We start from the raw sequence: 55,694 nt of genomic DNA on the forward strand, positions 1-55,694 counted from the left end.
CGGTGATCTCGCGCAGTACGCGCAACTGGCGCTCCGGCAGCACCAGATCGTCCCAGCCGGCCTCCGGTTCGATGCGGCGGCCCAGTTCGTCCAGGCCGATGCGGGCCTCCGCGAGCCCGGCCCGCCACCACGTACAGGTGCGGCGACTCGCCGTCGGGGCCGGGCAGGGCGACCGCGTCGCGGATGCCGGGCACGGACAGGGCCGTGTCCGTCGTCCCGGCGGCGTCGGCCACGCGGGACGCGGCCGGGGTGCACGGGGGCGGCGCCGGGAGATCCCCGATCCTGCGGTCCGGGTCCGCGCACACCGCGCGCAGCAACTCCCGCAGGGCGCGGGCGAACCCCTCGGCGGTGGAAGCGTCGTACAGGTCCGTGGCGTATTCGATGTGCAGGTCGAGCCCGTCGGGCGCGCCGTCGTCACCGTGCCGTTCGAGGACGTCGACGAAGAGGTCGAACTTGGCGGTGCCGGTGGCGGTGGGCCGCAACGGCACCTCGCGGTCGTCCAGCCGGAGCACGGCGGGCTCGTTGTTCTGCAGCGCCAGCATGACCTGGAACAGCGGGTGACGGCCGGGGCGGCGGGGCGGGTTCAGCTCGTCCACCAGCCGGTCGAAGGGCAGGTCCTGGTGGTCCAGTGCCGCCAGGTCGTGCGGGCGCAGCCTGGCGAGCAGGTCCCGGAAGGCGGGGTCGCCGGAGGTGTCGGCACGCAGGACGAGGGTGTTGGTGAGCAGCCCGATCAGGTCGTCCAGGGCGGGTTCGGAGCGGCCCGCGACGGGGGTGCCGACGACGATGTCCTCGCCGGCTCCGCAACGGGTGAGCAGGGCGCTCACCGCGGCGTGCAGCACCATGAAGAGGCTGGCGCCCTCACTCTCGGCCAGGCTCAGCAGTTCCTGGTGGAGTGCGGCGTCCACGGTCTCGGTGACATGGGCGCCGCCGCCGCGCGGGGACGCGGGACGGGGCCGGTCGCCGGGCACCGTGCACTCCTCGGGCAGACCGGCCAGCGTCTCGCCCCAGCGGGCGGTCAGCCGCTCCAGCCGTCCTCCGCCGTCCGGGTCGGGGGCGAGCAGGGCGCGTTGCCAGACGGCGTAGTCGGCGTACTGCACCGGCAGTGGTTCCCACGCCGGGGCCCGGGCCTCCCGGCGCGCCGCGTAGGCGGCGGACAGGTCGTCCGCGAGGGGGCGCAGCGACCAGCCGTCGGCTGCGCTGTGGTGCAGCACCAGCAGCAGCGTCCGCTCCTCCCCGGTCCCCAGCAGCCAGGCGGCCAGGGGGCTTTCACCGGTCAGGTCGAAGCGGTGCAGGGAGGCCGCGGTGACGTGGGCGGCGACCTCGTCGGCCGGGCAGTCCACCCGGCGCAGCCGCGGGCGCGGCTCCCCCGGCGGCAGGATCCGCTGATGGGGTACACCGTCCTGCTCGGCGAACACCGTGCGCAGACTCTCGTGCCGGTCGGCGAGGTCGCCGAGCGCCGCCTCCAGCGCCTCGGCGTCCACGGTGGGGCCGACCGGCACGACCAGCGGGATGTTGTACGTGGCCGCGGCGCCGTCGAGCCGGTTCAGGAACCACATGCGTTCCTGGGCGTAGGACAGCGGGACGCGCTCCGGAAGGTCGACTTCGCCGAGTGCCGGGCGGTCGGGAGCGGTGCCCGGCCGGTCGGCGAGCCGCCGCGCGAGCGCCGCCGGTGTCGGGCCGTCGAACAGGGCGGTGACGGGCACCTCGGCCCCGGTCTCGTGCCGCAGGCGGGCCAGCAGGCGGGTGGCGAGCAGGGAGTCACCGCCCAGGTCGAAGAAGTCGGCGTCGGCGCCCACCGTGTCGCGCGGCAGCCTCAGCACGTCCTCGAACAGGGCGCACACCAGCTTCTGCCGGGGGGTCTCCGGGCGGGCGCCGGCCGCGGCGGCGGTGAAGTCGGGCGCGGGCAGGGCGTCGGTGTCGAGCTTGCCGTTGGCGGTCAGCGGGAGCGCGTCGAGGCTCACGCAGGCCGCGGGGACCATGTGGTCGGGCAGATGCGCGGCGGCGTGGGCGCGCAGCTCCACCGGACTGGGCGGCTCCTGCCCGGCGGACACCGTGTAGGCGACGAGCTGCCGGGCGCCGTTGTCGGCACGGCGTACGACGACGGCGGCCCGGGAGACCCGCGGGTGGGCGGCGAGGACGGCTTCGATCTCGCCGGGTTCGACGCGGAAGCCGCGCAGCTGCACCTGCTGGTCGGCCCGGCCCAAGTACTCAAGGGTGCCGTCGGCGCGGCGCCGCGCCAGGTCGCCGGAACGGTACATCCGGCCACCGGGCGGGCCGAAGGGGTCGGCGAGGAACCGCTCGGCGGTCAGCTCGGGCCGGCCGAGGTACCCGGCGGCCACTCCTGCCCCGGCCACGTGCATCTCGCCGACGGCGCCCGGGGGCACCGGTCGGCCCGCGGCGTCCAGCAGGTACACCCGCAGGTCCGCCAGCGGCCTGCCGATGACACTCCTCCGGCGGGGGTCCGTCAGGTCGGCCGGGGTGATGCGGTGGTGGGTGACGTGCACGGTGGTCTCGGTGATGCCGTACATGTTCACCAGCGCCGGGCTTTCGAGACCGTGCCGGTCGGCCCATGGCCGCAGGCGCTCGGGGCGCAGGGCCTCACCGCCGAAGACGACGTAGCGCAACGTGCCCGCCGGGTCCGGGCCGCTGCCGGGCTCCTGCTCGCCGTCCGCGTCCATGAGCTGCTCGAAGGCGGACGGCGTCTGGTTGAGTACGGTCACGCCCTCGCGGTGCAGCAGCCGCAGGAAGTCCCCGGGCGAACGGCTGACGGCGTACGGAACGACGACGAGCCGGCTGCCGTGCAGCAGCGCGCCCCAGATCTCCCACACCGAGAAGTCGAAGGCGTAGGAGTGGAACAGCGTCCACACGTCCGTCTCGCCGAAGTCGAACCGCTCGGCCGCGGCGGCGAAGAGGCGGACGACGTTGGCGTGCGGGACGGGCACGCCCTTGGGACGGCCGGTGGAGCCGGAGGTGTGGATGATGTACGCGATGTCCGACGGGCTCGTCGGGCCCGGACGCTCGGTGTCGGTCAACCGGCCGGCCGGGCGGGCGGCGAGGTCCGCCTCGACCGCGGGGTCGTCCAGGACGACGGCGGGGACGCCGCCGGTGAGATGCCGGGCGAGGCCGGTCTCGGTGAGGAGCAGGACGGGTGCCGCGTCGTCCATGACCAGCCGCAGGCGTTCCGCCGGGTGGCCGGGGTCCAGCGGGAGGTAGGCGGCGCCGGTCTTGAGGACGGCCAGCAGGGCGGGCAGCAGCCGCATGCCCCGGTGCAGGGCCAGCGCCACCACCCGGCCCGGGGCCGCGCCACGCTCGGCCAGGAGCCGGGCCAGGCGGTTGGCCTCGGCGTCGAGTTCCGCGTAGGTGAGCCGTTCGCCCTCGTACGTCACCGCGATGCGCCGCGGCCAGTCCCTGGCCTGCCGCTCGAACAGGTCGGTGAGGGTGGCGGTGACCGGGAGGTCCCGCACGGGAAGGTCACGCGGGTGCTCCCCGGGCAGCAGCAGGTCCAGGTCCCCCACGGGGGCCGTGGGCGCGGCCTGAGCCAGTCGGCGCAGGAGGACCAGGAACCGGTCGCGGTGCAGGGCGAGTTCGTCCTCGTCGTACAGGGCGGGGTTGGCGTCGAAGGCCAACCACAGCCCGTCGGGCCGGGTCCCGGGCCGTACGGTGATCTGAAGGTCGTCGACGGCACCGCCGGAGAGGTGGTGCCAGGTGGCCGGGCGGCCGCCGAAATCGAGGGACTCGGTGAACGGGACGATGTTCAGCACCGGCCCGTACAGTCGGCGCCCGGCGCCCAGCAGGTTCAGGTCGCGGCGGATGAACTCGCCCCGGTACCGCTGGTGTCGGCGCAGCTGCCGGACTTCGTCGGCGACCGCCCGGACCAGGTCGGCGACGGCGGTGCCGGGGTCGGCGGCCACGCGCAGCGGCAGGACGTCGGAGGCGGTGCCCGGAGTGCGCAGGGCGGCGCTGCCCAGCCGGCTCATCGTGGCCATGCCCAGCACGAGGTCGTCGGCACCGGTCATGCGGTGCAGGTAGACGGCGACGGCGGCGGTCAGCAGGTCGGTGCGCGTGACGTCGAGCCGGGCGGCCGCGTCCGCCAGGGCCTGTGCGTCGGCGCTCTCCAGCTCCACGGTGCGGCGCAGGAACGGGGCGACGGGGGCGGCGGTGCGGCGCGTGAGCCGCACGGGCTCCGGCAGTCCGGCCAGCCGCCGGGACCAGTACGCCCGGTCGCGGGCGCAGCGCTCGGAGGCGAGGTAGGCCGCCTCGTCCGCCTGCAGGCGGCTCACGGGCGCGAAGACGGCCGGGGCGGGTTCGCGCTCCTCGGCCAGCGCGTTGTAAGTGTCGGCGAGGCGGCGGCCGAGGAGCTTGTAGCTGTAGCCGTCGAGCAGGATGTGGTGGGCCCTCAGCAGCCAGACGTGCCGGTCGGGGGCGAGGGTGAGCAGGGTGTGCGAGAACAGTGGCCCCTTGTCCAGGTCCGCCGGCGTCGCGAGGTCCGTGCGGATCCACTCCCGGGCAGCGTCCTCGGGGCCGTCGGCGTCGCTGACGTCGATCCGCCGCAGTGCCCAGTCGTCCGCGTCCGGCGCCCGGTGGCAGCGAGGGCCGTCGTCCGTGTCGAGGAAACGCAGGGCGAAGGTGTCGGCCTCGCCCACGGTACGGCGCAGGGCCTTCTCGAACAGGCCGGTGTCGAGGGCCCCGTGGATCTCCACCGCCTCCGCGGTGTTGTACGCGGCGCTGTCGGGCGCGAGCCGTCCGGCGTACCAGAGTCCCTCCTGGGCTCCGGACAGCGGCTGGTGGTCGTCCTCGCGGAGTGACTCCTCGTGGAGTGACATGGCACAACCCTCACGTGGCAAGTCGTGATGTCCCGGCCGGGACGGCCCGGCAGGGCGGACAGGGGTGCGGCCTCGGCCCACGGAGCGGGGAAGGGGGGGCGCACACCGGGAGCGTGGGGTCGGAACGGCCCCACCGCCGGTCCTGCAAGTGCCCCCAGGGTGCGACGAGGGGCCGAAGCCGATCAAGCCCGGACCGGTCCCGCGCCGGCAATTCAGGTATTTCCCTGAAGAACGCGAGGACCGGGATAGCGGCGGTACCGGCAGACTTCAAGGAATTCCCGCGACTTTCGTCCGACCCTCTGCCGCGGGTGGATTCACCGGCCCCCGGCGTTGCACTCTCGAACGGGCGTCGGGCGCTCGAGCCCCGGCAGTGACGGCGTTTCACCACCCCCTGAAGCGGAAAATGAGATCGAGGGAAAGATGGCTGGCGGTATGCACCGTGCGTTGTGTCCGGTCGAGAAGCTGTACGTCGGACAGCGAAGCAGAGCGGTGCTCTCCTGCACCCTGCGCGGACAGGTCGACGCCGGGGCGCTGTCCGCGGCGTTCGACGCCGTCGCGCAGACCCACCCGACGCTGCGCGCGCGTATCGCGCCGGACGGCCAGGGCTTCGCGCTGCATCTCCTCGCCGAGGACGAACGGCCCCGGCTGATCACCCGCACCGGCGGCGAGGAGGCCTACGCGGCGGAGCTGAACACTCCCCTGCCGGTCGGAGGCCCGCTCAGCCGCGCGGTCCTGGTGAGCGCGCCGGAGGGCGACCGCCATCTGTTCGTCCTCGTCGTGGACCACACGGTCACGGACGGGCACAGCAGCATCGCCGTGCACAACACCCTCTGGGATCACTACCGGGCCCTGGTCGAGGGCGGCGCGGACAAGGGGGAGCCGGCCGCGGCCGGCCCGGCCGCCGCCGTCCCCGGGGGCGGCGCGGACTCCCCCGGCTGGCCGCGGCCCGTCAGCCGGCTGCTGCCCGACGCCGACCCGGCGGCCACCGCCGCCTACCTGGAGCGGCGCGTCGAGGAGGTGCGTCGGCACCCCGTCCAGCTCGTGCCCTACGACGTGCCGCGTCCGGCCGGCACCGGCGCCCGGCCGGGCGCGGAACCGGCCGGCGACGGACGCATCGAGGTGTGCCGGCTGACCCTCGACGAGGAGCGCACCACCCGGCTGCGGCGGACCGCGCGCGGGGCGGGTCTGTCCGTGCACTCCCTCGTCGCCGCCTCGCTGCTCACGACGGCACGGCGTCGTCTGGAGGGCGACGGCCCCCGCACACTCGGCTGCCTGTCCCCCGTGGACCTGCGGTCCCGGCTGTCCCCGCCGCTTCCCGCCTCGGTCATGGTCCCGGCCGTCACCACCCACCTGCAGACCGTCGATGTCGCCACGGACACCGACCCGACGGCGCTGGCACGCACCGTCCACACCCGGCTGCGCGACTTCATCGCCCGCGCGGACCAGTATCACGAGATGCGGATCACGCCGGAGATCCCCCGGAACCCGGCCCTGCAACTGGCCACCGTGATCGCCACGAACATGGGCGTCGTCCCCGGTCCCCGGCTGCCGGCCGGACTGCACGCCACCGACGTCCGGCTGGTGCCCGCCCGTGAGGACTACTTCCCGCAGGCGGGCCGCAGTCCCGTCATGGCGTGCGTGGTCTCCTTCGGGGGGCGGCTCGCCATCGAGTTCCCGCACTTCACCGCCTGCTTCAGCCCTTCCTTCATGCGGGCTTTCCGCGACGACGTCCTCACCGGGCTCCTCGCCCTCACGGACGTCTCCGAGCCCCTGCCCGCGCCCGCGAACGCCCGGTGAGGACGGCCACCCCGGCCCACCGCGCCCGACCGCATCGGCTGCCATAAGGAGCACTCCCCCACATGAGCACCGTCAGCCATATCCCCACCCCCCTTGCGCTGCTGCCCCGAGCCCAGTCGGGCGACGAGCAGGCGATGAACCACCTGCTGACCGAGATCACGCCGTACGTCGCCCGCCTCTGCCGGTCCGTCACCCACGACGACGGCGCCGACGCCACCCAGGAGGCGCTCCTCGCCGTCTACCGCGGTCTGCGCACCCTGCGCGAGCCGGCCGCGTTCTACGGCTGGGTGCGTGCGGTGACGCTCCGCGAGGCCGTCCGCACCGCGAAACGCGCGGGTGACGAAGGAACCTACGTGCAGGTCGACCCGGGCCAGGAGGCCAACCCGCTGGACGCCGTGCACATCAGCGACGTACTGGAACGACTCTCCACCTCCCACCGGCAGGTGCTCACCCTGCGCGCCTACGGGCTCAACGAGGAGGAGATGGCGCGGGTCCTCTCCCTGCCGATAGGGACGGTCCGGTCCCGTCTGCACCGGGCCCGCTGCCGGTTCCGGGAGGCCTGGCTGCCCTCGGCCGCCTAGTCCTTACCGGCCGGGCCCGGCCGGCGCAGGCCACCGGTGCCGAGGCGGCTGCCGACGGTGTGCACCGTCGGCAGCCGCCTCGGAGGGGGGCCACGGAGCGGCTACTCGACGAAATCCGGCAGGACGCGCGGTGGCCACTGCCCCATGGCGAACATGCCCAGCCCATGGGCGCGCGCCACGAGTGCGGGGCGGTTGGGAGCGTCGAACCTGCGCAGCAGCCGCCCCACCCGGTATTCGACTCCCTGACGGCTCATGTAGAGGCGACTGGCCAACTGCACCGTCGACGCGCCGCCCGCCACTCCTTCGAGTACGCGCGCGTCGATCTCGCTGAGTGTCTGCAGGCCGCTGGACTCCGCCGGATCGGCGTCCCCGATGTGGCGGAGCAGGATGACCAGTCCGGCCGGACCGTCGGGGCCGGCGACCGCTATGGCCGTGAGGTTCGCGGAGAAGGTCCGGCCGGCACCGTCCCGGCCGGTCACCCGCTCCGTGAACCGGTTCGACCGGCCTTCGGTGAGATCGGTGAACCGGTGCCGCAGGCTCGCGGGCGGCGGTGCGAGGAGGAGGTCGCAGAGGTCACGGCCGCAGATCGCGCCCGGACTCAGGCCGAACGCCCCGGCGAATTCCTCCTCCGCGGCGGCGACGGTGGTGCCCCGGGTGGAGGCGTGGGTCGTGTAGGTGCGACGCCGCCGGCTGTCACGGGCGTCCTGCGGCACGGCTTGGACGGCGGAGTCAGCGGCTGCCTTTCGGGGGCCGGGGGAGGAAAGGGAAGAGGGGAGGGAGGCGGTGCTGCTCGTGGTGGCCACAGACGTAGCGCCCTTCTGTGCGCGTGGGGGGCTGGGATCGCGTCACGACCATCGGATAACGTTGTCAGGGCTCTTAGTCCCTCGGGTTGCCCTCTTGATGTCCTCAGGAGGCACCACCATGCCCGTGTGGACTTCCGGAGCGGACGCCGCGACCGCGGAAGCGTCTGTCAACACCTCCGGATCCAGACGCGACTGTCGCGACCAGCCGTGTGGTCGACCTCCATAACGAGCCCGAATGGGCGCGAGGGGGCACGGAAACCTCCGGAGACGAGGGGCGAGGTCGCATCAGGTCGGCAGCACTTTGCAGGCTAAAGCCGGGCAACGCCCTTGGCAAGGGTTTGCCTGATGAGACCGGCGCATTGCCAAATCTTTTTATCCGGGCCTTATTCCGGACGGCCGCGACCAACTCCCGAGAGGCCGGAAAGGTAACGGGCAGGGGAAAAACCGGCAAATTACCTGGATGTCTCGCGGTTGCAACTGTGTTGCCCCCGCCGTCGGCGGTTCATAAAATACGGACAACTTCCGCACGCCGCCCGCGAAACACGTGGAAGGGAGCGGACTCACGGTGACCTCAGAGGATCAGAGGGTGGGAATGCTCGGGCAGCCGCACTTCGGGCGACGGCTGAGGAAGCTCAGACTCGAACGAGGGCTCAGCCAGGCGGCGGTCGTCGGCGAGGGCATGTCGACGGGGTACCTGTCACGGCTGGAGTCCGGTGAACGCCGGCCCACCCCGCGCGCCGTCACCTACCTCGCCCAGCGGCTCGGCGTCGATGTGTCCGCGCTGAGCGAGCCGTTGGGCGGCGGTTCCCTCGGTCACGCGCTCGCCGCCGCATCCTCGGCGCCACCCGGCGCGGACAGCACCGTCGGCCTGCTCCGCGCGCTGCGGGACGACGAGCGCGCCGAACCCACCGACCGCTGGCACGCGCTGTGGCTGCTCAGCCGCGTCGACAACAGCAACGGCGACTATGAGAGGGAGCGCGGCCGACTCCGCGAGCTCATCGAGTTGAGCGAGTTCCTGGCGGCACCGGAACTGCGCGCGAGGACGAACATCCAGTACGCGCGCTGCCTTCGGGCCCTGGGCGACCTGCGCACGGCGGAGTCGGCGGCCGTGACCGCGCTGGCGATCGCCCGCGAGGAAGACCTGCAGGCGGCCGACACCATGGCCGCGCTCGTGGTGCTGATCGGCGTCGAGACCGAAATGGGCCGACTCGACGCGGCCGACCGGTACGTCCACGAACTGGAGCGGGACCTGCTTCCCGCGGCCACGGCCTCCCAGACGGCCGAGGCCCTGTGGGCCGCGTCCCTGGTCAGTCACCGCCAAGGCGACCACGCCACCGCCCAGAACCGCCTGGAGACGGCACTGAGCCTGCTCCGGAGCCGGGACGACCTGGCCTTGTGGACACGCCTTCGCACCGCTGCGACCGCCGCCGCGCTCGAGATGTCACCGCCTCGGCTGGAGGCGGCACGGCGTTGGCTGGACGAGGCCGAGGCGGTCATCGAACTGACCGGCACACCGTTACAGGTGCAGGAGTTGCGCGCGTTGCGCGCCCATCTGGCCTTCCACCAGGGAGAACTGGACGAGGCCCGGGCGCTGTGCCGCGCCCTGCTGTCCGACGACGGACTGCGACTGCCCTACCGGGACCGGGCACGGCTGCTCGTCCTCGAAGGCCGGCTGACCATCCTGGACGGGCGCGTCGACGAGGGCATCACGACCCTGGAACAGCTCGGTCACCAGGCCGCGGGCTCGAGGAACCTGGACCTGGCAGCCCACGTCTGGCAGTCCCTGGCGACGACGCTGGCCCAGGTGTGCGTACCGGCGGCGCGCGACGCGGTGGGATCCGTCCGCGGCCGTCCGCGACCGGTCGCGCCTTGACGCGTGCGTCCCGGCGCGTCGGCTCCGGATCCGCGGTGATGGGGGCCGGGTCGCCGGGCCGGTACCGGAGGTGACGCCTCCACACGTGACGAGGCCGCCGTCGTCGAGGGCCCCGGCCCGGCGGGCGATCTCAGCGGGGAGCAGCTGGAAGCGCTGCGGGAGCTTGGGGGATGTACGGTCGGACATGGCCTTCGTATCTGGGAACCGCCCGCAGCGCCCGGACCGGACAGGTCCGGTCACCGCCGTCGGGCAGATCCTCACCCGCACTGCGATACCAGCCCGGGGAGTCCTCCATCCACGCCGCCAGAGCCTGAAGGAAGTCCTCCAGGGTGGAGTTGTTCCACTCCCCGCCCCGGGACAGACACTCCTGGTGCAGCGCGCGGACAGAAGCGGCCGGCTCCTCACGGGAGCGGATCTCCTCGTCGGAGGTCAGCGGCACGCCGCCGACCGCACCGCACCGCCGGGGCCAGGCAACTCCGGCCGTACGGTACGAGGGACAGTCTTCACTGCCCCTCGGTCCCGGGCCACGGCCGCACACCAGCACCGGGCAGAGGCGATGGCACGAGCGGGGGCGGCGGTGCGGGACGGGCACGGCCATGGCCTTCGTCGGAAACGGCCGGGGCTGGTGGACGGCGTGGCCTCCGAGCCCGTCCCTGTACCCCTCCCCTCCGGCATGCTCTACGGGGTCAAGCGGCGGCCGGCAGCCGCGCGCTGCCGGGCACCGGCTCGACCGGGCGGCGGGGCCGGGGACCACACGCCGAACCACTGCTCGGCGCCCCACTCCCGGAACCGCTCCACCTCGGTGAACCCCAGCCTCACCGCGAGACGCACCGCGCGGGCGTTGACCGTCCGAGTGCACAGCACCACCGGCTCGCCGGGATACGCGGCGGCGAACCAGCCGAGCGCCGCCGCACACGCCTCGGCGGCGTATCCGCATCCCCACACCCGCGGCAGGAACAGGTACCCGAGCTCGGCCTCCCCGGCCTCCGCACGGATGTGCCCCGGTCGCTCCGCACCCCGCCGGTCGAACGTGACCATGCCGATCATCGTCCCGTCGCGCTCGACCACGAACAGGCCGGGGCGCCGCCCGGGCACCGCGGGCACGGTGCGCTCGAGTTCATCGCGCGATCGGGGGCCACCGATGTAGGCGCCCACCTCCGGCGAGGCGAACAGCTCGATGAACGCCGCGCGGTCCCCGGCCTCGGACGCGCGCAGCACCAGCCGCCCGGTCCTGACCGGCACAGGAGGCCAGGCGACGGGTGCGGGCTCAGCCATCAGCAGCCCCTCCGGTGGTACGGCCCACCGGCTCCCGGCAGGCAGGCCCGGAGAGCAGGCCGGCGTGATCGGCGGGGCGGATCCGGCCGGGCCCGAACTCCTGCGCGTCCATACCCGGCAGCATCCCAGCCACCAGCACATCGCCCAAAGGCTGTCCCGTAACCGCTCCAGGATGGTCAGGACGCGGCAGGGACCGCCGCATCGAGGCCGCGAGAGGCGACGAGCTGTGCACTGCCGTCGGCCAGCCGGTAGGACAGGCCCACGACACCGAGGCGGCCGGCGGCCACCCGCTCGGCCAGGACGCGGGAGCGTTCCAGCAGCAGGTCCACGGTGTTCTCGATGTGCCCGGCCAGGATCTCTTCGGCCTTCTCGCGTCCGGAGGCGCGGGCAGCCAGTACGCTCGGGGTCACCCGTTCGACCACGTCACGGACGAAGCCGCCCGGCGTCTGACCGTTCTCCAGTGCGGAGCACGCCGCGGCGACGGCGCCGCACGAGTCGTGGCCGAGCACGACGACCAAGGGCGCGTTGAGGACGCTCACGCCGAACTCGATGGACCCGAGGACTTCAGTACCGGCGACATGGCCCGCGGTGCGGACCACGAACAGGTCGCCCAGGCCGCGGTCGAAGATGATCTCGGCGGCCAGCCGGGAGTCGGAACATCCGAACAGCACGGCGAACGGCTGCTGGGACGGTGCGATCTCGGTGCGGCGGGTGGCGTCCTGGTTCGGGTGCTCGGGGGTGCCGGCGACGAAGCGCTGGTTACCGGCCATGAGCAGCTCGAAGGCGTCGCGGGGCGTCGGGGTCTGGATCTCGGTCATGGCGGCAGCCTACGGGGCGGCACCAGCCGTCGCACCGCCTGGTCCCGTCGGAGGTCGCCGGAGCGGGCCACGCTGACGGCCTTGTCGCCGCCCCAGGCGCCGGGCGAGGGCGGCCTCGGTGCGGGACCTCAGCGCGCGACGGTGCTGCCCCGCCCCATACGGCCACCGTTCCAGAACCCTCCGTTCGTCGTCCACACCCGCACAACGAGCCAGGCGCCGCCCGCGCTGTCGGCAGCCGAGCGAGGGCGGACCGCCGGGATCACTCGCCGTCCCCTCCGTTCCGGACCTGCGTCAGCAGCGAGGGCTCGGCGTCCTCGGTGCCCTTGCCGACCTCCGTGAACAGCGTCGGCGTCCCCGTCCCGGCCACCGAAAGCGCGCCTGCCGTCCGGCTCAGGGACGGCTGCGACCGCTGCGGTCAGCACACCGCCGAGCGCGGCGCGCAGCACCCAGCGGCGGCGCGGGGCCGGGGTCGGCTGGGTCGTGGCGTCCGGCCAGGCGGTGCCTGCCCGTTCCGTGCCGCGCATCGCGGCCAGGAGCCGGGAGCGCGGCCAGGGCGGCTGCCGGCCGGTGGCCGACGAGGAAGGCGTCGGCCCGTGCGGTGGCCGGCTCGGCGACGCCCTGGCCATGGTCGACCGGGGCGGGGAGCCGGGACAGCGCCCTGAAACGGCGTGCCTCGGCGCGCCGGTGTCGGCCGACGAGGTTGGTGGCGATACCGAACAGCCACGGCCGGGCGTCGGCCCGGCCCGTGTCGTAGCGGTGGCGCTGCTGGAAAGCGGCGGCGAAGGTGTCGGCCGTCAGATCGTCCGCGGCCTGTGTGCCGAGCCGACGCGCCACGTAGCGGTGTACCGCGGCGGAGTGCCGGTCGAAGAGTTCCGCGAAGGCCTCCGGCTCGTCCTGGGACCGCTCGATCACCCGGGCGTCGCCGCGCCGGCTCGCCTCCGTGCCCGGTTCCGCGGTCAACGGCGGCTCCTCTCATCCGTGAACAGTGCCCGAGGAAGCGGGTTTTCCCAGGTACTTCGCCGCTCGCCCCGAACCGGTTCCGCACCCCGAGGCCCCGGTACCCACGTCATCGTGCCGGGGGCCGGGATGGCGGCGGCCGGTGCCGAAACCCTTGACAACCTTATTGGTCTGAACCATTTTCCTGGAGTGCGGTGTCGCCGTGCCACCCGCAACGCGCTCCCCCACCGTCCCCGACGTACGGAGACAGCCATGGACCGTCCCTCCGCACAGACCAGCAGAACGAAACCCCTCCGCATCCGTGCGGGAGTCGCCTCCGCGGCGTGCGTCGCCCTCCTCGCCGGCGGCGCCACCACGCTCGACGGCCACGGCGCATACGCCGCCGAGCCGAACCTGGTGCGCAACGCCGGCTTCGAGTCCGGCCTGAGCGGCTGGACCTGCTCCGCCGGCAGCGGCACGACCGTCTCCTCCCCGGTCCACGGCGGCACCGCCGCGCTGAAGGCCACCCCCGCCGGCAGCGACAACGCCAAGTGCTCCCAGACCGTGACCGTACAGCCGGACTCGAAGTACGAACTGAGCGCCTGGGTACAGGGCTCCTACGTCTACCTCGGCGCATCCGGCACCGGCACCACCGACGTCTCCACCTGGACCCCGGGCTCCTCCGGCTGGCAGCAGCTGAAGACCTCCTTCACCACCGGCCCGAACACCACCTCGGTCACCGTCCACACCCACGGCTGGTACGGCCAGAGCGCCTACCTGGCCGACGACCTCTCCCTCACCGGCCCCGGCGGCGACCCGGGCGACCCCGACCCCGACCCCGAGCCCCCGGCCGCTCCCGGCGCACCCACCGTCGGCACGACCACCTCCTCCTCGGTCACCCTGAACTGGAACGCGGTCGCCGGCGCCACCGGCTACACCGTCTACCGGGACGGGGCGAAGGCCCTGTCGGTGCAGGGCACCTCGGCGACCGTCACCGGGCTCGCGGCCGCCACCTCCTACGAGTTCCGCGTCAGCGCGGTCAACGGCGCCGGCGAGTCGGCGAAGTCCGCCCCCGTCACCGCCACCACCGCCCGGGCGGGCGACGGCGGCGACAACCCCGGCACGGGCCTGCCACGCCACGCCCTCGTCGGCTACCTCCACGCCAGCTTCGCCAACGGCTCCGGCTATACGCGCATGGCCGACGTCCCCGACACCTGGGACGTCATCAACCTCGCCTTCGGCGAGCCCACCTCCACCACCTCCGGTGACATCCGCTTCGCGCTCTGCCCGCCGAGCGAGTGCCCGAACGTGGAGACGGAAGAGGAGTTCAAACAGGCGATCAAGGCCAAGCAGTCGGCGGGCAAGAAGGTCCAGATCTCCATCGGAGGCCAGAACGGCCAGGTCCGCCTCACCACCACGGCCGCACGCGACGCCTTCGTCCGCTCGGTCGCGGCGATCATCGACGAGTACGGCCTCGACGGCCTCGACATCGACTTCGAGGGACACTCCCTGTCCCTGGACGACGGCGACACCGACTTCGAGAACCCCAGGAGCCCCGTCATCGTCAACCTGATCTCGGCGCTGAGGACCCTCAAGGCCCGCTACGGTGAGGACTTCACCCTCACCATGGCCCCCGAGACCTTCTTCGTGCAACTGGGCCACCAGTACTACGGATCGGGGCGGTGGGGCGGCCAGGACCCGCGCGCCGGAGCGTACCTGCCGGTCATCCACGCCCTGCGCGACGACCTGACGCTGCTGCACGTCCAGAACTACAACTCCGGCCCGATCATGGGACTGGACGGCCAGTACCACACCATGGGCAACGCCGACTTCCACATCGCGATGACCGACATGCTGCTGACGGGCTTTCCCGTCGCGGGCGACCCGGACAAGGTCTTCCCTCCGCTGAAGCCCTCGCAGGTGGCGATCGGCCTGCCCGCGACCAGCCAGGCCGGTGGCGGGCACACCAGCCCCGCCGAGGTCACCAAGGCGCTGGACTGCCTCACCAAGGGCACGGCCTGCGGCACCTACCGGACGCACGGCACCTGGCCCGACCTGCGCGGACTGATGACGTGGTCGATCAACTGGGACCGCTACGGCGGCTGGGAGTTCTCGCGGAACTTCGACGGCTACTTCGGGCCGTGAGCGGCCGGGGTACCCTCGGACCGAACCGCTGACCCGTATGGCGGCAGCGGTGCGTGGGAGGGCCGGCTGCCCGCAGCGTGCGGCAGGGCATCGGTCGGGGTGACTCGTGAGCCGCTTGCCGGACCATGGCTCTCCCGGGCACGTCCCTCATCCGATGCCCGTCCGCGGCCTGAATCGGCAGAGGTGCGAGTGACCTGGACCGGGCCTGTTCCGGAAGTCGGCCGGTGCCGTCAACTGCTGCAGGACCAGCCGTCCTGGACGTAATCGCGGGCGTTGACGTTGCTCCGGGCGTAGCCGTAGACCCACTCGCTGCCGAACTCCAGGTCGACGTGCTCGACGGTGAAGGTCTGCCCGCTGGTCAGGCACTCGAAGGGCGTCCCTCCCTTCGAGTGCCTGACCCCGAGGTCCCTGACGCGGATCGTCAGTCGCCTGCCGATGCTGCCGGCCGGGGCCCAGATGTAAGGCCCTCCGGCGTGGGCGGGCGTGGAGAGGCCCAGGAGCAGCGCGGTGACCGAGGCCAGGACGGAACCGGTGACGGCCCGCCGGGCGAGGCGCCCGCGGCGGCGCCGACCTCACCGACGGCTACCGCGACTGGCTCCAGACCGCTTGACGACCGATGGGAGCGTCAGCGGGCCGGGTAGGCGGTGACGCGTTCCTGGTGGCGGCGGCGCGGGCCTGGCCGGGATCACCGAAGGGCCGGCCGGGGAGAAGGCGCCCTCCCGGGGCGCCGCCGGTCAGGAGAGCAGCTCGATGTAGCCGTCGGTGCCGTGGACGCGGATCCGCCGGCCGTCCTGGATCAGGCGGGTGGCCCGTTCCACGCCCACGACCGCCGGCAGGCCGTACTCCCGGGCGATGACCGCGCCATGGGTCATCAGGCCGCCCACCTCCGTCACCAGGCCCGCGATCCCGACGAACAGCGGCGACCAGCTCGGATCCGTGTAGGCGGTGACCAGGATGTCGCCCTCTTCGAGATCGGCCTGCGCCATGTCCAGGATCACGCGGGCCCGCCCTTCGACGGTCCCGGCGGAGACCGGCAGGCCCGGCAGGGCACCGGCCGGTGCGTCGTCGCGTCGGTACGCCCCGTTGACGGCTTCACCGTCCGAGGTGAGCACCCGGGGCGGAGTCAGCGCCTGATACGCACGGAACGCGTCCTTGCGCTGCCGGATCAGCTCGGTGTCCGCCCGGTGCGAGCGCGCGGCCTCGTGCAGTTCCTCGAAGGTGAGGTAGAAGGCGTCCTCCTTCCCGGCGAGCACGTCGGCCCGCACGAGCCGTTCGGCCTCGGCGAGCAGGGCCCGCTTGTAGACGAAGTAGCGGCTGACGATGCCGTACTTCGGGTACTCCCGGTATCCGATGAAGGTGCGCATCCGGTCGATCATCCGCTTGGTCTCGTCGGCCTTGCGCTCCCCGTCCGGCAGGGCCCGCAGGCGGGACAGTACGTCCTGTTCCTTCCGCAGCGCCTTCCGCCGGCCTTCCTCGAAACGCCGTGCGGCGGCGCCCGGCGGGAAGTTGCGGACGTTGTCGAGGATCGCGGGCACGAGGGCGGCGGGCTGTTCCCGCCAGCGCGGCCTGGTGATGTCGATCTCGCCGACGCAGCGCATCCCGTAGCGGTCGAGGTAGGCCTCGACGGCATCGCGCGCTTCGGGTCCGCCCGGGAGTTTCGCCAGGTCATCGAGGAAGTCGTCGTCCTCGACGCCCTGCAGGAACGCCACCACCTCCGGATGCGGGCGGACGGCGTCCGCGACGTCCATCAGCGCCAGCCCCATCTGAGAGGTGACGTTGCCGGGGGCGGACAGCGTGAGCGTGTCGGCCGCGTTCTTCTCCCCCAGCCAGTCCCGCAAGCGGTCGTTGAGCCACCAGGTGGCCTCCATGCCCGCCATGATCACCCGCATGCTCAGCGGATCACCGAGGACGCGTTTGTGCTCCTCGAAGGCCTCCAGCAGGAAGTCGAACAGCTCCGGTCCGCTCTTCGTGCGGATGTCGCGCTCCAGCGCGGCGACGGACGCCTGGCTGCGCCCGACCAGTTCGGTGACGAGGGCCGGATCGGTGTCGATCGGGGCGGGGGCGCCGCCGGCCGGTGGCCCGCCGGGTTTCGTGTCTGCGGGGAGCGGCGGGAGAAAGTCGCCGCGGTCGAGGAGTGTCTGCAGCGCGTCCGTGATCAGCGGGTCTTCCCGCCCCATCATGTCCAGGAGGGCGGCGCGGCTCGCGGGTGCGGCCAGGTGCGGGGTGACGTCCACGAACAGCCGCCCGCCGGCCTCCCGCATGGGGGCCATGGCCGTCATCCGCCACAGTGAGAGGCCGAGGGGCTTCATGGCGTCGGTCATCATCTGCTGGTGCCCGACGGAGACGTAGACGCGGTTCTCCCGGTCGTCGGCCTCGGGGACGGGGAACAGCGTGGTGATGGGCCGGCTCTGCACGATGTGGAAGTCGTCGCCGTCCAGGCACCATTCGATGTCCTGGGGACGGCCGAAGTGCGCTTCGATCCGCCGCCCGAGCCGTACGAGCCGCACTGCCTGGGCATCCGTCAGCGCCGGCTGCTCCTGCCGCGGGGCGTCGACGGCGACGTCCCGCGTGCCGCCGGTCGGCAGGGCGTGGACGGCGCGCCGTTTGGCGACGATCGTCTTGTCGACGATCTCGCCGTCTTGCACCTTGAAGACGTCCGGGTTCACCAGTCCGGAGACCAGGGCCTCGCCGAGGCCGAACCCGGCGTCCACGGTGGCGGTCTTCCGGTGCCCCGTGACGGGGTCGGCCGTGAACAGGATGCCGGACGCCTCAGGGAAGACCATCCGCTGCACGACCACGGCCATGCGGACGGTGCGGTGGTCGATGCCCTTCCCGAACCGGTAGGTGACGGCCCGTTCGGTGAACAGCGAGGCCCAGCAACGGCTCACGTGCTCCAGGACCGCCGCCGGCCCCACGACGTTCAGGTAGGTGTCCTGCTGGCCGGCGAAGGATGCCGTCGGCAGGTCCTCCGCCGTCGCGCTGGAGCGGACGGCGTAGGCGGCCCGCTCGCCGAACCGGGCGAGGGCGAGGGTGATGGCCTCCGCGACGTCGCCCGGGACGGCGGCTTCCTCGATGGCACGGCGGAGCCGCGCGCAGAGCGTGCGGATCGTCTCCCGGTCGTCCGGGTCGGCCCGCGCCAGCTCGTCGAGCTGCTCGTCGATCGACGGCACGTGCGCCACGACCCGCCTGAATGCGTCCGTCGTCACGCAGAAGCCGGCCGGCACCCGGATCCCCTCGATCCGCGACAACTCACCCAGGTGCGCCGCCTTGCCGCCGACGGCCGCGACCCGGGCCCCGGCGACCTCTCCGAGGTCCACCACGTACTGCTCGCTCATAGCGCCGCCTCCCGGGACCACCGCACCGCCGCTCCCCACACACGTCGACCACCGCACGCACACGTCGCGCCCCTCATTTCCGCAGGTTGTCGGGCATCGGCCGCCGATTCTCCGCCCTGTCGGGGGCCTTGTGGCAAGCCCCCCGGTGCGCTATAAGTTGAGTGTGGCAAGGAGAGGGCTCTCCTTGCCTTTCGTGTTTCCCGGGGGGCTGCGTCTCAGGTGTTGCGGGTGCGGTCTTTGACCTGTGCGGCGAGGACGCGGAGTCGTTGACTTCTTCGCGCGTCGTTTTGTGGGGCCGGGTTTGCGGACGGTGTGCACGTCATGGCGTGCGGTGGGCTGGTTGTTCCCGCGGCCGAAGGCCGCCTTCCCGGGCCGGGCCGGGAGGATTTCGGTGCTCCGGCCGGGAAGGCGGCCTTCGGCCGCAGGTGCCGAAAGTCGCGACGGACGCGGGCGGGGGTGAGCCTGTCGGGCACGGTCGGCTTCTCCCACGGCCGCCGGCGGCTTCGGGGGTGCGGGTCTTCGGGCAGGTCCGGCCCAGGGTCTGTTTGAACAGGTGGAAGGTGTGCTCGATGTCGAAGCGCCGCAGAAACGCCTGCCACAGACGGTCGACCGGCCCCTCGCCTTCCATCTCCCTGCGGGACGGGCCAGTGACGCGCCCGCTTTCACGGAGGTGACAACGCGGCTGCGGGTTTCGCGCCGACGCGGGCGGCCCCAGGGCTTGGCGGGAGCGCTCCCGGGTTGAAAGCGCTCCCCAAACGTCACTTCAGGACCCTTCAGGACTTGACCCGAGTAGGTCAGCGGGTGGATCAGCCGACCGGAAAGGTGTCGGGGGTGCTGATCCGGCTCTTCAGCAGCGCACCGGACTCGGTCAGCACACCACTGCTGCTGTAGTCGCTGCCGTTGCAGGTGCCGGGCTTGAACGCCGCGCTGCTCTCGTTCGCGTCCGAGTAGGTCCAGTTCGCGTAGCTGATCTTCAGCTGGTCGAGCAGGTCCAGCCAGGCCACGCTGCTCGCGCGGTCCATCGCTCCGCCGCCGGTGGCGCTCACCGTACCGAACTCGGTGACGAACAGCGGCAGCTTCGTGGCCGCCCGGCTCAGCGTGGCGCGGTAGTTGTCCTTGTGGCTCGCGGCGTAGAAGTGGAACGCGTACATGATGTTGGTGGCGTTGACCGGGTTGTCGACGACCTCCGTCTCGTTGGAGCCGTCCGAGACTCCCAACGAGGACCAGCCGCGGGTGCCGACGATGATGACGGCGTCCGGGTCGGCGGCCCGGATGACCGGGATGACCTGCTCGGCGTAGTTCTTGATGGCCGTCCAGCTCACGCCGTTGGGCTCGTTGGCGATCTCGTAGATCACGTTCTTCTTGGCGGCGTTGCGGGCGGCGACCGACGCGAAGAAGGTCTTGGCGCGGTCGAGGTTGTAGTTCGGGTCGCCCGGCGTCAGTGTGTGGAAGTCGATCATTGCGTACATGCCGCGCGCCTCGGCCATGTCGACGTAGCTGTTCACGCGGCTGGTGAAGCCCGCCGGGTCGGTCTCGTAGCCGCTTTCCTGCACGTACATGGCGATGCGGAACAGGTCCGACTTCCAGTCCTGCGCCAGCGCGTCCAGGGAGGCGTTGTTGTAGCACTTGCCGAACCACTGGATGCCGTGCGTGCTCATGCCGCGCAACTGGATGGGGCGGTTGTACTGGTTGCACAGGTTCACGCCGCAGACCTTGAGCTGCCCGTTGATGCCGACCGGGGTACCGGTGCCCGGGCCGGGATCGGGATCCGGGTCGGGCGGGGGCTCCTCGCCGCCGATGGAGCCCGTACAGGCCACACCGTTGAGCGTGAACGCGGTGGGCTTCGGGTTGGCGCCCGTGAACGAGCCCGTGAAGCCCAGGTCGGTGGTGCCGCCGGTGGCCAGGGTGCGATTCCAGTCGACGTTGGTGGCGCTGGCCGTGGAGCCGGACTGCGACCAGGTGGCGTTCCAGCCCTGGACGACCTTCTGCCCGCCGTCGGGCCAGGTCCATTTGAGGACCCAGCCACTGACGGGATCACCCAGGTTGGTGACCTTCACCCCGGCCTGGAAGCCGCCCGACCACTGGTTCGTGATCGTGTAGTCGACCCTGCAGCCGGTGGCGGCCGCCGCCTGGGGGCCGGCGAGTGTCGTCAGGCCCAGGACCGTCGCGCAGCTCGCCCCTATGGCCAGTAAGCGTTTCACAGCGTTTCTCCTCGTGCGAAGCGGAGCGGATATACCGAATGGGAGCGCTCCCAAGTTCCATCGACCCGTGACCGTACACCGGCGTGTTGATCGCGTACAGACATTTGACCGTCGAAAACGGTGCGGATGGCCGGGACCTGGAAGAGGGCCGCCGGCCCCGCCGGAAGGAGCCCGGCCGACTGGGTCGGCACGAGCCGCCCGGCCGCATACCCGTCACCGATGCTGTCTTCACCGCACCTCACCCGGCTCAGTACGGGCGCGGTGTGCTGTCCCGCCCATCTGGGTGCCGCGCCGCGGCGACCGCCCCCACCCGGCCGGGAACGCCCGGTGGCCGGGCGACGGGCGAGGGGGCGTGGCCGGCGGCATGTCCCGTATGGGCCTGGCGCATATGACAACGACGCGCAAACTGCGTCCCCAGGCCAGCCCGGTGCCATTCGGCGTTCATCTGCCCTCCCGAGTGTTCCCCTCGGCAACCGCCGAGGCCTGGAACAACTCAGGAGCGCCCATGGGTACCGGACACCACCACGATCACTCCCACCCGCATCACCACCACGGTGGAGAGGCCGCGCCCGGCCCGCTGCCCGCGGCCATGGACCAGTCCGTGCCCGACGGCGAGTTGACCCCCGAGCAGCTGTCGCGGCGCGGCATCCTGCGCCGGGCGGGTCTGCTCGGGGCCGGCATCGCCGGCGCGAACGTCCTCCCCGGGGTGGCCGCCCCCGCCGCTGCCGCTGCCTCCGGTGGGAGCAGGAGCAACGGCAAGCTGCTCTGGCTGGCCGGCGACCACCACATCCACACCCAGTACAGCTCTGACGGCATGTACCGGGTGGCCGACCAGGTGCGCAACGGCGCCCGCCACGGCCTTGACTGGATGGTCATCACCGACCACGGCAACGCCAACCACGTCCGCATCGGCGTGGAGAAGGTCAATCCCGACATCAGACGGGCCCGCGCCGAGTTCTCCGACTCCCTGGTCTTCCAAGGACTGGAGTGGAACATCCCCGGAGCCGAGCACGGCACTGTCTTCGTCCACCCCGGGGCCGGCGAGGTCTCGGTCCTCAAGCAGTTCGAGGCCGACTACGACGGCGGCGTCACCGGCACCAGCGGCAGCAGTCCGCAGAACGAGGCCCTGGCCATCGCCGGCCTGGACTTCCTGGCCCGGCAGGTACGCCACAGGAAGATCAAGGACGCGCTGATGCTCGCCAATCACCCGGCCCGGCGCGGCGTGGACTCCCCGCACGAGATACGCGGCTGGCGCGACGCCCAGCCCGCCATCGCGATCGGCATGGAGGGGGCTCCGGGCCACCAGGCCGCCGGCATCCCCGCCCCGCACGGCCCCGGCAGCGCCCGCGGCTACTACGGCGGGGCCCCCGGCGACGACTCATGGCCCGGCTACCCGGCGGAAAGCTACCGCACCTGGGGCGGGTTCGACTGGATGACCGCCACGGTCGGCGGCCTGTGGGACAGTCTGCTGGCCGAGGGCAAGCCCTGGTGGATCACTGCCAACTCCGACTCCCACGTCAACTGGGGTGATCTGTCCAGGCGCCCGGCGGACACCGACTTCAACACCAACGGCCACCACGGCGATCCGGTGTACTCCGGCGGGCCCAACCTGACCGCCGGCGACTTCTGGCCCGGCCAGTACAGCCGCACCCATGTCGGCGCCCGCGACTTCTCCTACGCGGCGGTGATGGAGGGCCTGCGCGAGGGCCGGGTGTGGGTGGACCACGGTGGTCTGATCTCCGGTCTGGACGCGCGGCTGCGCAGCGGCGGCAAGTCCGTCACCCTGGGCGGGATGCTCCAGGTCAGGCGCGGTGCCCGGGTGGAGCTGGTCGTCGACATCGCGCTGGCCAACGGCGCCAACTGGGCACAGTTCACACCCGTCCTGGCCCGAGTGGACGTCATCCGGGGCGCGGTGACCGGTCCGGCCTCCGACCCGGACGCCCTCAGCGCCCCGAACACCCGGGTGGTCGAGTCCTTCGAGGTGGGCAGGTCCACCGGCAGTGTGCGGCTGACCTGCGACCTGGGCAGGGTGAGCGGCCCGCTGTACGTGCGCCTGCGCGGCACCGACGGCAACCGCAGCCAGCCCGGCCTGGGCGGCCCGGAGGTGGACCCGCACGGCCCGGCACTGGACGTGGTGGGCGATGCCGACCCGTGGCTGGACCTGTGGTTCTACTCCAACCCCATGTGGGTGATCCCCACATGAGCGGAACCGTCCCGACCGGCGTTCCGGCCGGCACCGTGATCGGTCTGGACCCCGGCCCCGGCAGCCTGCGCGGGGCCGACCACCTGCTGCACGCCCTGGCGCGGCACCTGCCGCTGCCGGAGACCGCCTTCGCCTGCACCCACCGGGTGCCGGACGCGCCCGGCCGGGTCTCGCTGTCCCTGGCGCTGCCGGACGCGGCGGCGGCCGAGGCGGCCCTGGACCGCCTCGCCGCGGCCGGCGGCTCCCCCGGTGCACTGCCCGCGGGTGTACGCGCCGTGCTGGGAAACCGCCGGCTGCCGCTCCCGGACACCACGGACGGGTACGGAGCGGCGCCGGAGGACTGGACCGCCGCCCGCGCCGCCGCGGCGGAGGGCACCGCCCGTACCGGGGGGCGGGCGGTGGTCTTCCCCGGATCGGCCGGGCTGCCGACGGTGCTCACCGTCGGAGAACTGCTGGAGCGAAGCGCCGTCACCGCGGTCGAGGTGCTCGGCGGCACCCCGGCCGATCCGACGGCCGAGCTGGACACCCGGAGCCATCTGCGCCCGGAATGGCGGGCCGGTGTGCTGGTGCTGAAGCTGGTGCCGGCCCGCGGGGGTTACCTCCCCTTCGACCTGCCCGACCCACACCCGTGCTGCGCCGTGCACGGCTGATGCCGGACGAGTCGTTCCCGTGCGCACGGCGCCGCTTGACGTCGTGCTCCGGTGCCGTGCGCACGGAACGCCTTCCGTGGCCGTCGCTCAGTCGTTGCGGGTGTAGCCGTGGCCGAGCCGCCGCGGCACACGCCCCCGGCACCCGGATGCTCGCGCAGCCACGACTGGAGGGTGTCGGCCGTGCGGCCGGGCAGCACGTCGATGCGCTCGCCGGTCCCGGCGTCGATCACCACGGTGGCACGGCGGTGCCGCCGGCGCAGGACGAAGCGGTGATGACCGGCCGGGCGGAACACGGGCGAGAGGATCTGCCGGGTCGGACGTGCCCGGGACGATGCCCCGGCCGGGTGCGCGGCCGGCTACGCCCCAAACCGCTGGAATGAGGGCTTCACCGGCTGCGTGACGGTCACCGGCACCGGTGCCGAGACGGTCGTCCCGGGGGAGACGACCCGGTCCTTCGCCGGCAGACAGCTCACGTCACCGGGCCGGTGGAGGCGCGGGCGGCGGGCTCGAGGGCGCGGCCTGCTCTGCCCAGATGACCTTGCCCTCCGCCGTGTAGCGGGTGCCCCAGCGCCGGGTGAGCTGCGCGACGATCAGCAGACCCCGTCCGCCCTCGTCCGTGGTGCGGGCGTGACGCAGGCGGGGCGAGGTGCTGCTGCCGTCGGAGACCTCGCAGATCAGCGCGTGCTCCCGGATCAGGCGGAGGGTGATCGGCCCGGCCGCGTGGCGGATGGCGTTGGTGACCAGTTCGCTGACGATCAGCTCCGTGGTGAACAGCAGGTCGTCCATCCCCCACTCCGACAGCTGCCCGGCCACGAGGGTGCGGGCGTCCGCGACGACCGCGGGTTCTCGGGGCAGCTCCCAGGAGGCGACCTGCGTCGAGTCCAGGACCCGGGTCCGGGCGAGGAGGAGGGCGGCGTCGTCGGAGGGCGGGCCTGTCAGCAGGGTCTTGACGACGTTGTCGCCCGTCGCCTCCAGACGGGGCCGGGGGGCCGCGAGGGCATCAGTGAGCCGGGAGAGGCCGATGTCGATGTCCCGGTCGCAGCCCTCGATCAGGCCGTCGGTGTAGAGCGCGACCAGACTGCCCTCCTCCAGCTCGAACTCGACGGACTCGAACGGGAGGGCTCCCAGGCCCAGCGGCGGTCCGGCAGGCAGGTCCAGGATGGTGGCGGTGCCTTCCGGGCTGACGACCACGGGCGGGAGGTGGCCGGCCCGGGCCAGCGTGCACCGCCCGCTGACCGGGTCGTACACGGCGTACAGGCAGGTGGCGCCCATGAAGGTGGCGGCCACGCTCTCGCTCTCGGCGGCCGGCGCCTCGTCCCCGTGCTCCGGCCCCATCAGGTCGTTGACCAGGTCGTCCAGGTGGGCCAGCAGTTCGTCGGGGGGAAGGTCCAGGTTGGCGAGCGTGCGCATGGCCGTACGCAGCCGCCCCATGGTGATCGCCGCGTTGACGCCGTGACCGACCACGTCCCCGACGGCCAGACCGACCCGTGCCCCGGAGAGCGGGATCACGTCGAACCAGTCGCCGCCCACACCGCTCGGCCTGTCGGCCGGGAGGTACCACGACGCCACGTCCAGGGCCGACCCGCCGGTCAGGCCGTGCGGGAGCAGCGAGCGCTGCATGGTCTGGGCCGCTGCGCGCTCGCGTGCGTAGCGGCGGGCGTTGTCGACGCTCACCGCAGCCCGGGAGACGAGTTCCTCGGCGAGACGCAGATCGTCCTCCTCGAAGGGGCTCGGGCACCGGGACCGGACGAAGGTGGCCACGCCCAGGGTGACGCCGCGAGCCCGCACCGGCACCACCATCACCGTGCGGCCCCCGGCCTCGTCACCGGAGGGGTCCGGGGGCGGATCGCCGGCCCTCCGCGCACGGGCGGCGGTACCGGGCCCCGGTTCCACCAGGGTTCTGCCCTGGAGCATGCAGCGGGCCACCAGGGAGGCATGGGCGCAGCGGACCTCCTCCCCCACGGCCGGGCCCTCCTTCGGGCACCCCCCGTCCACCGACCTGTGCCCCGCCCGTCGCAGGGCGGCAAAACCGCCGACCGGCCCGGGAGCGGGCTCTTCGCCCCGGAGCACCGAGTCCAGCAGGTCGACGGTGACCAGGTCGGCGAGGGACGGCACGACGCCGTCGGCCAGTTCCTGGGCGGTCAGCGTCACGTCCAGCGTGCTGCCGATCCTGGCACTGGCGTCGTTCAGCAGCGCCAGGCGCTGCTTGGCCTTCCATCGATCGGTGACGTCGATGACCATGTACCAGATCCCGACGCGCCGCCCGTGGCGGTCCTCCATCCCGAAGCAGGAGACCGAGTACATCCGTCCCCGGCGCGAACCGACGGAGTCGGGGCCGCGGAGCTCGTAGTCCATCACGGGGACCCCGGTCTGCAGCACGGTCCGCATCCGGGCCTCCAGATCCTCCCCGTCCCGCTCCGGCAGTACGTCCGTCACCCGCCGTCCCAGCCGCCGCTCCAGCGGAACCAGGTCTTCGAGCACCTTGTTCACCCAGACGTACCGCAGGTCGGAGTCGAGCACGGCCATGCCGACCGGTGCCTGTCCGAGGGAGGGTTCCAGCTTCAGCTGGTTCACTCCGCCTCCCGGCAGCCGCCAGAAGGCGCGCTGCGGAGGCCGGCCGACCCACCGGCCGAAGACCAGAGCGGCGGCGGTGGAGACCAGCACGCCCGGAATCATCTCGTAGACGCCGGACTCCAGCGGTCCGAGCAGCGGGGTGATCCTGTCCCACAGGAGGACGACGCCCGCGCCCGTCACGATGCCGGCCATGGCACCGGCCCAGGTCATGCGCGGCCAGTACAGCGAGAGGAGGACGACCGGCCCGAAGGCGGCTCCGAAACCGGCCCAGGCATAGGCGACGATGCCCAGCACGCCGCCGCCTTGGAGGGCGATCGCGTAGGCGACCAGTGTCACCGCCACCACGGCGCAGCGGCCGATCCACACCAGCGCCCTGTCCGGGGCCCGGCGGCTGAGGAAGGCGTGGTAGAAGTCCTCGGTCAGGGCGACGGAGGACACCAGCAGCTGGCTGTCCGCGGTGGACATGATCGCGGCCAGTACGGCGATCAGCATGACGCCCGCGACCCATGGGTTGAACAGGACGTCGGCCAGGACGACGAACACGGCCTCGGGGTTGGTGAGCGGCTCGTCGAGCCGGGCGATCCCCACCAGGCCCGTGAGGGAGGCGCCCGCGAGGACGACGAGTACCCAGCCCGTGCCGATGCGCCGGGCCGCCGGGATGGCGCGGATGCTGCGGATGCCCATGAACCGGGCGAGGATGTGCGGCTGGCCGAAGTAGCCGAGACCCCAGGAGAGGAGCGAGACGATCGCGACGGCTCCCAGTGGCCCGCCCGCGGACCACTGGCCGTCCGCGAAGCCGGCCCGGGCGCCCGGGTCCAGCAGGGACGGCGCCGTGTCGTCGAGCTTGTCGCCCAGCGCTCCGAGTCCACCCAGCGTGACGATGCCGGTCACCGGCAGCACGACCAGGGCGAAGAACATCAGCGTGCCCTGGAGCACATGTGTCAGGCTCACGGCGAGGAAGCCGCCCAGACACGAGTAGACGGCGATCGCCAGGGCGGTCAGGGTCACCCCGGGGCCGAAGCCGATGCCGAGAGCCTGCTCGAAGAGCAGTCCGCCGGCGACCAGGCCGCCGGCGACGTATACGGTGAAGAACACGACGGTGACGGCGGCCGTGACGATGCGGAGCATTCTGGTGCGGTCCTCGAACCGCTCCTCCAGATAGGCCGACAGGCTCACGGCGTTGTCCGCGCGCTCGGTGTAGGCGCGCAGCCGTGGCGCGACGAACAGCCAGTTGAGATAGGTGCCGACCACCAGTCCGACGGCGATCCAGGTGGCGCCCACCCCGGCCGCGTAGACGGCGCCGGGAAGAGCGAGGAACAGCCAGCCGGACATGTCGCTGGCCCCGGCGGAGAGGGAGGCGACCGGCGCGCTGAGCCTGCGGCTGCCCAGCGCGAAATCCGCGAAGGTGCGGGTACGGGCGTAAGCCCATACGCCCACACCGATCATGACGACCACGTAGACCGCGAAGACGGTCACGACCGGTGCGCTCAGACCGAACATGTCCTCACCCGTGAGGCCTGGTGGACTCGGGTCCATCCGCGTCGGCGGCGTCAAGGCCCGCGGACACACCGAGGAACTATGTGCAGGTTATCCCACTTGCAATGTTTCATCGATTTTGCGGGTGATCGAGGACACTCGGGCACGAGGGCGAGAGGCGGAGGAGAGGTGGAGGGAAGGGATCGCGGCGGGCAGGGCGCCACACCGGTCAGCGGGGTGACGCGCGGCCGCGGAGCGGGCCCCGGTCCTGAGGGGCCGCCGCGGCCTGCCGGCCCCTGAGCGGATGTCGGTGCCGGGGCGGACGCCGTCCCGCGTGATGGCCGAAACCGGTTTGTCTTTCGGCCCCGCCGCTGTGCCGAGTGGACGTGCCCGGAGCGAAGCCGGACGGCGCGGGAACAGGGAGGCTCCCGGGAAAGGCCGGGGAGACGGGCTGTCGGCGCGGTCTCCCGGCGCGGCACGGACCGCCGTGGCGACTCATGGGCGTCCGTCACCGGATCAGCACGTCGTCCACGGGGCGGCGGGGCGACGGGCGGACGCCGCCGCGCGGGTAACCGGCGCGGAACAGGAGCTGAGGATGGCCGGAACGGTCCGGCAGGGCCCGCGCCAGGCGGGCGCGGAGCGGCTCACCGGCCTGGCAGGGCTGGTTGGCGTAGGCGGCGAGGACGCCGTCCGCAGCCAGGACGAGCAGCGCGCGTTGCCAGGCCTGCCCGGTGGCCAGCCAGTCCGGTCGTTCGTCGGTCCGTGAGGCGATCACGGCGACCAACGGGGCCGCGCGCAGCAGGGCGGCATCGCGGGCGGCCACACGGGCGCCGAGGTTGAGGGACCGCACCACGGTACGGACGACCGGCGCCGCCGGAGTGGGCACGGTCAGCCCGTCACCCCGCGCGGGCGGGCGCATCCAGAACGCGAGCTCGCGGCGCCATGCCCGATCGGCGAACTGACGGCGGTCGCCCTCGCCCACGAGGACCGCGACGTGCTCCCGCATCCCGTCGGGAACGAGGGCCAGCCGGGCGCCTTCCCGTTCCACCGCCTGCCGCATCCGGTGCCGCGTCGCCTCGGGGACCGGCCGGTCGGCGAACGGCTTGCGGTAGGTGTGCCGCCGGGCGATGGCGGTGTACAGCAGTTCGTCGTCGCCGGCGCCGCCGTCCTCAGGACCCGCGGCGCGGGCTTCGGACAGGATCACGCGGGCGCAGAGCGCGTCGTCGGCCGGGTCCGGCAGCAGGTCGACGGCGGCGGCGAGACCGTGGTGACGCGCCGCGACCCGGAAGTTGAGCAGCGCGGCGCCGCAGCTGATGAACAGTTCGCGCTCGTCCGGATCGTTGACGCGCAGGGCCCGGGACCGGTCCGCACGCAGCTCGACGGCGCCGTCGGCGGCGCGACGGAAGATCCACGGCTGCGTGTTGTGCGAGGACGGCGCGCGGACCGCCTGTTCGACAAGCGTCCGGACCAGGTCGGCCCGCGGCGTTGCCCCTGTCATGGCACCTCCCGAGTCGTCGGCCCGGCGTCACGCCTGCGCGCCGGCACGGGCGCGCGGAGCGCGGAACCGCCGGCACCGCGTGGTTCAGGTGGGCTGGCCCCCGGAACACCGTATCCACCGGCTGGGCGGGCAGGCGCTCACGGGCGCGGACCGCCAGCCGGGTTCCGCTGTCGTGAGCGAGGGCTGAGGCGGGAACTTCCGGACGCAGCCGGCACGCCCGGGGGGAGCGGCTGGTGCTCCGCGTCGAGAGGCTCCGGGTCCCGGGCCCGTGCCCGCTCATGAGTTCAGTCTCGCGGCTCTGTTCCGCCCCCGCCACCGGAATGCCCGGGCGGCTCCGGAGCCGAGCGGGGCGTTCGGTCCGCGCAGCCCGGGCAGGTGGTCATGGTGTGGCACCGGGGTGGCGGAGGCGTCGGCCTCCGGTCGGCGCGGCAGGTGGTCAGCGGTTCGGTTCGGCGGCGCTGATGTCGGCGAGCGCGGAGTCCCGGTCCTGCCCGACGGCGATGTCACCGATGCTGCCCCCCCACCACCAGCACGTCCTGGTGCACCACCGGCAGCCGGCGCAGCGCGTGCTCGCGCATCAGACGCACGGCCTCCCCCACCTCGTCGTCCGGCGCGACGCGGTCTGTCCCGGATCCACCGGGTCACGGATCACCGCCCCGCCGCGGGACGTGCTCTCCGCTCAGGGCGTGCAGGCCGCACCTGCGGAGACCACGGTCCACACGGTGCTGTCGCTTGTCACCGGCGACGGCGCCGGAGAGCACTGGTCCGTCCAGGTCGGCCGCGAGCCGGAACCGTTCCGCTTCTGGAGCGTCCCCGGGCAGCGGCACACCTGCGGACTCCTGAGCCCCCGCCCCGGCGCACCACCGCATCGGAGTGCGTCGAGCGACAGGCGTCCCGCTCCCCAGTCCTGCCTGGAATGCTGGGCCGCGCGGGCGCCGTAGCGGGCCGCCTCCTCCAGCCGGGCCCCGGTACGAGACGCGCTGCGGCCTGCTCCCCCGCGACACGGTGGGTGCCTCCGCCGGCGTACGCGGAACCCCCTGGGAGACCCGGGAGCCGCGCCCCGAGACCGCACGGCGCGTCGGCGGGGAGGCACCGGAGGATCGTGTGGCGCGGTGCGCCGGGCACCGCGGGGTGCACGGGCCGGGAAGCACCGCCGACGCCGCTCCAGGGTGGGGTGTGACCGGCTAACCCTCGCGTACACGGGGTTTCCTCTCACCCGCCGCCTTCCCGCCCGGCAGCGAAAGGACACGATCGCCTTCCCCCGCTCTCACTCACACCCGCCAACCCGCGGGGCGATTGGTCCGCCTGCCGCACTGCGGTGGCCCGCCCCGCCTCGCAGTGGTGAGCTGAACGAGCCCCGATCAGCCCCGTGGCCCACCCCTGGATGCCCGACTCTTACCTTGGAGGACCTCGATGCTCCAGTGCGCCCTGCGCCCGGGGATCACTCCCACAGCGGTGGGCCAACGGTGGGAGGGGAGCATGTTTCCCGGTCGAGGAGGTACTTCTTGGGCACCGCGCTCCGGCGACCGGACGCCCGCCCCCTTCAGGAGTTGACGACGTGGCCCTGTCCTACCCCACCCGGCCCGGCGACATCGATCATCTGATCGCCGACGAACACGCGATCGTGGAGAGGCAGTTCCAGCACCTGGAGGCCGGTCGCGGCGACCGCCGCACCCTCGTCGACCAGATCGGCTTCGAGCTCTCGCTGCACGCCTTCGCCGAGGAGGTCGTGCTCTACCCGCTCTGGCCCGAGGCGGGCATGGAGGACGCCAACCACGACGCACGCGACGAGCACCACGGCATGAAGGAACTGCTGGTGACCCTCGACGGCGGCGAACCGGGCGAGGCCGAGTTCGAGCGGGCCCTGACCGAACTCATCGCCCTGGTGCGCCACCACGTCTCCGACGAGGAGGGCGAGGAACTCCCGTCCTTCCGCGCCAAGGTGGGCCCGGAGCGGATGGCCGATCTGGGCCGGCAGTTCATCGCCGCCAAGCGGCAGGCACCGCCCGCCCCGCACCCGCACGCGCCCGACGGCGGCGGCGCCGCCGAGAAGGCCGCCGGCAAGCTCGCCAAGCCCGTCGACGAGGGCAGGGCCTCGGCCACGGGCAAGAAGAAGCGGCTGGCCACCGACGCGTCCGGGCTGCTCGACCCCCAGGCGCAGGCCGTCGTCGACGCCCACTCGGCCCTGGAGCCCCTGCCCTTCGAGACCCTCGCCCCGGACCAGGCCCGCAAGCAGCCCGGCCCCGACGCCGCCGTGCGGAAGGTGATGGAGGAGCGGGGGATCGACGGGCCCGAGCCGGTGGGGTCCGTGGAGGACCTGACGATCCCCGACGCGGCCGGCGGCGAGCAGACCCTGCGCGTCTACACCCCCGCCGCCCCCGCCTCCGGTCCGCTGCCCGTCATCATGTGGATCCACGGCGGCGGCTGGGTGCTGTTCGACATCGACACCTACGACGCCTCCTGCCGCGGGCTGGCGAACAAGACCGGTGCGATCGTGGTGTCACCCGGCTACCGGCGCGCGCCGGAGGCGGTCTTCCCCGCCGCGCACGACGACGTCCTGGCCGCCTACCGCTGGACCGTCGCCAACGCCTCCCGCATCGGCGGCGACCCGGAGCGCATCGGCATCGGCGGGGAGTCCGTCGGCGGGAACATGGCGCCCGCGACGATCCTGCAGCTCGCCGCCGCCGGGGAGCCGCTCCCCGCGGCACAGGTCTGCGTCTACCCCCTGACGACCGCCGAGCAGTACGGGGAGTCGATGGAGGACGCCGCGGACGGCAGGCCCCTCAACCGCGCGCTGCTGAGCTGGATGGCGGCGCACGCCTTCGACGGCAGGCCCGACGCCGCCAGGGACCCGAGAGTGGATCTGCTCGGGCTGCCGGCCGACCGGCTGGCGGTCATGCCCCCGACCCTGGTGATCACCGCCGAGCGCGACGTCCTGCGCAGCCAGGGCGAGGAGTTCACACGCCGCCTGCAGGACGCCGGAGTGGCCACGGCCCTTACCCGCTACGACGGCGTCATGCACGAGTTCTTCGGCGCCTCGGCCGTTCTGGACAAGGCCGAACAGGCCCAGAGGCAGGCCGCCGGCCACTTCGCCCGAGCGTTCTCCGACGACAGGTGACACACGCCCCGTAGGCCGGTACTTCGCCAACACCTCGATGTCTTCCTCCCGCCCGGACCGCTCGGAGCCGTCGGCCGCACGAACGCCGGGCCGCTCTTCCCCCGCCTGACGGCCCGCACCCCCGCCCCCGCCACCGGCCCGTCCCGGGAACGGAGTTGGTACGTGGCGGGGCAGGACCCGTCCGGCGGTGCGCGAGGGACGGCTGTGCGGAACTCGGTGCCGCCCGGGGTGTTCTTCGCGGTGGCCGCTTCCGCGAGGGTGCCGTTCACCGTCGTCGATCCGGCGGGACGCGGCATCACCGCAGACGCGGTTTGCGACTCGCTGGGTGCTGCAGGCGGGGAGATCGCAGCTGGACGGCTCCACGCCAGCTGACAAGCTGACCAGCCGCGGTGAACTGGAGGGCCGGCTCGTTGAGCCGTGGCCTGGGCTGGCAGGCGTATGGGCACGGCCGTGTCGATACGGCGACCTTCGAGGGTGGGTCGGCGGAGGTCGTCGAGGCCGTCGGTGCCGTCCCAGTGGCGGAGCTTCTCCGGCTCGTAGCCGCTGCGGGACTCCCGCGTGGTCTTGGGCCGGATGAGGGCCTCGGCCGGTTCCAGCCCCTCCCCCACCCCGCCGGTGCCCTCCGCGGACATCTTCGGCGGCGGGGCGGGCAGACAGTTGTGGAACGCCTTCCGCTGGCGGGCCGCCTGCGGGACCACCGCGGGACCCGCCCGGGCGCCGTCAGGCAACCGGCCCCTCGTCCGACATCCCGATCACGCCCCGAGGAGAGACGTGGCATTCGCCCGGACCACCGCCGACTGGTGGCGCGACGCCGTCATCTACGAGGTGTACATCCGCAGCTTCGCCGACGGCGACGGCGACGGCGTCGGTGACATCGCCGGAGTGCGGCAGCGCCTTCCGTACCTCGCCGCACTCGGCGTCGACGCGCTGTGGCTGACCCCCTGGTACCCCTCCCCCATGGCCGACGGCGGCTACGACGTCGCGGACTACCGGGACGTCGACCCGGTCTTCGGCACGCTGGAGGACGCGCGGGCACTGGTGGAGGAGGCGCACGGGCACGGGCTGCGCGTCCTCATCGACATCGTGCCGAACCACACCTCGTCCGCGCACGCGTGGTTCCGCGAGGCGCTGTCCGGCGGGCCCGGTTCCCTCGCCAGGAAGCGTTACATCTTCCGGCCGGGACGCGGCCCCGGGGGCGAACTGCCGCCCAACGACTGGAGAAGCGTCTTCGGCGGCCCCGCCTGGACGCGGATCACCGAGCCCGACGGCTCGCCGGGCCCGTGGTACCTGCACCTGTTCGCCCCCGAGCAGCCGGACCTGAACTGGGACGACGCCGAGGTGCGGGCCGAGTTCGAGTCGATCCTGCGCTTCTGGTTCGACCGCGGCGTCGACGGGGTGCGCATCGACGTGGCGCACGGTCTGGTGAAGGCGCCCGGTCTGCCCGACATCGGCTCCCTCGACGGCAAGCTCCTCGAAGGAGCGGGCGACTTGGACCATCCGCACTGGGACCGCGAGGAGGTGCACGAGATCTTCCAGGGCTGGCGGACCGTCGCCGACGCGTACGACGATCCCCGCGCGTTCGTCGCGGAGGCGTGGGCGGGCTTTCCCGAGCGGCTGGCCCGCTACGTCCGCCCCGACGAACTGCACACCGCGTTCAACTTCGACTACCTGATGGCGCCCTGGCGCGCCGGCCACCTGCGCCGCGTCGTCGACGAGTCGCTCACCGCGCTCGGCGCGGTCGGCGCACCGGCCACCTGGGTGCTGTCCAACCACGACGTCGCCCGGCACGTGTCCCGCTACGCCAGGCCGCAGCCGGACGGTCCGGTGCGCTCCCTGGCGGACCTGCGGGGGCCCGCGGACCTGCGGCTCGGCACCCGCCGGGCCAGGGCCGCCGCCCTGCTCACCCTCGCCCTGCCCGGTGGCGCGTACCTGTACCAGGGAGAGGAACTGGGCCTGTGGGAGGTCGAGGACCTCCCCGGGGAACTGCTCCAGGACCCCACCTGGCAGCGCTCCGGGCACACCGACCGGGGGCGTGACGGCTGCCGTGTCCCGCTGCCCTGGAGCGGGGACGGCCCGCCGTTCGGATTCAGCCCCGACGGCGCCAGGACGCCGCCCTGGCTCCCGCAGCCCGACGCGTGGAAGCCGCTGACGGCCCAGGCCCAGGACCGCGATCCGTCGTCGATGCTGAACCTGTACCGGTCGGCGCTGGCCCTGCGCCGCGGCCACCCGGCGCTCGGGGACGGCACGCTCACCTGGGACAGCGCTCCGGACGACCCGGTGCTGTCGTTCGTCCGCACCCCCGGGTTCCGGTGCGTGGCGAACCTCTCCGGCGCCCCGGTGGCGCTGCCCGCCCACAGCGAGGTGCTCCTGGCCAGCGAGGAGTTGGAGGGGGGCCGCCTGCCCGGCGACACGGCGGTGTGGCTGGCCCTGTGACCCCGGACGGACCGCCCGCCGGGCCCGGCTCCTTCACGGGCGGCCCGCCGCGCGGGGGCGGCCGGCCCCGTCTGCCCGTCTACCGGGGTCGGCCGATCGGTCGTTCCGGCGGTCGGACGTCCGGATCGGCCGCCGTGGTCCCGGCCGCACGGCACGTACCCGGGATCCGGGAGCGAGGCGCGGCTCAGGCGTCACCCATGACCAGGCCTTCGATGGTGTGCTTCTGTGTCACCGGGGTCAGTTCCTCCACCACCGGGCAGTCGAGGTGCCGGCGCACCCGGTCGGGCAGCGTGTCCCGGTATCCGCGGGTGATCGCCATGTCGTGCCGCTCACCGTTGGCCGCCTCGGGTCCGTCCACACCGAGGACGAGGACGGGGCGGGCCCTGGCGGACTCGTTGGCCGTGCCCCGGTGGATCGTCAGAGCGGTCCGGGCGGAGATGTCGCCGCGCTGCGGATACCTGCGCACCGCGCGCTCCTGGTAGCGGCCGTAGCGTGACCTGGGAGGGAACATGCCGTGCTCGAAGTCGGGGCCGTCGTCCCACTGGGTGCCCGGCGCGATCTCGAAGGGTCCCATGTCCGGTGCGGTGTCGACGGTGGTCACGTTGAAGGCGAGGGAGGTGAGGCGGCGCTCGCGCCGGGTCTCCTCGGGTATGGGGAAGTCCCGGTGCCAGGGCTGGTGCACGGCGCCCGCCAACGGGACGTCGAAACCCAGTTCCACGATGCGGTAGTCGGGCCCGAGGACCGCGGTGCACACGGACCGCACCCAGGGGTGGTCGACGAGTTCGACGAAACCGTCGATCTGTTCGGGGTGGATCTCGACGTAGTAGCGGTTCGGCCCGCGCCCGACCGCGCCGCCGGGGCGGGCCAGAGCCTCCTCGAAAGCGGCTTCGACGTCCTCGTTCAGCCGGTCCACCCACGGTACGGGGAAGGCCCCCCTGCGGGCGGTGATGCCGTCCTCGTACAGGGCGGACACGTCGGCCGCGACGTCGACGTCCAGCTCGCTCGTGCTGATTCCGGGGAACACGTGCGCCCCCATGGTGCGCCTCCTCGCCGTTGGTGGTGCGTCTTATGCTGCATCGACTGTTACAACGTTGCAATAGAAGCGCGGAAGATCCCCGGTGCCGCACGGGAGTTCCCGCCGACGGCGGCGGCTTCCCAGGCGCGGTGCCGGGACATCGGCCGAGTTCGGGACGACCCCGATCACCGGCCCACCCGCAACCGCACCGGCAGCTTCGTTCCCGGACGTCTCCGGTGAAGACGCCGCTGCTGTCTCCGAACCGTAGGGGCGGACGGTCCGCCGGCGACACCGCCACGACGGTCACCGCCTACGGCAGCACGGGCCGCCCCCGCACACCGGGTACGCACCGGCTCCTGCCGGTCGCCTCCGGCGCGGGCTCCGCCGAACGGCGTTCCCCGGCGTAGTGGGCGAGCAGACCGCGCATGCTCCACCGGTCGCCGTCCGGGCCGGTGTTGCGCGGCAGGCCCGCCCGCGCCGGCGCACGCGGCAGCCGCCGGACCGCCGCCTCGGTGGGGATGCCGTCTCAGACGACCGGTCACAGCAGCCGGGTGGAAGGCCGTGCTCTGGCCGTTCCGCTGGTCATCACCCGGGATGACCAGCGGAAACCGGCTGCGGCCGCCGGGTGGGCGTCAGGCCGCACCGGCCGGACGGCCGGTGCGCTTCAGCGCCCGGCGGCCGAGGAGCACGGCACCCAGCCCCAGCGGGACGGCCACGATGGCACCGAGGAGTCCGTTGCCGGTTCCGGGGCCGCCGCCGGCGGTGGCCGCATGCAGCACCGCGAGGGCCGCGCCGACCGCCCCTGCGGTGATGGCCGCCACCGCGGCGATGCCCGCGTTGTCGGCGCCGATCCGGCCACCGGCGCGGGTCAGGGCCAGCCGGCCGGCGGCCAGGCCGAGCAGCCCGATCCCGAGGGCGAGGTTGGCGCCGGTCCGCCCGTCGCCGATGATCCCGCCCTCGGCGGCCGCCGTCAGCACTGCCGGAACACCCATGTCGCCCTCCGTCCCTGTCCTTCTTCTCCGCCGCCCACCACGAGGTCCGGCGTGCGGCGTGCGAGGTTCGATGTGGCTTGAGCATGCGCGCCGGCTCCCCGGCCGGTCGTCCAGCGGGTGCGGGCACTTTCCGCTGCCGCCGCCGCGGGATGCGGATACCGCGGGCGCGGCAGGTGGCCCGGTGGTACCGCGCACGCGGTAGCCGGCCGCTCGTCCGCGAGGCGGATTCGCCCACCACCGCGTCCGGCTACGGTGCCCCCATGGACGAAGGACGGTTGGCCGTCCCGGCCGCGGTCGCCGACGGGGCGATCGCCGTGGGCGTGGCGGCGCTGCTGGTGGGCACCGGGCTGTCCGGGCCGCACCCGGCCGGGGACCGCGAGCTGTTCGGGTCCGTGCTGCTGGCGGCCGGCGGGCTGGCGCTGGCCGCGCGCCGCCGGGCGCCGCTCACGGTCCTGGCCGTCACCGGGCTGTGCGCGGTGGGCTACCTGGGGGCCGGGTTCGAGGTGCTCGCCGTCTCGTATCTGGTCGCGGTCTACGGCGCGGTACGCGCCGGGCACCGTGCCGCCGCGCTGGCCGCCTCCGTGGGCCTGCTGGCCATGCTCCCCCTCACGGCCCGGGTCTTCCACGGCGGTCCCGTGCGCGAGGTGGTGGCGCAGGCCCGGAACACCCTTGAGATCGCCTGGCTGATCGCCGCCCTCGCCGCCGGGGAGGCGGTGCGGCAGGCCGAGCGGCGGGCGCAGAAGGCCGAGCGCACCCGTGAGGAGACCGCGCGGCGCCGGGCCGACGAGGAGCGGTTGCGTATCGCGCGGGAGCTGCACGACTCGCTCACCCACCAGATCTCGGTCATCAAGGTGCAGTCCGAGGTCGCCGTCCATGTGGCCCGGCGCCGCGGCGAGCGGGTGCCAGAGGCCTTGCTGGTGATCCGGGAGGCCGGCCGCGAGGCGAGCCGGGAGTTGCGCTCGGCCCTTGAAGCGCTCCGCGACGACGACGCCGGGCCGCACGGACTCGACCACGTTCCCGGCCTGGTGCAGCGCTTCCGGGCGACCGGCCTGGAGGCGACGCTGAAGGTCGGAGTCGGAGGACAGCCGCGCCCGGTACCGGCGGCGGTGGGCCGTACCGTCTACCGGATCGTTCAGGAGTCGCTCACCAACGTCGCCCGGCACGCCGCGGCGACCACCGTCTCGGTACTCCTCGACTACCGTCCGGGCATCCTCGCCGTCCGTGTCGACGACGACGGAGAAGCCGCGTCGCCCTCCGCGCCGACGCCCGGCCTCGGGCTGCTCGGCATGCGCGAACGCGTCACGGCCCTGGGCGGCGAACTGCACACCGGGCAGCGCGGCGCGGGCGGTTTCACCGTCCGGGCGGAACTCCCCACGAACGGGGCCTCGTGATCCGGGTCCTGCTGGCCGACGACCAGCCCCTCGTCCGCAGCGGCTTCCGCGCACTGCTCGACCTCGAGGACGGCATCGAGGTGGTGGCCGAGGCCGCCGACGGCCGAAAGGCCCTGGCGCTCGCCAGGGAGCGACTGCCCGACGTAGCGCTCATGGACATCCGGATGCCCGTCATGGACGGCGTCGAAGCGACGCGGCGCATCGCCGCGGACCCGGCCCTGGCCGGCGTGCACGTCGTCATGCTGACCAACTACGGCATGGACGAGTACGTCTTCGACGCGCTGCGCGCCGGCGCCGCCGGCTTCCTCGTCAAGGACATCCTGCCGGAGGACTTCCTGCACGCCGCGCGCGTCGCCGCCCGCGGTGACGCGCTGCTCGCACCCGCCGTCACCCGCAAGCTCATCGCCCGGTACGTCGCCCAGCCGCCGCCCGCCCGCACCGGGAGGGGGCTGGAGGAGCTCACCGGCCGCGAACGCGAGGCCGTCGCCCTGGCCGCGCAGGGTCTGTCCAACACCGAGATCGCAGACCGCATGGTCATCAGCCCGCTGACCGCCAAGACCCACATCAACCGGGCCATGGCCAAGCTCCACGCCCGCGACCGCGACCGCGACCGCGCCCAGCTCGTGGTCCTCGCCTACGCGGACGGCCTGGTGACTCCGCACGCCTTCTGAGTCCGCTCGCCGTGGACCTGCTCGTGGTGACGGGAACGGAGCGGCTCACCGGGTCCGGCTGCTCGGCGCATGGCGCCGGCAGCGTTCCAGGCTGCTCTTCCCGGGGGAGTCCGGTGGCGGCCCGCGGTCGGACACGCCGGACACCGGACACCGCACACGTGCCCCGTCCACCGCCCGGCGGGCACCTTCGGTGTTGGCGTGCGCCTCGGCTCAGGTGGTCCGCTGTCCGCGGGAGCCGTTTTCCCCGCGAGCATCCGGCCACCACGCCGGGAAGGCACCACCGATCGTCGTGGGCGGGGATCGGGGGCGGCTGCCCGGTCACGTCACCCGCAGCCGGCGGAGCAGGCCTCCGTAGTCCTCGTCGTCGGCGCCGATGAAGAGCGGGAAGGAACCGTCGACCAGCGCGACGCCTTCGACCTTGAGGCCCGAGCTGCGCGCGAGTTGCCGAGGCGGCTCGGCAGGATGCAGCCCGGCACCGGCCGGTCCGCCCGGGCGGACCGTCGCCGCTCGGTACACGGCGCTGTCAAAGGGGCCGAGGTCGCCGGAGTCGTATGCGGACGAGATGTAGAGGTTGCCTTCCCCGTCGACATCGAGGCCCGAGGCGGGGCGTGCTTCCGGCGGCGCGGGCGCCGTGAACGAAACCGACGCCCACGTGTTGCCGAACGTGATCCTGCCGCTCTCCTCGATCGTCAGGCGGGTCATGTTGATGTTGGTGGTGTCACTTCCCTGAGCCCGCTCGGCGTACAGGAAGTAGTCCTTCCCGTGAACCGTTGCGACTGCCGTCGCCTCGACGTTCACGAGCGATTCGGGCGTCCTGGGCCACGGCACAGCGCCCGCGATCTCGATGTCGAGGTCCTTGTCCCATCTGGCGAGGTAGATGGTGGGGGCGGGGTCGTCGCCGTCGTCGTTGCTCTCGACCAGCAGGGCCTCGTCGCGGTTGGGTACACGGGCGATGCTCTCGAGGTCGTTCGGCACGTCGGGGAACGCGACGTCGAGTTCTTGGACGGCGATCCCGCCGGCATCGACAGGGGTCCGCACGATCGAAAGGCGCGGCAGGCCGCGTTCGGCGTCGTCGTCCTTCGCGTCATGGCAGGCCAGGAAGACCTGCCGGGGCTCTCCGTCGCTTCCCGCGGCGGTGGCCGCGAGCCAGGCGATGCCGCTGAACTCCCGTGGTGCCCCGGTCCCGTCCCGGCCGGTCGCCCGGGCTCCGGGGTCGACACCGCCTGTGGTGAGTGCCAGAGCGCTCAACGCGGCGGCGGCCGGCAGCAGACGACACGTCACAAACCGATGTGGCATCTTCCTTCCTCCCTTCACGGAGCGGGCACGGCCGCCGGGGCCGCTGCGCACAAACCTAGAACCAGAGATCCGGGAGCCCGGCTCAGGCGCCGCCGGGGTGCCGGGGAGTTCGGGATTCCTCCCTCCGATCGGAGGACAAGCACAGAGGTACGGGAGACTGTGCGCCCATGCCCGGTGCGCCGGCGTCCGCTGCGGCCACCGCCGCCCGCGCGGCACGCGCCGCCCCCTACCCGAGCGCGAGCATCGCCTCGGCGACCTCGCCGACCGCCGCCTCCGGGATCGCGGTGGCGGCCGTCTTGAGGACCAGCAGCCGCGCCCCGGGAACCTCGCGTGCGATCGCCTCACCGTTTCCGACGGGGAAGAACCGGTCGTGGCGGCCGTGGACGACGAGCGTGGGAACCCTGATCCCGGGCAGGCGCTCGCGCCAGCGCGGTCCGCAGTCGAGCCTGGAGAACACCATGCCCATCTGGTTGGCCATCTGGACCGGGGGTGCGGTGCCGGGCGTGCGGTCCCAGACGCGCGCGGCGGTCGCACGCGCGGCGGCGGGGTCGTCGCCGAGGATCTCCGCGCTGCCGGCGGCGAACTCCGCCACCGCCTCGCGGTCGGCCCAGTCGGGCATCGGACGGGCGAACAGCCTGCCCATCGTCGCCCGGTCGTGGTCGGGGAGGTCGTCGTCGACCGGGCCGGGCGCGACGGCGCGGGTGCCGACCAGGGTGAGCGCCGAGAACGCGCCCGGATGGTCGAGCGCGGCCACCTGGGCGACCATTCCGCCGACGCCGATCCCCGCCAGGTGCGCGGGCCCGCCGCCGAGCACGCCGGCGAGGGCCGCCGCGTCGGCGGCGAGATCGCGCAGGGTGTAGGAGGGCGCCTGCGGGTCCGCCGTCGTCGACTCCCCGCTGTCGCGCAGGTCGTAGCGCACCGCACGGCGTCCGCCGGCGGCGAGGCGCTCGCAGAGCGCGTCGGGCCAGGAGAGCATCGTGGTCCCGCCCGCGAGCAGGACGAGTGGGGCGTCGTCGTCGCCGAACGACTCGATGCCCAGGCTGGTTCCGTGAACGTCGACGGTGGTCATCGGATCACCGCAGGACGTCGTAGGCCAGGTGCGTCACGGTCGATGTCGCGGTCACGCCGCACTGTACCAGCGTGCGTGGCGCTCCGCCGGTGAACAACGGCGTCCCGGCCCCCGGCACGACGGGCGCGAGGTGCAGCGTCAGCGCGTCGACCAGCCCGGCGGCGAACGCCGAGCCGATCGTGGCGCCGCCGCCCATGAGGACGACGTCGAGGTCCTTGCCGCTGTCCGAGGACGCCGCCTCGGCGCGCTCGCGCGCGGCGGTGACGGCGTCGGGCAGGCCGCTGGTGACGAACGTCCAGTCCAGACCGGTGAGCCGCACCGACTTCGGCGGTGAGCTCGTCACGACGACGAACGCGGGCCTGCCGACCTCGCCGGCGCCGTAACCGGAGGTGCCGTCCCAGCCGTTCGGCCCGTCGACGGCGTCGAAGAGACGGCGGCCGAGGACGACGGCGCCCGAGCGGGCGGTGGCCTCGCGCAGGATCCGGCGGTCGCCCGGGTCCTCGGAGAACGCCCAGGTGTGCAGGGCCTCGCCGCCGGTGCCCAGGCCGTTGTCCGGGCCGGGGTCGGGCCCGGTGACGAAGCCGTCGAGAGAGATCGAGATGTCGGCGATGATTCGGGTCATGCCCGGGCAGACCCTGCCCGCTGCCCGAACTCATCGCTCGTGCGCGAACCGTGTGCGGACGCTCCAAGACCACCGTGGCCTCCCGCCCACGGCCACGGGCGGGGGCCCGGCCCGGTGGTTCGTGCGCCCGCGCGGGAAACAGTGCGGGCGACCACGGCCCGGCGCCCGCCGTGCGACCGGCCGGGCACGGCGGTCGCACGGCGGCCGGGCACGGCGGGCGACAGGGCGGATTCACGTCATCGGACCCTCGGTTTTCGGGCTCTCTTGGGCCGGAAGTGTCGACTTGCTCATGCAAGTCGCTTTACCGGGATAAGGTCTTTCTTGACTGGTCTTTGACCAACACTTGGCCTGGTCCGGAAGTACGCGCTACTCGGAGAGGGGCGCATGTTGCGAGGTGTGGAGCCATGGGACGCGGTCGCGTTCACCATCGCCGCCCTGCTTTCCCCTTACCTCCTCCTTACCCCTTCGAGCCGTTCGCTTCCGCACATACCGTCGGTCATGCCGAGGCCAATGCCTCGCAGCCGGAGATCGCGGTGAGCGGAAAGGCCTCACGCGACGAGAACGCGAATCCTCGTTTCCGCGAAAGTTCCGGAGCACCGGCCGAGCCGCCCCACCCCCGCGGCCGGCACCGCCTCTCCACCCCCGCACCCCCGGTGCTCGAACACGCGCTCCCCACCCGGAGCCCGGTGGCCGGCCACGAGCCGGCCGTGCCCGACGCCTCGCGCTCCCGCCTCTCCATACCACCGACGGCCCTTCAGGCCTTCCGCCGCTGACACAGGCGAGAGGCAATCCCGCACCCCTACCGTGCGTGCCCGACGCGCCCCCACGACGCGCCAGGAGGATCCACCATGCAAACCTTCATCGACCATGCCCGCATGTTCGGGCGGCGTCCGAAGGAATTCGCCGCACACGCCGAAGGCCAGACCCCGCAGGTGCTCTTCATCACCTGCGCCGACTCCCGGGTCGTACCGGCCCTGATCACGGGCGCCCGCCCCGGGGAGCTCTTCGAGCTGCGCACCGCGGGCAACATCGTGCCGCCCCACACGTTCGAGCGTCCCACCGGCGAGGCGGCCACCATCGAGTACGCCGTGGAGGTGCTCGGCGTGAAGGACGTCGTCGTCTGCGGTCACTCGCACTGCGGCGCGGTGGGCGCCCTGGTCCGCGGCGACGACCTGGACGCCGTGCCGGCCGTGCGCGACTGGCTCCACCACGCCACTCCCCGTCCCAAGGGAGAGCCCCAGGACCCGACCGTCTCCGAGGCAGTGCAGAACCACGTCCTGACCCAGCTGCTGCGCCTGCGGTCCTACCCGTGCGTGGCCGCGAGGCTCGACAGCGACGAGCTGAGCCTGCACGCCTGGTACTACGAGGTGCACACCGGCGCGGTCCTGGCCCACCGCCCGCAGACCGACACCTTCGAGGCACTGTGAGGACGGACACGGGCGCGGCGGACGGGACGCGCGCCACACCCCGGTTCCCCCACCTCAAGCATGACTTCGCCGCCTCCCTGGTGGTCTTCCTGGTGGCACTCCCGCTGTGCGTCGGCGTGGCGGTCGCATCGGGCGTCCCTGCCGAACTCGGCCTGGTCACCGGGATCGTCGGCGGCATCGTCACCGGTCTCATGCCGGGCAGCAGCCTTCAGGTGTCCGGCCCCGCCGCGGGTCTGACCGTGCTGGTCCTGGGAGCCGTCGGCCAGTTCGGGCTGCCCGCGCTCGGCGTGATCGTGCTGGCGACCGGACTGCTCCAGCTGGGCATGGGCGTACTCAACCTCGGCCGCTGGTTCCGGGCGATCTCCCTGTCCGTGGTCGAGGGCATGCTCGCCGGCATCGGCCTGGTCATCATCGCCGGCCAGCTGTACGCGGCCGCGGGCACCACCGCCCCGGAGAGCGGCATCGGCAAGATCCTGGGCGCACCGGAGGCACTGGCCGACGCCCTCGGCAGCGCCGCGACGCTCACCTCGCTCGCGGTCGGTGCGGGCACCGTCGCCGTCGTCGTGCTGTGGCAGCGGATGCCCAGGAGGGTGCGGGCCGTGCCCGGCGCGCTCGCGGCGGTACTGCTGGCCACCGCCGCCTCGGCGGTCTTCTCCCTGCCGGTCGCCACGGTGGAGGTCCAGGGCCTGCTCGGCGTGATCCAGCCGCCCGGAATGGACGCCTTCGCCGAGCTGGCCAGTCCGGCGTTCATCGGCACCGTCCTCGCCTTCGCCCTGATCGCCTCGGCGGAGAGCCTGTTCAGCGCGGCGGCCGTGGACCGGCTGCACGACGGCCCGCAGACCCGGTACGACAAGGAACTGATCGCCCAGGGCGCGGGCAACACCGTGTGCGGTGTGCTGGGCGCACTGCCGATGACCGCGGTGATCGTGCGCAGCTCGGCCAACGTCCGGGCGGGTGCGAGGACCAAGGCCTCACGGGTGCTCCACGGCGTATGGCTGCTGGTGTTCGCGGCACTGCTGCCCTCGGCACTGGCGCTGATCCCGATCCCCGCCCTCGCCGGCATCCTGGTGCACGCGGGCTGGAAACTGATCCCGTTCCGGCAGGTCGCCGCCCTGTGGCGGGGGAACCGGGGCGAGGCCCTGATCCTCGTGGTCACGGCCGTCTCGATCGTCGCCGTGAACATGTTCGAGGGGGTGCTGATCGGTCTGGTGCTGTCGGTCGTCAAGACAGCCTGGGACGCCTCGCACGTGAAGCTGGAGGTCGTCGACAAGGGCGCCGGTCCCATCCAGGCGCACCTGTCGGGCAACGCGACCTTCCTGCGGCTGCCGAAGATCCTCGACAGTCTGGAGGCCCTGCCCCAGGACCGCCCGATCGAGCTGGACCTGTCCGGACTGCACCATCTGGACCATGCCTGCCGCTCGGCTCTGGAGAACTGGGCCGAGCGGCACACCGCGGCCGGCGTCGATCCGGTGCGCCTCCTGGTGGCCTGACCACCGGGGGCCGGACCGGACGGCAGGTCGCCTCGTTGCGGCGAGCCGGCGGCGGCAGACGGGAGCGCGGGCGGCGCCGGCGAAGGCCGGAAACGGTCGGCCGTGTCTTCGCGGCGGCGCTGCGGCGGCAGCCGGTCGGCCGGACGAAAGGGGCCCGCTCCTCCTCTCACAGGGGCGGGCCCCGCCCTGAGGGGAACCACGGCTCCACGGGGCGTGGACCGGCCGTGCCGCGGCGCCGACGTGCCCGGCAGCCGGAACGGCACGGAAAGGCCGGACGCAGGCAGCGCGGGTCTGCGAGGATGCTCGGCATGTCCGATCGCGCGCTGAGCTTCGGAGAGGTCGCGGAAGCATACGAGCGGTTCCGGCCGGGGTATCCCGCGGAGCTCGTCGACACGGTGACGGCGTACGCGGGCCGGCCCCTGCGGACCGCCCTCGAGATCGGCGCGGGGACGGGCAAGGCGACCCGCCTGTTCGCCCGGCAGGGGATCACGGTGACCGCGACCGAGCCGGACGGGGCCATGCTCGCCGAACTGCGCAAGCACGTACCGCCGGACGTCAGGACGGTGCGGGCCGCGTTCGAGGACCTGCGACCGGGCCAGAGGTACGGGCTGGTCTACGCGGCTGCGTCGCTGCACTGGACGAATCCGCGGGGCCGGTGGTCACGCATGGCCGCGCTGCTGGAACCGGGCGGCGTGTTCGCCTCGTTCGGCGGACCGGCCCGACCGGCCGACCCGGCTGTGGAAGAGGCCGTTCGCACGGCACGGGCGCCGTTCCTGGAGAGCGACGAGGTCCCCTCCCCCGACGGGACGCCACCGGGGTGTGACATGCAGTGGCCGGGCACGGAACTCCGGCGCTCCCCGTGGTTCACCGACGTCCGGCAGTCGGTCGTCGAACGGCGTCTGACGGTGAGTGCCTCCGACTACGTCGGCCAACTCTCGACCATCTCGGCGTATCTCGTGCTGCCGGACGCGAAGCGCGAGCAGGTGTTCGGCCGGATCGCGCGGGCACTGCCCGAGACGGTCGAGATCGTCGCCGACATCACCGTCCACCTCGCGCGCCGACGCGAGGAGCGGTAGGGCTCCCGCCCATCACGCATCCGCCGCCGCGAGGCCGGTGGGATCCCGGCACTTCGGCGGCGCAGAGGCTCGTCGGTTCTCGTGCGGCCGACTCGGACTCTCGTGTGCCTCCCCCGCCCGTAACGCATCGCCCTGTCACCCGCGCAGTCCGACCCGGACGGGAGAACGGACCCGGCCACGCCGATGCCCTGTCGTCCGCTGCCCCTGGTGAATGCACCCCAACGGCCCTGGAATCGCCCCCCTGCCGGGCGATCCGCCGTCGCCGCCGTTAGCGTTACCGCTGAAGAGGCGCCCCCGACTCGACGAGAAGTCCGGCGGCTCCTCCGCCACCGGACCGGGATATCCGGTCCCGGCATGTATCACAGTGGCGGCGGCGAGTCGCCGAACCGCCCCGAACCCATCACCGCTCGGACCGTTCAGGAGTCACGGAGAAGTCCTCACAGGGAATTCGCAGCAGGCCGATTCGGACCGAATCCGTCACACGGGCGGAGCCGGCGCGGCACACTCTCCCCGTAGCGCCGCGGCCCCGTATCGACCCATGCCCGTTTCCTTCGGAACCGGCCCGACGCGTCACCGTCCGGCGGCACCGGCATCAGCGTCGACATCGACATCGACATCGGAAGATCACGGAAACTCCCGATTCTGTTCGTTCCATCGCAAACGGAGGCGATCATGGGATTCAGTGGCAGGCCCCTCGCGTTCCTCGCCGCCGCGGTTCTCGGCGGCTCTGCCGGGCTCGCTCTCGTCGGGCCCGCGTCGGCAGGCGGGGATCCGCAGAAGACGACCGCGACCGCGGCGGCCCGACCTGCCGACGCCTCCCCGGCGAAGAGCCGCACCATCAGCGTGGAGGCCCGGCTGCGAGTCGGCGAGGAACTGGATCTGGGCACGACAGGCCGCAGTGTCGGCGACCAGTTCGTCTTCAGCGGGGATCTGGTGCCGGCCGAGGGACCGGGAGAACGCCCGGTCGGGCGCTTCGGCGGCTTCTGCGTCATCACCGACCTGGAACGCAACGCGGGACAGTGCTCGTCGACCGCGGTGCTGCCGGGGGGACAGATCACCGTTCAGGGCGAGCAGACCGGAATTCCGGCACCGGGCCCGGTCACCAACGCGATCACCGGAGGCACCGGGGAGTTCCGCAAGGCGCGCGGCCAGGTGACACAGCGGGTGCTGACGCCGGCGACCTGGCGGCTGACGTTCGAGGTCTCCGATGTGCGGCCTCACCGGGCCGGGGACGGCCGCAGCGTGCCCGAGGCGTCGGCGCCCATGCCTCCGTCCCCCACCGGCAAGTAGCCGAGCCCGGCGGTTTCGACGACGCCCGGTAAGCGGTGGCGGGAGCAGCGGTCTCCGCGCCCCGCGGCGATCACCACACATGGAGACCTCGTGATCAAGAACTTCCGCACACGCGCAGCCTGGGGTGTCGTCCTGGCCACCGCCACGGCCGCCACCGTCACGATCGGCGCAACCACCGGCGGCCCGCCGAACCCGCTGCCGGACGAACCGCAGACCCGCCCGGCGGCCGGCCGGGGGAAGGAACCGCAGACCACGCCTCGGACGGCAGAACGGCGACAGATCGCCGCGTCGGTCCTGGGCAGGGACCTGAAGTTCACACTCACCGCCGTGAGGTCGCAGGCCGATCCGCTCGCGGCGTCCGTGCGCCTCCAGGTCTTCACCTTCGAGGGCGGTGCGTGGAGGGAATCGGACCGTGCTCCGGTCGGCGAGGCGGACGCCTGGTTCTGGTTCCCCCTGACCGGCCGCCACGCGGTGTGCCGGTTCTCCACCGCCGGCACGGAGCCCGCACCGGTCGCCGTCAGCCTGCTGGTCACGCCGTCGGTCGGCTGCTCACCGGCCGAGAACTTCCGGATCGAGAACGGGCGGATCGTCCCCGCCTGACGGCACGGCCCCGGGCGCCGGCACCGCTGCCGCCCTCCTTCCGCCGCGGTGTGGACCGCAAGCCGTGGCCCGCCGCCGTGGTGTCCCGCCCCCACCGGAGGCGGGACACCGTGGCGCGGAGGGGCCGGTCCGCCCGCGCGACGACGGGCGCGATGAGTCTGCCCGGCCGCGAGCGTCTGTACAGCACGGCGCCGGAACGGCAGGCACCCCGGCGCCCCCTCACCAGGACGACCAGCAGGGAGTACAGGTCATGGCACTGGCCCGTGTCCAGAACTTCACCGTCTCGCTCGACGGCTTCGCCACCGGCGAAGGACAGACCCTCGAAGCACCGTTCGGCCACGCCGGCGAAAGGCTGCACACCTGGATGTTCGCCACGCGGTGGGGTCGCGCGATGCTCGGCCGGACGGGCGGAACCGGCGGCGTCGACGACGCCTTCGCCCGGCTGTTCACCGACGGGATCGGCGCCGAGATCATGGGAGCCGGGAAGTTCGGGCCGCCCGGCTGGCAGGAGGACCCGCGGTGGAAGGGCCCGTGGGGTCCCAACCCGCCCTTCCACACACCGGTCTTCGTCCTCACCCACCACCCGCGCCCGTCGGTCGAGATGGAGGGCGGCACCACGTTCCACTTCATCGAGGCATCACCGGCGGAGGCGCTCGAGACGGCCCGTGAGGCCGCGGGAGGCCAGGACGTACGCATCGGCGGGGGCCCAACGATGCTCCGCGACTTCCTTGCCGCCGGCCTCGTCGACCACATGCACACGGTGGTGGTTCCGGTCCTGCTCGGCCGCGGCGTACGCCTGTGGGACGGGCTCGAAGGACTGGAGGGGGACTACGAGATCGAGGCCGTCTCCTCCCCCGGGGGCGTCACGCACATGACGTTCACCCGGGCGGGTGTCTGAACCGGCCGGCCGAGGTCCCGTACATCCGCGAGCGCGGTCCCCCGGGACCCGGCCCGGCCGCCGGGCGGAGCGCCGGCGTCGAGGTGGAACGCGTCCGCCCGGACGGAGCCGGTTTTCGGTCCTGGCCCATCGTTTTCCAGACAGGGCAAGATCCGGATGTTCAGCCGGGCCGCCGCCGGTCGATAGTCTCGTGAAGTGTGTTCACCGCGTGGTGCGGCCGAGCACACCGCTCACGTTCAGAACCTCATGGCATCCCCGCGCCCGGCGGCCCGTGGCCGGTGTGCCCGGCTTCTCGCAGGTCACTTCCACGGTCACGGTCTCGTTCTCGGGAATCTCGATTGGGGTCACCCAGTGGTAGTCCTGGTTGCGGAAGGTCTCCAGCGCGATCGTGGTGATCTTGCGGTCGCCGAACATGATCGTCAGCACCCCCTCGTCCCCCTGGAAGTTGGCGACAACGATGTCCGTGACCCCGAAGACGCTGTTCGCCGGCACCCGGTAGGTACCGGTCCTGGTCTGCCCCGCGGACGTCTGCAGATCGATGGTCGCCGAGCTCTGCCGTCCGGCGCCGCCCGGGGCGCCGTCGCCGGCCGCGGGCCCATCATCGCCCGGCCCGGGCGGGGCCTGCGCGTCCCGGCCGCCGGGGCGGGCGTCCGAACCACCGCCGGTGCCGCCGCCGGTGCCGGTACCCGGGGCCTGCCCGCCCTGCTCCCCGACGTGCGTGGGACGCGGCTGGACCACCTCTCCGGCAGCTTCCTCGGCCGCCTCCTGGGCGGCGCTGCGCACCACAGGACGGACCAGCGCGAACCAGGCGAGCAGCAGCGCCAGCAGGGCCGCGAGCACCACGAGAAGCCACCTGGGGAAGACCGGGATCTGGACGAACTCCGCCTCCAGCGGCGTCCGGACGGCGGTCGCGTCCTCCCGCGCCGTCTCCCGGTCACCGGCTTCGGCGGTGTCCACGGTGAACGGCCACACCACCGGGGCGCCGAACCACACAGGCTTGCCCGTACGGACCCGCAGCCCGGCCTCCACCGACTCGCCGGGCCGGAGTTCCGGCTCCGCCGGGCTGAAGGCGAATCCCAGTTCCTCGCCAGGCTGGCCGGGGGTGAACCCCACCCGCACGGGGGTGTTGCCCCGGTTGCGCACCGCCAGCCGGTAGCGGCCCCGCAGCCAGCCGCGCCGGCGGCTCGGAGCCAGTTCCGTGTGCAGTTCCCGGAACTCCTCGACGTGCACGGTGGTTTCGAGGACCCGCACCGCCTCGGGGTGCTCGGCCGGCAGGATGCGCACCCCCAGGGGTGTCTCACCGGCCCGCACCTCCGGGGAGCGCGGCGGCTCCAGACGGATCGTCACCGTCTGCGAGGTGCCGGGATAGAGGGAGACCCGCGGGGGGTCGGCGGTGGACCAGGAAGCGCAGTCCCCGACGACCTCCAGGCTGTACGCCTCGACGATGTCGCTGTCGTTGCGGACCGTCACACTGGTCGTGGCGGTGTCGCCCGGTGCCACCGTCACCGCCGGGATGTCGAGGCCGGGCGCGCCGGGGCCGGAAGAGGCTTCGGAAGGCGTCACGCCGCCACGGTAGAACTGTGTCCGAGGGCTCAACGAGGAGCGCGAGGGCAACACCCGGGCAACGGTCGTGCCCGGGGGACGACAACCGATTCCTCCGGAGGAGGGCGGGGCCCGCGGCATCCCGCCGCCCCGCGCCGGCAGCGCGTGGGCGGTCGTGCCGTTCCCTCGCCGTCCCCACCGATCCAGGACTCACGGAACAGGTAGCTTCCCATGCACCGCACAGAGAAAAGCAGCCCGCCCATGAACGCAGCCGCGCCGTACGTGCCCGTCCAGCCCCGGTCGGTGCACCAGTCCGTGCACCGGTCCTCCCCTTCCGATCTCCCGGGCCGGGTGACCGTGGCCGTCTACGCCGCCGATCCCGTCCTGCGCGTCGGCGTCGTCCAGCAGTTACGCCCGCGCCCGGAGGTGGACTTACTCGACGACGCCGACGCGGAGCGGGCCCAGACGTCGCTGGTGGTCGTGGACGGCGTCGACGACGATGTGGCCGCCCTGCTGCACCGGCTGCGGCACAACACCGCCACCCGCGCCGGCCTCGTGGTCGGCACTCTCGGGCCGGGCGCGCTGCAACGCGTCATCGAGTGCGGCGTGGCGGCGGTGCTGCGGCGTACCGACGCCGACCAGGACCGGCTCCTCCACCTGGTCCTGGCGATGGCCAACGGCGAGGGCGTGCTGCCCGGCGACCTGCTCGGCAAACTGCTCACGCACGTGGGCGGCCTCCAGCGCTCGGCGCTCGACCCGCGGGGGCTGTCCCTGTCCACGCTGACCACACGTGAGGCGGACATGCTGCGCCTGGTGTCGGAGGGCCTGGACACCGCGGAGATCGCCCGCAAGACCGCGTACTCCGAACGGACCGTCAAGAACGTGCTGCACGAGATCACCACGCGGCTGCAACTGCGCAACCGGGCACACGCCGTCGGCTACGCGCTGCGCAACGGGCTGATCTGACGGCGGCCGGGGCCACCGCACTGCCCGAAAGCACACCACGCGCTTCCCCCGGCTACGGCCCCGCCGCCCTGCCGCGCCGCACGCGGCCGCCGCAGGGTGGCGGGGGCACACCCGGATGCCGCATCGGACCGCGAGGGGGACTGTGATGGGAACCGCCGCCTCCGGCAGGCGGAGGCGCCTGGCCGGGCTCGGCACGTCGTTGCTGCTGATGATCCCGCTGCTCACGGTCACGGCGGCCTCCGAGCAGGACTTCGGACAGGATTCTGGGCAGGGCTCAGGGCAGAACTCCGGGCAGGACGGCGCCGGGGCCCGGCCGCTGTCGGCCGACAGCGCGGGCACCCGGGTGGCGTACGCCGGCACCCGGCACCGCAGCCTCGGCCGGGTCGCCGGCGACACCTCCAGCACACCGCTGTTCGGTGCGGGCCCGGCCCACTTCGACGTCCAGCCCTCCGCCCTCGGCGACACGATGGTGTTCGCCAGTCGCCGCGACGAGAAGGACCCGCAGATCTACCTGCGGTCCGCCGACGGCTCGGTACGCCGTCTCACCGGCGGCCGGGACGCCGCGCACCCCCGGCTGACGCCGGACGGCCGGGCCGTGGTGTTCGACTCGGCCGAACCCGGCGGCCCGGGCGGCCGGAAGCAGCGCGACCTGTGGCTGGTGCGCACCGACGGCACCGGCCTGACACGGCTGACCGACACGGCCTCGGACGAGGAGCACCCGACGGTCTCCCCGGACGGGCGGCGCCTGGCGTACTCGGGCGACGGCGACCCGGCGGCCGGACGGCAGATCTACGTGCGGCCCCTGGCCGGCGGCCCCGCCTCCCGGATCACCGGTCCCGCCGGCGGCGAGGCCACCGAACCGGTGTGGAACCCGGCCGGCGACCCCGCCCACCGGGACCTGATCGCGTACACCGCCACCGCCGCCGGGCAGAACGGCCCCCGGCTGCGCGTGACGGACGGGCGCACCGACGGGCCGCTGCTCGGGGGTGCGCAGGCAGGGTGGCGTGCCCACGGGGCGGCGTGGCTGCCCGGCGGGGACGAGGTGCTGTTCCTGAGCCCCGAGATCACCTGCGAGTGCGAAGGCGACTGGGACCACGTGTTCCGGGTGCCCGCGCGCTCCGACCGGGTCCCCTCGCTGGTGCTCAGCGAGGACCGGGAAGTGCGCTCGCCCACCTGGCTCGGCCCGCTCGACGGCGGCGGCGCGGTGGTGGAGCGCACCTCGGCGTCCGGCCCGCACACGGTGACGCTGCAGGACGTCCGGCTGGACGGGGCCGACCCCCGGGACCTGGGGCTGACGGTCCTCAGGGAGGACCCGCGGGCCGACACCGAGACCGATCCCGCCAAGGACCCGCTGTTCCGGCCCGGCCCCGGGTACGACCCGTGGACCGAGCGGCAGAACTACACGCCCGACGGCCGCCGGATCGTGGTGACCCGCTTCGAGGACGCCCCCGACGGCCGCATCCAGCGGATCTGGACGGCGGACGCCGACGGGACCGGCGCCGCGCCCCTGCCGCTCGCGGGACGCGGCCCGCGGGACTGGGACACCGACCCGACGCTCTCCCCGGACGGCAGGCGCCTCGCCTTCACCCGGACCTCGCCGGGCGGCGTCGGGGAAGGCTCCGGCCCCGGCCGCATCCTGATCGCGGACGCGGCGACCGGCGCGATCCGCGGCGAGATCACCCCGCCGGACGGGCGGGGCGCAGGCGGCGACGCCCAGCCCACCTGGTCCCCCGACGGCACCGCCCTGGCCTTCACGCGCGACCACGTGATCGGCGGGAGGGGCGGCAGCAAGCACGTCTGGACCGTGCCCGTGGACGACCTGGACCGGCAGCGCGACCTGAGCGCCGCGGTCTGCCCGGGCGACTGCGAGGTCATCGACGACAGCCCGGCGTTCTCACCGGACGGACGCACCATCGCCTTCAACCGCAAGAGCGGCGGCGGCCGGACCGACCAGCGCAACGGCATCCTGCTGACGTCCCCGTCGGGCGGGAACTGCCGGGTGCTGCTGCCCGGCGCCGCCCGCGATCTCCCCGGCGCCTGCCGCCGGGAGCTGCCGGACACCTCGGCCACCGGCCCGTTCCAGCCGCGCGACGCCGCCTGGACGGCCGACGGCAAGAGGCTGGTGCTCAGCTCGCGCGCCGCCCTTCCGGCCAACAGCCCCGAGAAGCTGCACCTGGTGGACATCGCGTCCGGCCGCCTCACACCGCTCACCGCCGGTCTGCCGGGCCGGCAGAAGGAACCCGCCGTCCAGCAGTCCGTGGACCTCGCCGTCCGCGCGCCCGGCACCGTGCCCGAGGTCGCCGTGGGCCGTTCCGCCACGGTCCGCGTCGACGTCGTGAGCAACGGCCCCGCCGCCTCCCCCGGCACCCGGCTGACCGTCGCGCCGCCGCCCGGCGTGCGGATCACCCGGCTGAGCCGGCCGGGGGGCGTCTGCGACGCCGCGTCCCTCCAGTGCGACATCGGCGTGGTGCCCCCCGGCACCACCGTCCCGGTGGACGTCACCCTCACCGGGACCGTCCCCGGCGAGGCGCCGGTGGACTGGTCGGTCACCGGCTCCGTCCTGGACCCGCGGCCCGGTGACAACGCGGGCCGGACCGTGGTGCCGGTGCGCGAGGCGCCGCCCACCGAGCCCCCGCCCGCCCCTTCCCCACCCGTTCCCTCACCACCCGTCAGCCGGCCGCCCGCCGCGCCCCCCGCACCGGCACCGGACGGGCCCGAGGCCGGGCCCGGTGTGCGCGTCACGGCCCAGCCGAACCCCGGCTACGTCGGCGGGCGCGTCGTGGTGACGTACACCGTCCGCAACGGCCGCAACGCCCTGGCGACCGGGCTGCGACTGCGCATCGGCCTTCCCCAGGGCGTCCCGCACAACGGGCCGCCACCGGGCTGCGACCGCTCCTGGGTGTGTGCTCTGCCGGACCTGGCCCCGGGCGCGAGCACCGTCGTCCGGGTCGTCCTCAGCCCCGACAAGGCGCTGACCGGACGCGTCACCGGCGAGCTCACCACCACCGGGACGGACGCCGACCGGCGCGACAACACCGCCCGGCAGCGGCTGCGCATCCTCCGGCCGCGCATCGTCGCGGTGCCGGAGATCGGCGAGCCCGGCTTCGTCACCTCGGTGCGGGGCAGGGACTTCCCGCCGGGGGTGCCGGTGCGGTTCACCTGGAAGCCGGGCATCACCGCGGCGGCGGCGCCGACCGTGCCGGAACCCGACGGCACGTTCATCGGCCAGCTGCTCGTCCTCGCCAAGGACCGGAGCGGACCGCGCACCATCACCGCCACAGGCCCCGGGTTCTCGGCGGTGAGGACCGACTTCCTGGTGGTCAGCGGCAGTGTGCAGCCGCCCGACGCGGTGGCCCGCCGGTGATCCACGAGGTCGACGAGGGGCTGCGCCGCCTGCTGGGCGAGTCCGGGCTGGAGACGTCGGGCGTCGAGATCGTCTTCGACGCCCCCACACGGGACTGGGCTGCGCGCCGCAGCGCCCCGACGGTCTGCGTCTTCCTGTACGACATCCGCGAGGACGCCACCCGGCGCGGCAGCGGCGCCGGTGAGGTGTACGACGCGGACGGGCGGCTCGTGGCGCGGCGCACTCCGCCGCGCTGGTTCGAACTGACGTATCTGGTCACGGCGTGGGCGAGCCGCCCGCAGGACGAGCACCGGCTGCTCTCACAGGTGCTCGCCTGCCTGGTGGCCGCCGACACCCTGCCCGCGCGGCTGCTCACCGGCACGCTCGCCGAACTCGGCCTGACCGTCGGCCTGGACACCGCCGGGGCCGGGCTCGACGCGCCGGCCGCCTCGGATGTGTGGTCGGCGCTCGGCGGGGAGCTGAAGGCGTCCCTCGGGGTGCGGGTGAGGGCGCCGCTGGCCGGGGTGAGCCGGGCCGTCGCGCCGCCGGTCACCGAAGGGCTCGCCGTGCGCTCCGCCGCCCGGCACGGGGACGGGGAGGCGGCGGGCCGCCGGCTGCGCTACACGGAGGTGGGCGATCCGGGACCGGAGGGCTTCGCCGGACCGCGCGAGCGGCCGCCCGCCCCCGCCCGGCGGCGCAGAGGGGAGCGCCGGCCGTGACGCACACCGCGGGCCCCGCCGCATGGAGCACCGTCGAGACCACCACCGGGACCACCGCCGGGCCCGTTGCCGGAACAGCTTCTCGGGCCGCCTCCGGGCCGCCCGCCGCCGAGGCCGTCCCCGACGGCGCCGACGGCGTGGAATACGTGTGGACGCGGCTCCGCGCCGTCGAGGAGCGGGTGCGGCACGCGGTGGCGTCCCGCCGCGCCGCCGATCCCGACCCCGACGACCCCTACCGGGGCCAGTACCTCACCCCCGAGGCGGCGGCCCGCCTCCTCCACGAGCCGGGCGGCCTCGACCTGCCGGACCGCGCCCCCTGGCACCCGCCGACCGGTTCCGTCCTGGACGGCCTCTCCCGTCGCTTCGGCCTGTCCGCGCTGGACCTGGACCTGCTGCTGGTCGCGGTGGCGCCCGATCTGGACGCGCGGTTCGAGCGGCTCTACGGCTACCTCAACGACGACCTGACGCGCCGCCGCCCCACCGTCGGGCTCGCCCTGGAGCTGTGCGGGCTCGCCGCGGCGGCGCCCGCCCGCTTCCGGCTCGCCCCCGGAGCTCCGCTGGTCGAGGGCGGCCTGGTGGAGGTCACCGAGCCGGAGCGGCCGCCGCTGTCCCGCGTCCTGGCCGTGCCCGACCGGGTCACCGCGCACCTGCTGGGGAACGCCCGGCCCGACGCCCGGCTCGCGGAGGTGCTCGGCGAGGCGTACGAGGACCCGGCCGCCGAGGCGGCCCTGGCGGCGGTCGCCGACCG

At 73.5% G+C, this 55,694-nt stretch carries 36 protein-coding genes and 3 pseudogenes; 20 read left to right on the forward strand and 19 right to left on the reverse strand.

The features are described from left to right. Window positions 1–4,823, reverse strand: a 4,823-nt coding sequence (locus ACLIYP_RS07710; RefSeq protein ID WP_412712393.1) for an amino acid adenylation domain-containing protein, incomplete at its 3' end; no start/stop codon positions are given. 420 nt (window positions 4,824–5,243) lie between these two features. On the opposite strand from ACLIYP_RS07710, the gene ACLIYP_RS07715 reads away from it, so the two are divergent. Both ACLIYP_RS07715 and ACLIYP_RS07720 read left to right on the forward strand, forming a co-directional pair. Further along, window positions 5,244–6,620 (forward strand): phthiocerol/phthiodiolone dimycocerosyl transferase family protein, encoded by a 1,377-nt coding sequence (locus ACLIYP_RS07715; RefSeq protein ID WP_412712394.1) that lies wholly within the window; start codon window positions 5,244–5,246, stop codon window positions 6,618–6,620. A gap of 62 nt (window positions 6,621–6,682) precedes the next feature. After that, complete coding sequence (locus ACLIYP_RS07720) at window positions 6,683–7,201, forward strand: RNA polymerase sigma factor (protein ID WP_093662794.1); 519 nt, start codon at window positions 6,683–6,685, stop codon at window positions 7,199–7,201. Window positions 7,202–7,302: 101 nt separating this feature from the next. Here the strand turns inward: ACLIYP_RS07720 and ACLIYP_RS07725 are convergent, their stop codons facing one another. Next, window positions 7,303–7,914 carry a helix-turn-helix domain-containing protein gene (locus tag ACLIYP_RS07725; RefSeq protein ID WP_412712395.1) on the reverse strand — a complete coding sequence of 204 codons (612 nt, stop codon included), beginning with the start codon at window positions 7,912–7,914 and terminating at the stop codon, window positions 7,303–7,305. 682 nt (window positions 7,915–8,596) lie between these two features. Here ACLIYP_RS07725 and ACLIYP_RS07730 point away from each other — a divergent pair. Then, entirely contained in the window at window positions 8,597–9,877 is a 1,281-nt protein-coding gene (locus tag ACLIYP_RS07730; protein ID WP_412712425.1) for a helix-turn-helix domain-containing protein, read from the forward strand. A gap of 130 nt (window positions 9,878–10,007) precedes the next feature. Here ACLIYP_RS07730 and ACLIYP_RS31020 read toward each other — a convergent pair whose 3' ends face one another. The 4 genes from ACLIYP_RS31020 to ACLIYP_RS07745 form a co-directional block, all read right to left on the reverse strand. After that, on the reverse strand, window positions 10,008–10,475 hold the full coding sequence (locus ACLIYP_RS31020) for a DUF7660 family protein (RefSeq protein ID WP_459076341.1): 468 nt from the start codon (window positions 10,473–10,475) through the stop codon (window positions 10,008–10,010). Between the two features lie 80 nt (window positions 10,476–10,555). After that, entirely contained in the window at window positions 10,556–11,152 is a 597-nt protein-coding gene (locus ACLIYP_RS07735; protein WP_412712396.1) for a GNAT family N-acetyltransferase, read from the reverse strand. A gap of 176 nt (window positions 11,153–11,328) precedes the next feature. Next, a complete protein-coding gene (locus ACLIYP_RS07740; RefSeq protein ID WP_412712397.1) occupies window positions 11,329–11,970 on the reverse strand; it encodes a carbonic anhydrase in 642 nt (213 codons plus the stop codon). Between the two features lie 390 nt (window positions 11,971–12,360). Beyond that, the gene (locus ACLIYP_RS07745) at window positions 12,361–12,930 is read right to left on the reverse strand and encodes an RNA polymerase sigma factor (RefSeq protein WP_412712398.1); all 570 of its coding nucleotides are present in this window, start codon (window positions 12,928–12,930) and stop codon (window positions 12,361–12,363) included. Window positions 12,931–13,179: 249 nt separating this feature from the next. Between ACLIYP_RS07745 and ACLIYP_RS07750 the strand changes: the two genes are divergently transcribed. Next, the gene (locus ACLIYP_RS07750) at window positions 13,180–15,051 is read left to right on the forward strand and encodes a chitinase (protein ID WP_412712399.1); all 1,872 of its coding nucleotides are present in this window, start codon (window positions 13,180–13,182) and stop codon (window positions 15,049–15,051) included. Between the two features lie 734 nt (window positions 15,052–15,785). Here the strand turns inward: ACLIYP_RS07750 and rph are convergent. The 3 genes and pseudogenes from rph to ACLIYP_RS07765 form a co-directional block, all read right to left on the reverse strand. Then, window positions 15,786–18,386 carry a rifamycin-inactivating phosphotransferase gene (rph, locus tag ACLIYP_RS07755; protein WP_412712400.1) on the reverse strand — a complete coding sequence of 867 codons (2,601 nt, stop codon included), beginning with the start codon at window positions 18,384–18,386 and terminating at the stop codon, window positions 15,786–15,788. A 240-nt stretch (window positions 18,387–18,626) separates the two neighbouring features. Continuing rightward, window positions 18,627–18,996: pseudogene (locus tag ACLIYP_RS07760) on the reverse strand (NF041680 family putative transposase); the annotation flags it as partial. Between the two features lie 196 nt (window positions 18,997–19,192). Further along, window positions 19,193–20,587: a cellulase family glycosylhydrolase gene (locus ACLIYP_RS07765; protein WP_412712401.1), complete on the reverse strand. Its 1,395-nt coding sequence runs from the start codon at window positions 20,585–20,587 to the stop codon at window positions 19,193–19,195. A gap of 505 nt (window positions 20,588–21,092) precedes the next feature. Here ACLIYP_RS07765 and ACLIYP_RS07770 point away from each other — a divergent pair. Both ACLIYP_RS07770 and ACLIYP_RS07775 read left to right on the forward strand, forming a co-directional pair. Next, entirely contained in the window at window positions 21,093–22,790 is a 1,698-nt protein-coding gene (locus ACLIYP_RS07770; protein ID WP_412712402.1) for a PHP domain-containing protein, read from the forward strand. After that, on the forward strand, window positions 22,787–23,440 hold the full coding sequence (locus ACLIYP_RS07775) for a hypothetical protein (RefSeq protein WP_412712403.1): 654 nt from the start codon (window positions 22,787–22,789) through the stop codon (window positions 23,438–23,440). The genes ACLIYP_RS07770 and ACLIYP_RS07775 overlap by 4 nt, the downstream gene beginning before the upstream one ends. A 77-nt stretch (window positions 23,441–23,517) precedes the next feature. Here the strand turns inward: ACLIYP_RS07775 and ACLIYP_RS07780 are convergent. The 4 genes and pseudogenes from ACLIYP_RS07780 to ACLIYP_RS07795 all read right to left on the reverse strand — a co-directional run. Further along, window positions 23,518–23,709: pseudogene (locus ACLIYP_RS07780) on the reverse strand (ISL3 family transposase); the annotation flags it as partial. A 205-nt stretch (window positions 23,710–23,914) separates the two neighbouring features. Beyond that, window positions 23,915–27,514, reverse strand: coding sequence for a sodium/proline symporter PutP (gene putP, locus ACLIYP_RS07785; RefSeq protein WP_412712404.1), 3,600 nt, complete (start codon window positions 27,512–27,514; stop codon window positions 23,915–23,917). Between the two features lie 484 nt (window positions 27,515–27,998). Then, a complete protein-coding gene (locus tag ACLIYP_RS07790) occupies window positions 27,999–28,988 on the reverse strand; it encodes an Acg family FMN-binding oxidoreductase (RefSeq protein ID WP_412712405.1) in 990 nt (329 codons plus the stop codon). Between the two features lie 503 nt (window positions 28,989–29,491). Next, the gene (locus ACLIYP_RS07795) at window positions 29,492–29,566 is read right to left on the reverse strand and encodes a hypothetical protein (protein WP_412712426.1); all 75 of its coding nucleotides are present in this window, start codon (window positions 29,564–29,566) and stop codon (window positions 29,492–29,494) included. A gap of 980 nt (window positions 29,567–30,546) precedes the next feature. Between ACLIYP_RS07795 and ACLIYP_RS07800 the strand changes: the two genes are divergently transcribed. Both ACLIYP_RS07800 and ACLIYP_RS07805 read left to right on the forward strand, forming a co-directional pair. Next, window positions 30,547–32,106, forward strand: a complete 1,560-nt coding sequence (locus tag ACLIYP_RS07800; protein WP_412712406.1) for an alpha/beta hydrolase fold domain-containing protein — start codon at window positions 30,547–30,549, stop codon at window positions 32,104–32,106. Between the two features lie 771 nt (window positions 32,107–32,877). Further along, complete coding sequence (locus ACLIYP_RS07805; protein ID WP_412712407.1) at window positions 32,878–34,539, forward strand: glycoside hydrolase family 13 protein; 1,662 nt, start codon at window positions 32,878–32,880, stop codon at window positions 34,537–34,539. Between the two features lie 184 nt (window positions 34,540–34,723). On the opposite strand, the gene ACLIYP_RS07810 is transcribed toward ACLIYP_RS07805, so the two are convergent. Both ACLIYP_RS07810 and ACLIYP_RS07815 read right to left on the reverse strand, forming a co-directional pair. Further along, window positions 34,724–35,575: a phytanoyl-CoA dioxygenase family protein gene (locus tag ACLIYP_RS07810; protein WP_412712408.1), complete on the reverse strand. Its 852-nt coding sequence runs from the start codon at window positions 35,573–35,575 to the stop codon at window positions 34,724–34,726. A gap of 611 nt (window positions 35,576–36,186) precedes the next feature. Beyond that, complete coding sequence (locus ACLIYP_RS07815) at window positions 36,187–36,546, reverse strand: DUF6223 family protein (RefSeq protein ID WP_412712409.1); 360 nt, start codon at window positions 36,544–36,546, stop codon at window positions 36,187–36,189. 260 nt (window positions 36,547–36,806) lie between these two features. Here ACLIYP_RS07815 and ACLIYP_RS07820 point away from each other — a divergent pair, with 260 nt between their 5' ends. Both ACLIYP_RS07820 and ACLIYP_RS07825 read left to right on the forward strand, forming a co-directional pair. Beyond that, window positions 36,807–37,937 (forward strand): sensor histidine kinase, encoded by a 1,131-nt coding sequence (locus ACLIYP_RS07820; protein WP_412712410.1) that lies wholly within the window; start codon window positions 36,807–36,809, stop codon window positions 37,935–37,937. Then, window positions 37,934–38,608 carry a response regulator gene (locus ACLIYP_RS07825; RefSeq protein ID WP_412712411.1) on the forward strand — a complete coding sequence of 225 codons (675 nt, stop codon included), beginning with the start codon at window positions 37,934–37,936 and terminating at the stop codon, window positions 38,606–38,608. Before ACLIYP_RS07820 ends, ACLIYP_RS07825 begins: the two co-directional genes overlap by 4 nt. Window positions 38,609–38,926: 318 nt before the next feature. On the opposite strand, the gene ACLIYP_RS07830 is transcribed toward ACLIYP_RS07825, so the two are convergent. The 3 genes from ACLIYP_RS07830 to ACLIYP_RS07840 all read right to left on the reverse strand — a co-directional run bounded on the left by ACLIYP_RS07830 (window position 38,927) and on the right by ACLIYP_RS07840 (window position 41,595). Beyond that, a complete protein-coding gene (locus tag ACLIYP_RS07830) occupies window positions 38,927–39,904 on the reverse strand; it encodes a hypothetical protein (RefSeq protein ID WP_412712412.1) in 978 nt (325 codons plus the stop codon). Between the two features lie 226 nt (window positions 39,905–40,130). Continuing rightward, window positions 40,131–40,973, reverse strand: a complete 843-nt coding sequence (locus tag ACLIYP_RS07835; protein ID WP_412712413.1) for an alpha/beta fold hydrolase — start codon at window positions 40,971–40,973, stop codon at window positions 40,131–40,133. A gap of 4 nt (window positions 40,974–40,977) precedes the next feature. After that, window positions 40,978–41,595 carry a dihydrofolate reductase family protein gene (locus tag ACLIYP_RS07840; RefSeq protein ID WP_412712414.1) on the reverse strand — a complete coding sequence of 206 codons (618 nt, stop codon included), beginning with the start codon at window positions 41,593–41,595 and terminating at the stop codon, window positions 40,978–40,980. A gap of 848 nt (window positions 41,596–42,443) precedes the next feature. Between ACLIYP_RS07840 and ACLIYP_RS07845 the strand changes: the two genes are divergently transcribed. From ACLIYP_RS07845 to ACLIYP_RS07870, 6 genes are all read left to right on the forward strand, one after another. Next, window positions 42,444–43,022: a carbonic anhydrase gene (locus tag ACLIYP_RS07845; protein ID WP_412712415.1), complete on the forward strand. Its 579-nt coding sequence runs from the start codon at window positions 42,444–42,446 to the stop codon at window positions 43,020–43,022. Then, entirely contained in the window at window positions 43,019–44,512 is a 1,494-nt protein-coding gene (locus ACLIYP_RS07850) for a SulP family inorganic anion transporter (protein WP_412712416.1), read from the forward strand. Before ACLIYP_RS07845 ends, ACLIYP_RS07850 begins: the two co-directional genes overlap by 4 nt. Window positions 44,513–44,820: 308 nt before the next feature. Continuing rightward, entirely contained in the window at window positions 44,821–45,588 is a 768-nt protein-coding gene (locus ACLIYP_RS07855; RefSeq protein ID WP_412712417.1) for a class I SAM-dependent methyltransferase, read from the forward strand. Window positions 45,589–46,260: 672 nt separating this feature from the next. Continuing rightward, window positions 46,261–46,878 (forward strand): dirigent protein, encoded by a 618-nt coding sequence (locus tag ACLIYP_RS07860; protein ID WP_412712418.1) that lies wholly within the window; start codon window positions 46,261–46,263, stop codon window positions 46,876–46,878. A 90-nt stretch (window positions 46,879–46,968) separates the two neighbouring features. Next, a complete protein-coding gene (locus tag ACLIYP_RS07865) occupies window positions 46,969–47,478 on the forward strand; it encodes a hypothetical protein (protein WP_412712419.1) in 510 nt (169 codons plus the stop codon). A 250-nt stretch (window positions 47,479–47,728) separates the two neighbouring features. After that, window positions 47,729–48,376: a dihydrofolate reductase family protein gene (locus ACLIYP_RS07870; RefSeq protein WP_412712420.1), complete on the forward strand. Its 648-nt coding sequence runs from the start codon at window positions 47,729–47,731 to the stop codon at window positions 48,374–48,376. A 201-nt stretch (window positions 48,377–48,577) separates the two neighbouring features. Here ACLIYP_RS07870 and ACLIYP_RS07875 read toward each other — a convergent pair whose 3' ends face one another. Further along, window positions 48,578–49,939 (reverse strand): COG1470 family protein, encoded by a 1,362-nt coding sequence (locus ACLIYP_RS07875; protein ID WP_412712421.1) that lies wholly within the window; start codon window positions 49,937–49,939, stop codon window positions 48,578–48,580. A 240-nt stretch (window positions 49,940–50,179) separates the two neighbouring features. On the opposite strand from ACLIYP_RS07875, the gene ACLIYP_RS07880 reads away from it, so the two are divergent. The 4 genes and pseudogenes from ACLIYP_RS07880 to ACLIYP_RS07895 all read left to right on the forward strand — a co-directional run. Continuing rightward, window positions 50,180–50,884, forward strand: coding sequence for a helix-turn-helix transcriptional regulator (locus ACLIYP_RS07880; RefSeq protein WP_412712422.1), 705 nt, complete (start codon window positions 50,180–50,182; stop codon window positions 50,882–50,884). 145 nt (window positions 50,885–51,029) lie between these two features. Next, window positions 51,030–54,248, forward strand: coding sequence for a hypothetical protein (locus ACLIYP_RS07885; protein ID WP_412712423.1), 3,219 nt, complete (start codon window positions 51,030–51,032; stop codon window positions 54,246–54,248). Next, window positions 54,245–54,946 (forward strand): DUF4255 domain-containing protein, encoded by a 702-nt coding sequence (locus ACLIYP_RS07890; protein ID WP_412712424.1) that lies wholly within the window; start codon window positions 54,245–54,247, stop codon window positions 54,944–54,946. The genes ACLIYP_RS07885 and ACLIYP_RS07890 overlap by 4 nt, the downstream gene beginning before the upstream one ends. Before the next feature lie 137 nt (window positions 54,947–55,083). Continuing rightward, a pseudogene (locus ACLIYP_RS07895) lies at window positions 55,084–55,694 on the forward strand (ATP-binding protein); the annotation flags it as partial.

It is taken from the genome of Streptomyces nanhaiensis (assembly GCF_046614825.1).
Classification (GTDB): Bacteria; Actinomycetota; Actinomycetes; order Streptomycetales; family Streptomycetaceae; genus Streptomyces; species Streptomyces radiopugnans.

Coding starts and splice junctions, on each gene's coding strand:
- ACLIYP_RS07870 (WP_412712420.1), top strand. CDS start 47,729: ATGGCACTGGCCCGTGTCCAGAACTTCACCGTCTCGCTCGACGGCTTC.
- ACLIYP_RS31020 (WP_459076341.1), bottom strand. CDS start 10,475: ATGGCCGTGCCCGTCCCGCACCGCCGCCCCCGCTCGTGCCATCGCCTC.
- ACLIYP_RS07815 (WP_412712409.1), bottom strand. CDS start 36,546: ATGGGTGTTCCGGCAGTGCTGACGGCGGCCGCCGAGGGCGGGATCATC.
- ACLIYP_RS07885 (WP_412712423.1), top strand. CDS start 51,030: ATGGGAACCGCCGCCTCCGGCAGGCGGAGGCGCCTGGCCGGGCTCGGC.
- ACLIYP_RS07720 (WP_093662794.1), top strand. CDS start 6,683: ATGAGCACCGTCAGCCATATCCCCACCCCCCTTGCGCTGCTGCCCCGA.
- ACLIYP_RS07810 (WP_412712408.1), bottom strand. CDS start 35,575: ATGGGGGCGCACGTGTTCCCCGGAATCAGCACGAGCGAGCTGGACGTC.
- ACLIYP_RS07840 (WP_412712414.1), bottom strand. CDS start 41,595: ATGACCCGAATCATCGCCGACATCTCGATCTCTCTCGACGGCTTCGTC.
- ACLIYP_RS07855 (WP_412712417.1), top strand. CDS start 44,821: ATGTCCGATCGCGCGCTGAGCTTCGGAGAGGTCGCGGAAGCATACGAG.
- ACLIYP_RS07830 (WP_412712412.1), bottom strand. CDS start 39,904: ATGCCACATCGGTTTGTGACGTGTCGTCTGCTGCCGGCCGCCGCCGCG.
- ACLIYP_RS07730 (WP_412712425.1), top strand. CDS start 8,597: ATGCTCGGGCAGCCGCACTTCGGGCGACGGCTGAGGAAGCTCAGACTC.
- ACLIYP_RS07750 (WP_412712399.1), top strand. CDS start 13,180: ATGGACCGTCCCTCCGCACAGACCAGCAGAACGAAACCCCTCCGCATC.
- ACLIYP_RS07820 (WP_412712410.1), top strand. CDS start 36,807: ATGGACGAAGGACGGTTGGCCGTCCCGGCCGCGGTCGCCGACGGGGCG.
- ACLIYP_RS07845 (WP_412712415.1), top strand. CDS start 42,444: ATGCAAACCTTCATCGACCATGCCCGCATGTTCGGGCGGCGTCCGAAG.
- rph (WP_412712400.1), bottom strand. CDS start 18,386: ATGAGCGAGCAGTACGTGGTGGACCTCGGAGAGGTCGCCGGGGCCCGG.
- ACLIYP_RS07880 (WP_412712422.1), top strand. CDS start 50,180: ATGAACGCAGCCGCGCCGTACGTGCCCGTCCAGCCCCGGTCGGTGCAC.
- putP (WP_412712404.1), bottom strand. CDS start 27,514: ATGTTCGGTCTGAGCGCACCGGTCGTGACCGTCTTCGCGGTCTACGTG.
- ACLIYP_RS07715 (WP_412712394.1), top strand. CDS start 5,244: ATGGCTGGCGGTATGCACCGTGCGTTGTGTCCGGTCGAGAAGCTGTAC.
- ACLIYP_RS07835 (WP_412712413.1), bottom strand. CDS start 40,973: ATGACCACCGTCGACGTTCACGGAACCAGCCTGGGCATCGAGTCGTTC.
- ACLIYP_RS07775 (WP_412712403.1), top strand. CDS start 22,787: ATGAGCGGAACCGTCCCGACCGGCGTTCCGGCCGGCACCGTGATCGGT.
- ACLIYP_RS07860 (WP_412712418.1), top strand. CDS start 46,261: ATGGGATTCAGTGGCAGGCCCCTCGCGTTCCTCGCCGCCGCGGTTCTC.
- ACLIYP_RS07770 (WP_412712402.1), top strand. CDS start 21,093: ATGGGTACCGGACACCACCACGATCACTCCCACCCGCATCACCACCAC.
- ACLIYP_RS07790 (WP_412712405.1), bottom strand. CDS start 28,988: ATGACAGGGGCAACGCCGCGGGCCGACCTGGTCCGGACGCTTGTCGAA.
- ACLIYP_RS07740 (WP_412712397.1), bottom strand. CDS start 11,970: ATGACCGAGATCCAGACCCCGACGCCCCGCGACGCCTTCGAGCTGCTC.
- ACLIYP_RS07735 (WP_412712396.1), bottom strand. CDS start 11,152: ATGGCTGAGCCCGCACCCGTCGCCTGGCCTCCTGTGCCGGTCAGGACC.